Here is a 57,671-nt window from a genome sequence, read left to right on the forward strand (position 1 = left end):
GGCGGGCGGGGCGGAGTGCCGGGCCGCCGGGCCGTACGGGTCCTGCCCATAGGCCTGCCGCGCGGTGGACGGGTCGCCGTAGGCGCCGGACGCCGGCGGCTGGCCCTGGCCGCCGGGGGGTGCCGCGACGTCGAAGCCGGCGGCGTACCCCCGGTCGTAGCCGCGGGCCTCCTGGGGAAGCTCATACCCGGGCGTCTGGCCGCGGGCATAGTCACCGGAGTCGTAGCCACCGGCGTTGCCGCCCGGGGCGGCGGCGCCATAGCCGGCGCCACCGACGTAGCCGCCGGCGGCATACCCGCCGGCTTCGTACGAGCCGCGGTCGTAGGCGCCCTCGCCGTACGCGCTGGCGCCGTAGGCCCCGTTCTGGTAAGGGCTGTAGGCGGTGGCACCGTAGGCGCCGTTGCTCGGCCCGCCGTTGTCCGCGGGGTCAGCGCCCTGGTTGCCGGCCACCTGGTTGCCGGCCAGGTGGTTGCCGACGACGTGGTTACCGGCGGCATGGCCGCCGGCGACGTGGGTGCCGTTGCCGGCTGCGTCCTCGTACCCGGTCCGCGCGCCGCCGAGCGGGTCGGCGCCGGGGTAGGGGGAACCGGCCGGTTGGCCCGGCGGCTGCGCGTGCCCGGCGAGGTGCCCCTGCTCCGGGCGGGTCGCGGCCGCCGGCGGCCAGACCGCCGACGTGCTCCAGTCCTGACCGCCGTCCCAGCTGCGCTCGCTCCACTCCTGGCCGCCGGGCTGGGCCGCCGGTGGCCACGGCGCCGTGCCGGACCGTGGGTCCGCGTCCTCTGGGGTGCCGAATCCGTGTTCCGGCCATGGCGACACGTACGCGCCCCCCTGGCCCGCTGGCTGGCGACCGGACGGCTCGGCGGCAGAGGACGGAGTCATGGGTCCCGATTGTCGACGGTGGGAACATGTTGTGTGGAACCGGGCCGAACCCTGGCGCCCCGGCAAGGCGGGAAACGCCCTCTCGACGGGCGCCTGGACGCTCGATCGGCCCGTCAGCCCACCCACGTCTCCCCTGCCGACGACCGGTTTGCGCCGAATAGCACCATCATGTATCCGCGGCGACATGCCCAGGTCACAATCCGCGCCGGATGTGGCCGCGGGTGCGAGCGGCACCATCGAGTGTGACCCTGCTGACGATATGAGCTGGCGATGTGAGCTGAGCGGACAGCGTCAGTAGGCGGCACCCGCGCCGGGCGCGGGTGCCGTCCAGTACCGCCGCGGGCCGGCGTCGGCGCGCCGGCGCGGCGGCCCCGCGATCACCTCCGCGGACAGCACCGTCACGCCCTGGGCCGACACGATCACCGGGTCCAGGACGAGCCGCGCGACGTCGGGCAGGTCGTCGGCGAGCCGGGCGACCCGCAGGACCGTCTCCCGCAGCGCCGCGACGTCCACCGGCCGTGAGCCGCGGTACCCGGACAGCAGCGGAGCCCCCCGCACCGAACCGAGCAGCCGGTCGGCGTCTACATCGGTCAGCGGCAGGATGTGGTGCGCCCGGTCGCCGAGCAGGTCCATCGCCGGCCCCGCCAGGCCGAACGACACCAGTGGCCCGTAGCGGGGGTGCTCCTCGGAGCCCAGCACGACGGCCACACCGGCGGGCGCCATCCGCTGCACCACCAGCGGCACGTCCGGCCCGAGCTGGGCGCGCAGGGAGGCCCAGGCCGCCCGCATCGCCGTCTCGTCCGGCAGCGCGAGGCGCTGGCCGCCGAGCTCGGGCCGGTGCCGGTAGGGCCGTGACCTGGCCTTGAGTACCGCGGGCCAGCCCAGCCGGTCGGCGGCGCTCACCGCGGCGTCCTCGTTCTCCGCCCGGATCACCGGCTCGACGGGCACGCCATAGCAGCCGAGCAGCGCCGCGCTCTGCGCGTCGTCCAGCCAGCCCACCCGGCCGCCCACGAGTGCCCTGGCCGCGTCGACCCGTACGTCGAGGACCGGAACGGCGCCCAGCGGGCGCGACCTCCATTCCGCGTACGCCACCACCCGGCGCAGCGCCGCCACGGCCCCCTCCGGCGAGGGATAGGCCGGCACCGCGCCGAGCTCGGGTATCGGCGCGCCGCCGAGCACGCTGGCCAGCACCGGCATGTCCAGCCGCGCGGCGACGGCGGCGACGGCCGTGGCCAGCGGGGCGACCGGCAGCGGCGGCAGCGGGGCGACGGTGACCATCAGCGCGTCCGACCGCTCGGCGGCCGACAGCATCGCCTCGGCGTGCAGCTCCGGTGAGCTGCCAAGCTTGAGCAGGACGGACTCGACCGACAGGCCGACACCCTCGGCCGCCTCGACCGTGAGGCGAACCAGCGCGCGCGAGTCGCCGATGACGGTCACCCGGTCGCCGCTGGGCAGCGGCTGGTTGGCGAGCAGCTGCGCGACGTCGAAGCCCGCCGAGACCCGGTCGACGGCGATCACGCCGGCCTGCCGCAGCAGCGCCGCGTCCAGCTCCGAACGCCCGGCGCGCACGACCACGACCGGGAGCGAGCGCCCGACCCGGCGGGCGAGCCGGGCGAACTTGCGCGGGTTGCCGAACGTGTCCAGGTGCAGCAGCGCGACGTCGGTCGCCGGGTCGTCCTCCCAGTACTGCAGCATGTCGTTGCCGCTGACGTCGGCGCGGTCCCCGGCGGACACGAACACCGACATCCCCAGGCCGCGGGTCTCCGCGGCTGTCAGCATGGCGGTCCCCAGCGGCCCGGACTGGGAGTAACAGCCGATCCGTCCAGGAGGTGGCATCTGGGTCGTCAGCGAGGCGTTCAGGCCCGCCGCTGGGCTCTGCACTCCCAGGCTCGCGGGCCCCACCACCCGCATGCCCGCGGCTCGGGCGGCGGCCGCGAGCGTCGCCTCCGCCGGCTCGTCGCGCAGGTCCGTGATCACCACCAGGCCGCGCACGCCGTGCCGCCCGCAGGCCGCGACCGCCTCGTCGACCTCGGCCGGCGGCACGCACAGCACCGCGAGATCCACCGGGCCGTCGACGTCCTCGACGCTGGCGAACGCCCGGACCGACGAGACGGCGCCCGACCCGGCGGCCGCCACCGGGTTCACCGGGTAGACCGGGCCGTCGAACCCGCCGTTCAGCAGGTTGCGCAGCACCGCGTTGCCGGTCGCGCCGGCGCGGCGGGAGGCGCCGATCACCGCCACGGCGCGCGGGCGCAGCAGCCGTCCGATGGACGCGGCCTCGGCCCGGTGCTCCCTGGCCCGCATCACGTCCACCGACTTCTCGGTGGGGGCGATGTCGAACGACAGCCGGATCACGCTGGAATCCCAGGTCCTGGACACCTTGTAGCCGGCGTCGAGGAAGACCCGGGTCATCGTCTGGTTCTCGGCCAGCACCTCCGCGTCGAACCGGCGGACGCCACGCTCCCAGGCGGCGGCGGCGAGGTGCTCGAGCAGCACGGAGCCGAGCCCACGGCCCTGCTGGGCGTCCTCGACGAGGAACGCCACCTCGGCGCCCGCGGCCGGGCGGGTGAGCGGCCCGCCTCGGGGCGCCTCGTCCGCCACCGCGGCCGGCGTGGCCGGCGTGGCCGGCGTCTCGGCCGCAGGCACGCCCTCCCAGTGCGCGAGGGCGACGAGCTCGGCGCCGATGAGCGCGACGAGGGCGCCGCGCACCGACTGGTCGACGATCGTGAACCGGTCCACGTCGGCCGGGCTGAGCCGCCGGCGCACCCCGAAGAACCGCAGGTAGATCGAACGTTCCGACAGCCGGTCCCAGAAGGCCAGCAGCCGCGGGCCGTCGGACGGCAGGATCGGGCGGATGTGCGCGGTCCCACCGTCGGAGAGGATCACGTCGGCCTCCCAGCCCGCCGGGTACCCCGGTGGGAGCGCGGCCTGGTCAGCCACGGTGTCCGCCGACCACGAGATCGCTGACCACGGCGCCGGTGACCACGGTGTCGCTGACCACGGTGTCGCTAACGGTCACGAAGCGGGTCGAGGCCATGCAGGGGCAGCACCTCGCGGCGAGTGGCCGCGACCGCCCGGTCGAGCGCGTCGTCCGGGTCGCCCTCGCCCGCGTCCCACGGGTGGTGGGTGACCGGGCCACCGCCGTCGCCGAATGCCGCCGGCATCGCCACGCCCCGCCCAGGCGGGCGCAGCGTGGCCGCGTCCACCCGGCCAGGCGCGCACTCGCGCCACTGTTCCGGCAGCGGGCGGTCCACCGGCAGGGGCGCGTGCGCCGCGATCGCCAGCAGGTGGGTCCAGGCTCGCGGCACGACGGTCTCCAGCGCGTATCCGCCACCGCCGCAGGCGAGCCAGCGCCCGCCGGCCACCTCGTGCGCCAGGTCGTGCAGCGCCAGGTAGGAGGCCCGCTGGCCGTCGACGGTCAGCCTCAGGTCGGCGAGCGGGTCGAGGCGGTGGGTGTCGCAGCCGTGCTGGGTGACCAGCACGTCCGGCCGGAACTGGCGCAGCAGAACCGGCACCACCCCCGAGAACGCCCGCAACCAGCCGGCGTCGTCGGTGCCCGGCGGGAGCGCCACGTTGACCGCGGTCCCCTCGGCGTCCCCGGCCCCGACCTCGTCCGGGAACCCGGTGCCGGGAAAGAGGCTACGGCCCGTCTGGTGCAGCGAGATCGTGAGCACCCGCGGGTCGTCGTAGAACGCGGCCTGCACACCATCGCCGTGGTGCACGTCGATGTCGACGTAGGCGACGCGGCGGGCTCCGGCCGACAGCAGCCAGGCGATCGCCACCGCGGGGTCGTTGTAGACGCAGAACCCGCTCGCGCCGGCGCGCATCGCGTGGTGCAGGCCGCCCGCCAGCGCCACCGCGTGCTGGTGGGTACCCGACCAGACCGCCCGCGCGGCGTCGAGCGTTCCGCCGGTCACCGCGGCGGCCGCCTCGTGCATGCGCTGGAACACGGGGTTGTCCGCGGTGCCTAGCGCGAACATCGCGGCCAGCCGTGGGTTTCCCGCACCGGGGGCGCCCACGTGGCGGACCGCGGCGACGTAGGTGGGGTCGTGCACCAGCTCGATCAGCTGGTCGGACGCGAGCGAACCGGCGGCGGTCACGATCCCCGGCGACGCGAGCACACCCGCGCGCGTCGCCAGGTCCATGGTCAACGCGAGGCGCACCGGGTGTAGCGGGTGGTGCGGGCCGAAGTCGTAGCCCAGCATCGCCTCGTCCCAGACCACCAGGGTGTCCTGGCGGGGCTCGCCAGCCTGGCCGGTCCCGCCAGCCTGGCCGGGCTCGGTTCCGCCGCCGAGCCCGGCGGCGCTGCGCGCCGAGCCGTCGCTCGCGCCGCCGATCGTCTCCATGGGAAGACGGTAGCCCGCCGGTCCGCCCCGCGACGGCCTTCGGCATCGGCGAGACCCGGTCCGAGAGGTCCGCCGCGAGGTCCGCGGCCTGGGAGGTCCGGGACGCCTCGGCACCCCGTGCGGCGCCGCGCCACCGACCGGTTTCGCCGGGTGGTCCCCATCGCGGTCATCGACCGTCACGTGGTGGTAGGGGTGGAATGCCCAGGCCGATTGACTAGGGTCAGGTCACGTGGCGGGCAACGAGATGGCGCAGACCTCCGACGAGGGCACGACCGAGGTGGTGCGGGCCGGCACGCTGCTGTGGGAGCCGTCGGCCGAACGCGTACGCGACGCCGGGATGACGCACTACCTCGAGTTCCTCGCCACCGAGCATGGCCTGTCGTTCGCCGGCCCGCAGGAGCTGTGGCGGTGGTCCGCCTCCGAGCCCGGCACGTTCTGGGACACGATCTGGGACTTCTGCGGCGTCCGCGGCCAGCGAGGCGAAGGCCCCGCGCTGGCCGACGCGCGGATGCCCGGCGCGGTCTGGTTCCCTGGCGCGAAGGTGAACTATGCCGAGAACGCCCTGAGCCGGCGCGGCCCGGGGCCGGCGCTGATCGCCGTCAGGGAGGACGCGGCGACGGTCGTGATCTCCTGGGACGAGCTGCGCCGCCAGGTGGCCCGGTGCGCCGCGGGGTTGCGCCGCCTGGGGGTGCACCGCGGTGACCGGGTGGCCGCGGTCCTGCCGAACTGTGCCCACACGGTGATCCTGATGCTCGCCACCGCGAGCATAGGCGCGGTCTTCTCGAGCTGTTCGCCGGACTTCGGCCCGTCGGGGCTGGCGGACCGGTTCAGCCAGATCGCGCCGAAGGTGCTGGTCGTCGTCGACGGTTACGCCTACAACGGAACGCCGCACGACATCCTGAACAACATCGCCGAGCTGGTCGAGGTGCTGCCCGGCCTGGCCGCGACCGTCGTCGTCCCGTACGTGGCCGCCGACGTCGTCGAGCGCGCCGAGCGGCTGAACCTGCCGGGGATGACCTGGTGGGACGAGCTGGTCATCGGCCTGGAGGAGGTGCCCCAGTTCGAGCCGATGCCGTTCGCCGCCCCACTGTGGATCCTCTACTCCTCCGGCACCACCGGGCTGCCCAAGCCGATCGTGCACAGCCACGGCGGGATCCTGCTCGAGCACCTGAAGTCGCTCGCGCTCCTGCTGGACCTGGGCCCGGATGACCGCTTCTGCTGGTTCACCACCACCGGCTGGATGATGTGGAACTTCCTCGTCTCCGGCCTGCTCGTCGGGTCGACGATCGTGCTCTACGACGGCAGTCCCAGCTTTCCGGACCTGTCGACCCTGTGGCGGCTGGTCGAGGCGATCGGCCTGACCTGCCTCGGCGTGTCGGCGGCGTACCTGCACAGCTGCCTCGGCCGGGGGCTGTCCCCCTGCGTGGTCGCCGACCTGTCGACGCTGCGCACGCTCGGGTCGACCGGCTCGCCGCTGTCCACCGACGGCTACGCCTGGGTGTACGACTCGGTGAAGCCGGACATCCTGCTGACGTCGATCAGCGGCGGCACGGACGTGTGCGGGCCGCTCGCCGCGGCGCTGCCCACCATGCCGGTACGCGCCGGCGAGATCGGCCTGCGCGCGCTCGGCTGCGCCGTGGACGTCTTCGACGAGCAGGGCCGGCCGGTCGTCGACGAGGTCGGCGAGCTGGTGGTGACCGCGCCGATGCCGTCGATGCCGCTGCTGTTCTGGGGCGACCGGGACGGCTCCCGGCTGCGGGAGAGCTACTACTCGATGTATCCGGGCGTGTGGCGGCACGGCGACTTCGCCCGGCTCACCCTGGGCGGGGCCGTCGTCATCGAGGGCCGTTCGGACGCGACGCTGAACCGGGGCGGCGTCCGGCTCGGAACCGCGGAGCTGTACCGGGTGGTGGAGCGGTTCGAGGGCATCGCCGACAGCCTCGTCGTCGACACCTCCGGTCCGGGCCAGAGCGGTCAGCTGTTCCTGTTCGTCGTCCCGACCAGGCGCGGCAGCCTGACCCCGGCGCTGGGCGAGGCCCTCAAGGCCGAGATCCGTGCCGAGCTCTCCCCTCGCCACGTCCCCGACCGCGTCATCGAGGTCCTGGACATCCCCAGAACCCTCACCGGCAAGAAGCTCGAGGTCCCCGTCAAGCGCCTCCTGACCGGCGTCCCCCTGGACCGAGCCGTAAGCCTCGCGGCGGTCGCGAACCCGGAGGCGTTGGCGCCGTTCATCCGCTAGGTACCCCGCACAACGACGAAGGCCCGCCCCCGACGAGGGGGCGGGCCTTCTACTTCCTTGACCAGATCTAAGAACTGACTAGTCCAAGAACTCGCGCAGGCGGCCGGCTACGGCCGGCTTGCGGAGCTCTCGGAGGGTGTCGCGCTCGATCTGGCGGATCCGCTCGCGGGTCAGGCCGAGGCGGTTGCCGACCTCCGCGAGGGTGTGCTGCTTGCCGTCGGCGAGGCCGAACCGCAGCCGCATCACCTCGCGCTCGCGCGGCGACAGGTTGCCGAGCACGTTGTCGATCTCGTCCTGCATGGCGCCGTACGAGGCGGCGTCCGCCGGCGAGGTCGCGTCGGCATCCTCGATGAAGTCGCCGAGCACGGAGTCGCCGTCGTCGCCGACGCCGGTCTCCAGGCTGACCGTGTCCTGCGCGTACCGGCGCAGCTCCACGACCTGCTCGAGCGGCATGTCCAGCTCCAGCGCGAGCTCCTCGTCGGTCGGCTCACGGCCGAGCGTGGAGACCAGCTGTCGCTGCAGTCGAGTGATCTTGTTGATCTGCTCGACCACGTGGACCGGGATGCGGATGGTGCGAGCCTGGTCGGCGAGCGCCCGGCCGATGGCCTGACGGATCCACCAGGTCGCGTAGGTGGAGAACTTGTAACCCTTGGCGTAGTCGAACTTCTCGACGGCGCGGATCAGGCCGAGGTTGCCCTCCTGAACCAGGTCGAGCAGCGTCATGCCTCGGCCGCTGTACTTCTTCGCGACCGAGACGACGAGACGCAGGTTCGCCGAGACGAGTTGCTGCTTCGCGGCCTCGCCGTCGCGGACGAGTTGCTTGAGGTCCCGACGCAGGTCGGTCCCGAGCTCCTCGGCCGTGGCCAGCTTGTGTTCCGCGAACAGCCCAGCCTCGACGCGCTTGGAGAGTTCGACCTCCTGGGCGGCGTTGAGCAGTGGGACTCGACCGATCTCGCGCAGGTACATGCGCACGAGGTCGGCGGTGCCCGCATGCTCGGTCGTCGTCCGGCCGGTCTCCGCGGGTTGGGAGGCGCGTTCGCCCTCCTCTTCCTCGAGGACGTCGACGCCGGCGGCCGTCAGCCGAGCGACCAGCGCCGGCAGAAGCTCGGTACCGACATCGGCGGACTCGAGGGCCTCGCGCAGCTCAGACCGGCTGACCTCGCCGGACTCACGGCCGCGCGCTATCAGGTCGGCGACCGCGCTGACGTCGAGCTCATCGATGTCCTCGGCGACCGCCGTCAGGGTACGGCCGGAGGAAGAACGGGCAGCAGTCGACCGACGCGGGCGCCGCGCGCTGGTACGCGCGCGCGGGGCGTCGTCGTGAAGGTCCAGAGCAGGCAGCGTCATCAGTGATAGATCCGAAGGTCGGTGCGGGTGGGTCGTCGTCCTTGCACGTGGAGGTAACGTCTGACGACGCGAACCGATTCCCCGCGCAGGCACAGCCGGACGGCAGTGAACGCCGGGCCTACGCCGCAGTGTAGACCCTCACCCTCGGGGCACTGAACCCGCTTGTCGCGAAGACTACCCCGCAGATCGGCACCTGTGGTCAGAACAACCAACTATCTGGGTAGCACTTCCCCGGCGCCAGCGCTCCTCGGGCTGCTTTAGGTAACGCCACGAAGTAAGGCCAATACCCTCGGCGCAGAAACCCACATCACGCCGCGCGGCCCGACCCTCCCTCGGGACATCCCCTTGCCCGACCCAGACGGAGTACCCGGCGCGCCGGGCCTAATCGGGCCAATCGGCGTGACCCACGCCACATCTTTGCGACACGCCATAGGCCCGCGGCCCGGATTCCCTCCGAGGGGAGCTAGCCGATCGGGGGCGAAGGCAGCTGGTCGCTGGCGCGCCGGGCGTCCGGCACCCCGGAAACCCCCAGCCGGGAGGCCGCGCGCGCCGCGGTGGCCTCGATCTCCGGCAGGTCCGGCCGGGCCAGCAGGTCCACCAGCAGCGCGGCCGTCCAGGAGAAGCTGTTGCTGCCCGCGCCCGTGCCGTCCAGCGGCGAGTAGTACTCGAACATCTGGCCCGAGCCCGAGATCAGGTTCAGGATGCCCGCTCGTAGCTCCCGGGCCGCGTCCAGCCGGCCGTACCGTTCCAGGCCGTCGGCGAGCAGCCAGTTGATGTTGATCCACGCGGGGCCCTGCCAGTAGCAGCGCGGCAGGAAGGCGGGGTCGTCCGCGGGCACGCTAGCCACGCCGTACCGCGGCCAGTACCGAGGCGACGTCATGGCCTTCACCAGGCCGTCGACCCGGTCATCGGGAACGACGCCGGCGTACAGCGGAAGGAAACCGCCGACGGTCTCATGCAGCAGCAGTTCGCCGGTGCGGAAGTCCCGGCTGTAGTACGTCGACTCCGACCAGAGCCGTTCGATCGCCTCCCGGCAGCGGCGCATCGAGCGGGTCAGCTGCTTCGGCAGCTTCACCCCCACCTCGGCGGCGATCTCGACGAGGTGGTCGTTGGCCCGCACCAGGATCGCGTTGAACGCGACGTCCTGGACCAGCGGCACGTCGGTCTCCCGGATGCTGCGGAACGAGTAGCACGACCGCCGCAGCTCCCGGACGACGCGGTACAGCGTGAACAGGTCCGCCGAGGTGAGCCGCTCCTCGGCCGGCACCTCCTTCGCGTCCCGGCGCAGCGCGTCGAGTGCCTCCGCCGTGCCCAGCCGGCGCAGCACCTTCACCCGGCGCGGGGTGATGGGCAGCGTGGCCTCCATCCACGGCGGCGTGTTGTCCATCCCGGACTCCCACGAGTGCACCAGCGTGACGAGGCCGTCGTCGTCGGGGTCACGCTCGGTGTGCAGGAACTGGTGGAAGCGGATCAGGCCGGGAAGCAGCGCGCGGTAGAAGTCGGCGCGGGCCTTCGGGTCCAGCATCTCGCCCACGCGGACGGCGGCCTCGGCGATCATCGGCGGCTGGGTGATGCCGGTGCTCTGCGCACCCGATGCCGTCGTCACGTACCGGTCGCAGCGCCAGCGCTGCGGGCCGGCGTGGTAGAAGTCGTCGACCTCGGCGAAGATCACGTGCGGGATCATGCCGTTCGGCCATTGACCGCGCAGCAGGGAAAGCACCTCGGCGGCGGCCCGCTCGGCGTCGATGTGCCGCAGCCCGATCGCGATGAAGCAGGAGTCCCAGAGCCACTGGTGTGGGTAGAGGGTGGGGGATGGCCTGGTGACGTCGCCGAGGTCGTTTCCGTGCAGTACCTCGAGCGCGGTCGCGCGCAGGGCCTGCAGGCTAGGAGACAGCGTGGGAACGGGGGCACCGGGGGACGTCGGAACAGGCATCGTGCGAGGGTATCGACCTTCTGTTGCGCCGACGCTTCGTACCCGGTAGAAGCGCCACAGCCGCGGAGTTTCCTTCCCCGTCCGGACCAGTTCCGCGTCCATCAGGACAAAACAGCGGATTCGGTCGTGAACGGGCCAATCTGGTTCGCCCGCTCACGTTGATCCGTATCCGGATAGGCGCGCTCCCCAACGACTTGTCCCGCCAATGCCTGATCGTCCTTTCGGTCACCCGTCACGCGCCTGTCGCGTACCCGTCGCGGACCCGGGCGCGCCGGCCCGCCCGCGCGCCTGGGCGGGAAGCCCGCGCCCCGACCGTCAGGACCGTCAGGCCTCGGCTTCGATGACCACCGCGCGAGCCCACGCGGGCGGGTTCCCGTGGCCGCCGGGCTGGGCGCCGTCACGCAGGAGGCCGACGACGACGCGGATCCCGGGCGGGGGCCGGTCTGGCCACGGCGTATAGCCGTCGGTGAGCACGATGACGGTCGACGGGCGGGGCCGCAGCGCCGCGGCGGCGGCGATGCCGGCGCCCATGTCGGTGCCGCCCCCGCCGGCGAGCCGGACCTGACCGGCCCGGCTGACCCGTCGCAGCGTGTGCACGGTGGTGTCGACCGCGAGCACCCGCACCCCGTCCGCGCGTAGCCCGGCTCGCACCAGAATGCCGTCGATCTCGGCGAGCGCCCGCGCGAGCAGGCCGTCATGCATGGAGCCCGAGGTGTCGCACACGATCGCCACCTCGGGAACGGGCCGCCGCATCGTGGGCAGCACGACGCCCGGCACGGCACGGGCCCGCCGGGACGGCCGGCGGTAGCTGTAGTCGACCGCGCCGGCCGCGGCGCTGATCGCGGAGCGGATCTCGGCGGCGAGCGCCCGTCGCCAGTCGACCCGGGAGGGCAGCACGGCCTCGGCCCACCGCAGCCAGCCGCCGGCGACCGTGCCCGGCTCGGTTCCCTGCTGCCGTTGGATGTCCGCGGCGACGGTGAGCCGCAGCAGGTCACCCTGCGGACCCGAGAGCCCGCCGGGCGAGCCGTCGCGCGGTCCGGGCGAACCATCGCACTGGCCGTCCCAGGGCCGGTCCCCGGCATCGGCTCCGGACCCGCAGTCCCAGTGCCGGGGCCCGTCCGCCGCTACCTGGTAGTAGGCCTCGGCGAGCAACCCGTCCGAGGCGCCGAGATCCGCCGGCAGGTCGGGGGCCACGGTCGGCCGGCAGCCGTCGACCTGGAGATCGTCGTTGATCTCCGCGTCGGCGCACCGGTTCCAGCGGGCGCGGCTCTCGTCCTCGGCGACGCGGTTCGCCTCGGCGCGGGCCGCGTGATCGCGGATCAGGTGGCTGGTGAGATGGATGAACAGCCGGCCAAGCTCGGCCGGATCGAAGCCGGCCAGCAGGTCCGGGTCGACGTGCAGCCGCCACGCCCGGTCGACGGCTATCGTGCCGCTTCCGGGCGCAGGCTCCACGGCGCAGGCGAACAGCGCCCTGGCCAGGTAAGGCTGGCGGTGGACCGCCCAGACCCGCGCGGCGGCGATCTTCGTCCGTTCCGGCCCGGCCAGGGTGCTCATCCCAGCAGGCCGGCCTCGCGCAGCAGCGGGGCGAACGCGGCCACCTCGGGCGGGACCGGGGCGCCGGGCGGCCGGCAGCGGACCAGCGTGCGGGCGGCGGCCGCGGCGACGTCGGGAGCCGCGCCGGCGGCACGCCCGAAGGCCCGCCAGCCCCGCTCCCAACGCCCCGAGCTCGGGTCCGCGGCGACCACCGCCGCGATCGAGGACAGCGCCGCATAGGCCCGGTCACCCCGCTCGGGCAGCACGAACGAGTCCGGGTCCGCGAGCACCGCCTCGGGGTCGGGCAGGTCCGCCTCGACCAGCCAGGTCAGGAGCTCCGCCCCCGCGCCCGGCCCGACGCAGCCGCGGACCAGCAGCGAGACGACCGTGTCGTCGACGTCGCAGGACCGCGCGGCGGCGAGCAGTCGCGCCGTCATCTCCCAGGTCCGCGGGCTCGGCCACGCCCGGCCGGCGGTCACGGCCGCCTCGGGCACGGCGATGGTCAGCTCCGGTCGCACGGTCAGGAACCCGGCCACCCAGCTGCGGGCCACCGGGATCCGTTCGGCCCAGTCGGCGGCGAACCGGGGCGGCGGGACGGTCGGCCAGCCGCCGACGAATCCGTCGGCCACGGCGCGCGCGTCCAGCGGCCAGTCCAGATGGCAGAACCGGTTGGCCAGCGGCGCGGAGAGATCCCAGCCGTCGGCGGCCTGCTCCGGCGGGTTGGCCGCGGCCACCACCGAGACCTCGGCGGGCAGGGTGAGATCACCGACGGTGCGTTCCAGCACGACCCGCAGCAGCGCGGCCTGCACCGCCGGGGGCGCGGTGGAGATCTCGTCGAAGAACACCAGCCCGTGCCCGGCGCCGACCAGCCGCGATGCCCACCGGGGCGGGGCGAACTCCACCCGGGCCGTCCCGTCGACGCCGGTCACGATCGGCAGCCCGGCGAAGTCCGACGGCTCCCGGATCGAGGAGATCACCGTCTCGCATGGCCAGCCCGCCGCCTCGGCCATCGCCCGGACCGCCGAGGTCTTGCCCGTGCCGGGAGGACCCCAGAGCAGCACGGGGACCCTGGCCGCGACGGCGAGGCCGAGCGCCTTGGTTACGGAGGACTGACCACTCACATCCGCAGTGTGGCAGGCTTTCCGAAGTGGACGGATTTGACGGTGAGCTCTACCTCCGCCTGCTCGGGGAGAGAGCTTTGCTCTCCGGTGGGAACCAGCAGCCGCACGGTGACCCGCTGGTCGAGCAGGCCCGGGCCCTGGCGACCGTCGGCGCGGTCGCCGCCCCGGTGGCGCGCCGCGTCGTCGAGGACTACGCCCGCGTCCGCGCGCTGCGTGGCCTGGGCGGGCCAGCTCACGTCGGGCCACCCTCGGCCTTCGGGCCACCCTCGGCCACGGCTCAGGGGCCTCGCCGGATCGCCCTGTGCCACCGCGTGATCAGGCAGCCGACGGGTGATCTGGAGATCCGCTACGTCATCCTCAGCCAGGCCGAGACCCGCCTCGCCATCATCTTCCGATCGAATGCCCAGGTCCCGCCCCACGTGGGGGGCCGCCCAGCGGCCATGCCGATCGGCGTCACCGGGGTGCCCTCGATCACCGTGACCGACGACTACGGAAACACGGTCACCTCGTCGGAGTTCTCCGGCGGCGGCACGGCCCTTCAGTGGCGCGGGTCCCTGACGCTGCGGCCCGCGCTGGCGCCCGACACCACCTGGATCGAGCTCTACGGAGAGCGCGTCGAGCTCGGCCCGAGCCTGGGCGACCGGATGGTCACGATCGAGGACCTCACCGAGGCCGACGCGGTCGAGCGCTACCTGGCCCAGTGCCTGGCCGGAACCGGTTTCAGGAGTCCCCAGTCCCGCTCGCTGCCCGAGGCCCTCGAGGCCCTGACCGCCGCAGGCCTCGTCGATCCCGCCGATCCCGCGATCGCCGCCACCCACGCGGTCCACGAGGCGCTCACCCAGGTCGGCCGCCAGCTCATCCCGCCGCCCGCGTGGCAGCAGGCCCCGCCGCCCGCACGGAGGCAGGCCCCACCGCCCGCACCGCCACACGTCCCGCCGCCCCCGGGGGCGACCGAACCGTGGCGCTCGCTGCTCGCCCGCCGCGGCGACACCGGCGGGCCGGCGGGGACCCTGTTCGTCGGCGTGGCCACACCGGTGTTCGACCAGGTCAGCGCCGTCCTCATGGACCTCACCTCCACCGATGCCGGATTCCAGTGCGACGTCGAGCTCTCCGGCCCATTCGAGGTCGGCATGGCCGGCGGCTCCACCCTCGACCAGGTCTTCGTGACGTTCTCCGCGCTCGACGACCGCGGCAACGTCCACCTGGGCCGGTTCGGCAGCTGGAGCGGCGGCGGCGGCATCGTCTCCGGCACCCTCGGCTTCTGGCCGGCGCTCGACCCGAAGGCCACGCGGCTCGACATCATCCTCACCACCGACCGGGCCCGGGCCGTCATCGCCGTGCCCCTGACCTGGGACGACGCGCGGTGACACCCTCCTGGTGGGCCGGCCTGACACCCCTCGAGGAGACGATCCTCTGCGGCGACGCCAACCACCGGCTCCGGTGGTCCGAGGGCGAGCTCGGCACGCCCGACCACGACGACCCCGACGGCGAACGCACGCTCGCCGCGCTCGGCGGTCAGCCCATGCCCTGCATCCAGATCCTCGACGCCTGGCAGCGCCACCGCGCTGATCTCGACGTACTGCTGCTCGCGAGCCGCGGCGCCGCCGACCACCTCGACCCCCGAGCCATCGGGGTCACAGGTGGGCCTGGTGGTCTGAATGTCCCAGCCAGAGCTGTCGCGGCCACCTTCGGGTCGCCAGGCCCATGGCCCGCGCCGCCGGGCCCGCCGTGGCCCGGCGCGGTGTCCGGCGGCCAGGGCGCCTTCGTCAGCCACAGCCACTTCTTCTACGGCGGCGGCTTCAGCCACGGAGGCGTCTCAGGCCCGGGACCACACCAGAACGACGAGCCGCTCCCCATGCTGCTGCGGCTACCCGGCGCGCTGCCCGACCGGCTCGTCGCCACCGTCGTCGCCACCTGGGCGCAGCGGATCGCCGACGACGACCCGCGGGTCACCGCGGCGCTCCCCGCGCTGCACGCCGCCCTGTACGGCCGTGCGCTGACCGCCGCCCGCGGATGGCTCGGCGGCGGCGCCACACTCGACGTCCGCCTGGCCGCCTCGCCAGCCGCCGCCCGCCGAACCGACGGCGTCATCGCCATCGAGCTGCCGTTCAGCTGGCTACGTGACGTCTGGGCCCGCGGCTTCGCCACCCTCGCCGGCCGCTTCTGCCTCACCGCCCAGCCCGGCCCGCCCGGCGACTGGACCTTCACCACCGTCGCCGCCGACTTCGGCCAGCCCCAGAAGGTCACCCTCCGCACCTGGTGACGGCGCGCGGTTCCGGGCCGTTCAGCGGGCGGCCGCCGGGCGGGCCGCCGCGTCGTTGATGACACGCACCAGCTGGGCGCCGCCCTCGGCGAGCGTGCCGTCGTTCTCGATCACCGCGTCGACCCGGTGGCCCGGGGCCGGGTCCTGGCGGGCCAGGCGCTGCCCGATACCGGGTTCGGGCTCGCGGCCCCGGGCGCGCAGTCGCCGCGCGCGAACCTCCGCTGACACGGTCACCCGGACGACGACGAGCCGCCGGTAGCGGCCGGCAAGCTCGTCGATCACGGCGCGGGAGACGTTGACGACCACGACGCGGCCGTCGCGTACCTCGGCGTCGACCGACGCCAGGATGCCGTAACGGAGGCCATGCGCCTGCCAGTACACGGCGAAGTCACCGCGGTCGCGGGCCTGGGCGAACAGCTCCTCGCTCACCGGCTCGTGGTCCTCCCCGGGCCCCGGCGGGCGGGTGATGATCCGCCGGGGAAAGCGGGCGAGGTCACCGGAATGCTCGCGGGCATACGACAGCAGGGCATCCTTGCCGACGCCACTGGCACCCACGACCGCGACGAACGCGCCGGGCCCGATCGGCTCGCTCACCGCATCTCGAGTTCGCTCCGCCGCCGCGCTCACGCCACCCGCTGCCCTTCGCGGTACACGCCGCGGACGACGGGCACGCGCAGCCCTCGCGGGTGGAGCTCGGTCCCCGGCAGGTCGTGTGCGCACACCCGCGCCAGGTCGGCGCGCCTGCCGACCGTGATCTCGCCGCGGTCGTCGAGGCCGACCGACCGCGCCGGGTTGCCGCTGACCAGCGCCGCGCCCTCGGGCAGCCCGATCGCGCCGTCGGCGGCCAGCTGGAAGACGGCCTGCAGCGGGCTCGACGGCACGTAGTCGGACGAGAGGATGTGCAGCAGCCCGAGCTCGAGCAGCTCGGCCGCGGCCACGTTGCCCGACTGGCTGCCGCCGCGGACGATGTTGGGGGCGCCCATGACGATCTGCTGGCCACGCTTCACGGCCTCGGCGGCGGCGAGCACGGTGGTCGGGAACTCGGAGATGCACCCCCCGAGAGCCACCGACTCGGCGACGTGGTCGGCCGTCGCGTCGTCGTGGGTGGCCAGCGGGATCCCGCGCTCGGCGGCGAGCGCCGCGATCGCGCGGCGGTGGCCGTCGGCGTAGCGCGCCGACCGTTCGATGAGGGGACCGACGTAGCCGTCGAACTCGGCCTCCGTGATGTTGCCCTTGCCGACCTGGTACCGCTTGAACACCTCGATGTCCGCGTACTGGCGCTGGCCGGGGGTGTGGTCCATCAGGGAGACCAGCCGCACATACGGGTCGTCCACGAACACACCGAACGAGTCGAGGCAGTCCTCGGCGGACACCTCGCAGCGCACGTGGATCGCGTGCTCCGCACGCAGCAGGCCCGCGTCGGCCGCCAGCTCGATCGAGTCCGCCAGGTGCCGGGCATGCTCTGTCGCCACGTCGCTCTTGCCGGATGAGCCGGCACCGATGCGCACCGCGTCGAGAACCGTGGTCGCGCCGCCGGCCGTCAGCTGCGCGTCGCTGGCGAGCACGGCGGGCAGCGGGTCCCACCGCACGCCCGGCCGCGGGGAGAAGTGGTATTCCAGGTGGTCGGTGTGCAGCTCGACCCCGCCGGGCAGCAGGTAGTCGCCGTCCAGGTCCTCGCCGACGCCGGTCTGGCCCGAGCTGATGCCGGCGATCAGGCCGTCGCGGATCACGACCGAGCCGTGCAGGATCTCCTCGGGCAGGACGATGCGGGCGTTGCGGAGCACAGTTTCGCGCGTCATCTCGTTCCTTCGCTGACTGTGGAGACTTCGGCAGGTACGGGTGCGGGTTCGGATCCGGGTGCGCAAACAGGTGGGGAAGCGGGGATCGGCCGCAGCGGATGCACCGCGTGCAGCGCGAACGGGGCGCCGGGCTCGGCCTCCGTGAACAGGGCGAGCGCATCGATGCGGACGGTGGCGCCGAGCGAGGCGGCGAACCAGCCGCTCAGGGCGCGTTCCACGTCCGGCTGCCGTCGTGGCGGTATGCCGTCGGTGAGGGTGAGGTGGAAACGGAACTCGTCGAGCACGTACGGGTAGCCCCAGGCCCCCAGCAGTTCGCGCTGGCGCGGCGTGAGCGAGGCCGGCTTGCGGCGGGCGAGCTCGGCCTCGGTCGCCGGGGCGCGGAAGCCGTCGAAACCGGTCACCACGTCGTCGGCGAGCGCGTACAGTTCCGCCGCTTCCGCCCCTGGTACCAGGGCGAAGAAGCTGCCGAGGCGCGCGAGAGACAGCCGCGGGATCGTCACGCCGGCCCGCCCCGCCGCGAAGGACGCGCACGCGGCGTCGAGCTCGTCGGGCGTGCGGCCCTCGGCGAGGCGGAACGGCGCCTTGAGCGTGGCGTGGAAGCCGTATCGGCGCGCGTCGACCGTCATCGCGTCGACCGTCTCGCGGGTCCAGCCGGCGGGGACGCCGGGTGTGACCGGCTCCCCCGAGACGGCGCGGCCCAGCCACCGCTCGGCTTTCTCGCGCAGCGCCACGGCCGCGGCGTCCGTCGGACCGGTGCCCGGCGCCGCGTAGATCGCGAACCGTGCGGTCACGCCGCCGCCCCGACGGCCGGGGCGAACATCTCCACGGGAAGGACGCGGTCGGCGACCGCCTCGCGCACCGCCGCGTCGTGGAAGATGCCGAGCATCGCGACGCCCCGCGCGCGCTTCTCGCGGATCAGCTCGGTGACGACGTCGCGGTTGCGCGCGTCGAGCGAGGCGGTGGGCTCGTCCAGCAGCAGCAGTGGCAGCTCGGTCACGAACCCACGCGCGATGTTGACCCGCTGCTGCTCGCCGCCGGAGAAGGTGGCCGGCGGCAGGCTCCACAGCCGCTCGGGGATGGCGAGCCGGGCGAGCAACTCCGCCGCTCGCTCGCGTGCCCGCGCCGCGGGCACGCCGCGCTCGACGAGCGGCTCGGCGACGACCTGCAGGGCGCCGACGCGTGGCACGCAGCGCAGGAACTGGCTGACGTAACCCATCGTGTCGCGACGGGCGCCGAGAACCTGGCGCGGGTCGGCGGCGGCGATGTCGATGACGCCGCCGTCGGCAGTGGCGCCCGGGCGGCGCAGGACGATGCTGCCGCGGTCGGCGGCGTAGTTGCCGTAGACCATCTTGAGGATCGAGCTCTTGCCGGCGCCCGAGACTCCCCCGAGCGCGACGCACTCGCCGGCGTGCACCTCGAAGGTCAGCCCGCGCAGCACGGGCAGGCGCTGGTCGCCCTGCAGGTGCATGGTGAAGGTCTTGTCGACGCCGGAGACGGCGAGGATCGGCGGGGCCGCAGCCGCTGGGACAGCCATGGTCTGATCACCCCTGGAGGATCGAGGAGACGAGGAGCTGGGTGTAGGCGGCCTGGGGGTCGTCGAGCACCCGGTCGGTCAGGCCGGACTCGATGACGCGGCCGTCCTTCATCACCAGGGTTCGGTGCGAGATCAGCCGGGCCACCGCCAGGTCGTGCGTCACGATGATCACGGCCAGGCCCAGCTCGGCGACGAGCGAGCGAATCAGGTCGAGAAGGCGCGCCTGCACCGACACGTCCAGGCCGCTGGTGGGCTCGTCCATGAACACCAGCCGCGGCGAGACCACCAGGTTGCGGGCGATCTGCAGGCGCTGGCGCATGCCGCCGGAGAAGGTGACGGGAGCGTCGTCGATGCGGTCGGCGGGGATCTCCACCCGCCGCAGCCACTCCGCGGCGGCGGCGCGGATGCGCCCGTAGTGGCGCCAGCCCGTCGCCATCAGCGGCTCGCCCACGTTGCCGCCCGCGCTCACGTGCATGCGCAGCCCGTCGGCGGGATCCTGGTGGACGAAGCCCCATTCGGTGCGCCACAGCCGGCGCACCGCGCTCTCGCCGATCTCGGACAGATCCGCCACCTCGCCGTCGGCGGCGCGGTAACGGATGCTGCCCTCGGTCAGGCTGAGGCGCTGGGAGAGCGTGCCGAGCAGCGTCGACTTTCCGGATCCCGACTCGCCGACCACGGCGAGCACCTCACCGGGCCACAGGTCGAGGTCGACGCCACGGCAGCCCCAGCGGTCGCTGTAACGGTGGCCCGCGTCGCGGACCTCCAGCAGGGGTTGCGCGCCGCTCATGCGGTCACCGCTTCGGTGCCGGCGGCCTGGGTGTCGGCCGTGTCGGCGCCGGCCGCGGCCGCGCCGGCTGCCGCACGCTCGCAGTGGTCGGTGTCGGAGCAGACGAACATCGAGCCGCCCACGTCGTCAGTGATGACCTCGTCGAGGTAGACGCCGACGGAGCCGCAGATCGCGCAGGGCTCGTCGAAGCGCTGTGGTTCGAAGGGGTAGTCCTCGAAGCCGAGGCTCTCGACGTCCGTGTAGGGCGGCACGGCGTAGATGCGCTTCTCGCGCCCGGCGCCGAACAGCTGCAGGGCCGGGTTGCGGTGCATCTTCGGGTTGTCGAAGCTGGGGATCGGGGACGGTGCCATGACGTAGCGGCCCGCGACCATGACGGGGTAGTCGTAGGTCGTCGCGAAGTGGCCGTATTTGGCGATGTCCTCGTACAGCTTGACGTACATGAGTCCGTAGTCCGCCAGCGCGTGCAGGCGGCGGGTCTCGGTGAGACGTGGCTCCAGGAACCGCAGCGGCTCGGGGCCCGGCACCTGGTAGACGATCGTCTGCCCCTCGCCCAGCGGCGTCTCCGGGATGCGGTGGCGGGTCTGGATGATGCTGGCCTCGTCGGTGCGCGTCGTCGTGCGCACCCCGGCGACCGCGGCGAAGAACGAGCGGATCGACACGGCGTTGGTGGTGTCGTCCGCGCCCTGGTCGATGACCTTGAGCACGTCGTCCGGCCCGATGATCGCGGCGGTCACCTGGACGCCGCCGGTTCCCCAGCCACGCGGCATCGGCACCTCGCGTGAGGCGAACGGCACCTGGAAGCCGGGGATGGCGACGGCCTTGAGCAGCGCCCGACGAATCATCCTCTTCGTCTGCTCGTCGAGGTAGCCGATGTTGTATCCGCCGAGTCCGCCGGTCATGCCATTGCCTCCGCGAGGCTGAGTGCCTGGCCGGCGGGGGTCCCGTCAGCGGGGTCCGCCCCGGCTGGCGCCGGGGAGGCCGGCCGGGCGGCGGCCCGCTCACGGAACTCGGCCTGTAGGCGGCGGACGAGCCCGAGCTCGGCCTGGAAGTCGACGTAGTGCGGCAGTTTCAGGTGCTCCACGAAGCCGGTGGCCTGGACGTTGTCGCTATGGCTGATCACGAATTCCTCGTCCTGTGCCGGGGCGACGACGCGCTCGCCGAACTCGCCGGCGCGCAGCGACCGGTCGACCAGCGACATCGACATGGCCTTGCGCTCGCCGCGGCCGAAGGCCAGGCCATAGCCACGGGTGAACTGCGGTGGGGTGTCGGCGCTGCCCTGGAACTGGTTGATCATCTGGCACTCGGTGACCTCGAGGCGGCCCAGCGGGACCGCGAAACCGAGCTCGGGTGCCTCGAACTCGACCTCGACCTCGCCGACGCGGATCTCTCCCGCGAACGGGTGCGTGCTCCCGTAGCCACGCTGAGTCGAGTAGCCCAGCGCCAGCAGGAACCCCTCGTCGGCGCGGGCGAGTGCCTGCAGCCGTTCGGCCCGGCTCATCGGGAAGACGGCGGGCTCCCGGGTGAGGTCAGCCGGCTCCGGGTCACCGGTGCCAATGCCGGTGCCGGTGCCGGTGCCGGTGCCGGTGCCGGCATGGTCGGGCTCGATGAGCGCGCTCGCTCCGAGCAGGTCGGTCACGCGCGGCATCTCCGGCCGTGGCCCGGCCTCCCGCCCGGTCCGCGGGCCCGCGGTGTCGCGGTCGGTGAACAGCCGGTGGGTGTAGTCGAAGGTTGCGCCGAGCTGCTGGCCGCCGGGCAGGTCCTTGAAGGTCGCCGAGATGCGGCGCTGCGGCGGCAGCCCAGCCGTGTCCACCGGCAGCGTGTAGCCGAAGCGCGGCAGGGTCGTGCGGTACGAGCGCACCAGCGTCACGGCCTCGAGCACGTCGCCCTGTGCCTGCAGGATGGCGCGCGCGGCCAGCTCGGGGTCGTACAGCGACCCCTCCGTCATGACGCGCGAGACCAGGACTCCGAGCTGGCCGGCGACGGCGGCCAGCTCGATGCGCGGCAGGCCCGGATCCCCGCGTCCCTCCTTGGCGAGCAGGGCGTGGGCGTTGGCGATGGCGCGTTCCCCGCCCTTGACCGCGACGTACATCGGCTCAGGCCTCCCGTTCGGTATCGGTGTCCGCGGCCTGTTCGGTGTCCGCGGCCTGTTCGGTGTCCGCGGCGACGGCGGCGGTAAGGCGGGTGGTGCGGGGCAGCGCGGCGACCGTCCCGGCGTCGACCAGCAGCAGGTCGACGCCGCGCGGGAAGAGTTCTGTGTTCCGGCGCCAGGCCTCGGCGAACGCGTCCGGAGCCCAGGGGGCCGCGAGCGTGGCGTGACCGTCGATGCCGGGCCCCCGCGCGGTGAACCGGGCGGGCCCGGCGCAGCCGCGGATGTCCAGGACGACCGTGGCCGACAGGTGCGGCGCCTCATCCGTGCCGAGCGCCAGCGAGGCGAGCGGCGGCAGCGCGTCCGGGCCGGTGATGAGGAAGCCGGCCGCGGCCGGGTCGGCGACGCGACGCGCGCCGGTGTGGAACGCGAGCCAGGCGGCGGTCTCGGCGTCGTGGCCCAGCGCGCCACCGAGCCAGACGGCGCAGTCCTCGTCGAGCAGGGCCAGCGCGACGGCGGCGAGACCCTGGCCGAGCGCGGCGGGCGGCTCGGCCGGTCCGGCCAGCGGGTAGGGGCGCGTGGGGTGGGCGAGCGCGTCGAGCACGGCACGGAAGGCGCGCTGCGCGTCACGCGTGGGGTCGGCGAAGCCGGGCGCGGGCAGCGCGGCCGGGGTCACTCGTGCTCCCGGGCGACGGAGAAGAAGTCGACGAGCGTGCTGCGCGCCTCTGCGCCACGGATGTCGTCGCGTTCGGCATGCGCCTGTTCGAGCGGCGCGATGACCTCTGCCAGGACCCGCTCGCGCTGCCCGGGGTCGGCCAGCAGGCCGTCGAAGATGGCCGCGAGCCGCGCGTGCTCGAGGTCGGTGCCGAGGACATAGGAGGTGCCGATGGCGTCGGCGGCCAGCGGCTCGCCGTGCAGGCGCACGGCGGCCCGGGTGACGGTGGCCTCCCCCAGGTTGAAGCGCGCCCCGCCGCCGTCGACGCGCGCCCGCACCATCACCAGGCCTGCCTCGGGGCCGCGGACCGCCTGCACGGCTGGCTTCGGTGCCCAGCCCCGCCAGGCCGCGTCGAGGTCGGCCGGGCCGGCCATCGCGAGCGTCCGCATCCACCGTTGCCGGGCGGCCACGGCCTCATCGGGGGCCACGGCCTCGCCGGGGGTCCCAGTGTCGCCGGGGGCCTCAGTCGGGAGCGTCTGTGGTGTCACAGCATCCTCCGTCAAGTTGTCCAGCTATCTAGACAACTTGACGTTACCCCAACACGGGACCTTGGCGCCATGACGTATAAGCGGCGATCTGTCCGACAGGAGGTGAACGGCCGGGGAACGCGGCGGCCGAGGTGGGTAGAGTTCCGAACGTCATGACGGCGCAGAGCAGGTCCCCCAGCGGATACGCCACCTGGCGGCTCATCGCCGAGGAGCTGCGCCGGGAGATCGTCGGCGGTGCCCGGGCACCGGGCGCCAAGCTCCCTCCCGAGGGCGAGCTCGCCGAGCGTTTCGGCGTGCACCGCAACACCGTGCGCCAGGCCGTGGCCGCCCTGGCCGCCGAACACCTCGTCGTCTCCCGCCGCGGCAGCGGGACCTACGTCGCCGAGCACACGGTGCTGGTGCACCGCATCGGCGCGCGCACCCGTCTCACCGACAGCCTGGGCAGCCGCGGCAGCGCCTCGCGCCGGCTGCTCGCGTCAGCCGTCGAGCAGGAGCCACCCGCCGAGGTCGCCGAGCGGCTCGCGCTCGGCGGCGGCGCGGGTCTGCGACTCGAGACCGCGAGCTCGGTGGACGGCCTGTCCATCTCGCGCGGCACGCACTGGTTCGCGGCCGACCGTGTGCCGGGGCTCGCGGAGCGCTTCGACGCCACCGGGTCGATAACCGCGGCGCTGCGGGCTGTCGGGATCGACGACTACGTGCGGGCCGCGACCACGGTCAGCGCGCGGCACGCCACCGCCGCCGAGGCGGCCGACCTCGGGCTGACGGCCGGTTCCGTCGTCCTCGTCACCCGGTCCCTCGACACCCTGACCGACGGCACGCCGCTGCAGCTCGGCATCACCCGGTTCGTCGCCGCCCGCGTCGAGCTGGACGTCGGCCACGCGGACCTCGAACTGGACGGGCCGGCCTAGCAAGCCCTCGGCAAGCCCGCATCCGGCCTCCGGCGACCACCTCGTTACCGATGCGTCGGGCGATGGCACCTGCGTCCGGACCTCGCCCGCGCAGACCTCACCTGGGTCTTCGCCGTCCACGACCCCATCCGCGACGCCCCCGGACCGACGGCTGGCAACGCGCCCTCGCCCTCGACGGCCTGAGCCGGACGGGGGTGCCCACCGACTCCGCAGGCACGTCTCGCGCAACCTGCGACCATCGCAGGCTGCGATGGTCGAAGGCTGCGACCATCGCAGGTACGATGGAGCGACCGATCCGCTACTGGAGATGGACCAAGGTGCGCTTCGTCAATCGAGTCAAGGAGCTGTCCCTGCTGGACGAGTGGTTCGGGCGTCCAGGGCCTCAACTCGGCGTCGTATGGGGACGACGGCGGGTCGGGAAGTCCCACTTGCTGGCGCATTGGGCAGCCGGCAAACGCGCGATCTACCACGTGTCGCGCAACCGCGCGCTCGACCAGGAACTTGCTGCCCTCTCGGCGGCCGCGGCTCCGGTGCTCGAACTCGCCGACCGCGACCTGACCAGCCGCCCGTTTCGGGACTGGGACGAGGCATTCGAGATCTTTCGGCGCACGGCTTCGGAATCGCCGCTGGTCTTGATTCTTGATGAATTCCCCGAACTGGTCCAGAGCGATCCGAGCATCGAGAGCACGCTGCGCGCGATCTGGGAGGGCATGGGCGACCATCCCGTCCGTCTGGTCCTCTGCGGCTCGGCGGTACGCACCATGGAGGCGTTGCAGGAGGAACGCGCCCCGCTCTATGGCCGGGCCACCCTCCGTCTGCAGGTCCGACCGTTTCTGCCCAGTGAGGCGGCGTTGATGCTGCCCGACCTCTCACCGGCCGAACGCGCCAAGGCCTGGGGCGTCTGCGGTGGCATACCGTTCTACCTTGACCTGTGGGACCAGTCGGGGTCGTTCCGGGACAACCTCACGCGACTGGTCGCGGACGAGCATGGGCTTCTTCTCAACGAAGGCCAGCTGATCCTCGCCACCGAGGACTTCGCCGGCGGGCGCCGCGAACGTATCCCGGAACAGGTACTTCGGGCGATCGCGGCCGGACGCACCAGGTTCGGAGAGATCAAGGGCGCGTTGGGTACCGACCCAACCCGAGCACTGGCCGCTCTGGCCGACCTCGGCCTGGTCCAGCGGGTGCTTCCGGTCGGGCGCAGTGCGGACCCGCGACGGGCCTACTACCGAGTGGCGGACAACTTCCTGGCCTTCTGGCTAGCCATCGCGGAGCCTCGCCGGGCGGGCATCATCCAGGGCCTCGGCAAGTCCGTGGCAGGCGTGATGGAAGGCCAGTTCGACAACTTCATGGGCGACCGCTGGGAGGACGCGGTACGCACACATCTCATCCAGACCATGGCGGACGACCCCAGGCTGGCGCCCGTCATCGAAGTTGGCCGGTTCTGGCACCAGTACGGGGCCGACCCGGCCGAGATCGATGTCGCGATGCTCAGCGAGCCAGGAGGACGGCTCAGCCTCGCCGCCGAGGTGAAGTGGGCCAGGCGAGAAGAAGGCGGCCACGTCCTGCGCGCCCTCGTGCGCAAGGCGCATGCGTCCAACCTGCTGAGCCCGGACTTTCCAGAACCGCTGTACGCCATCGCCGCCCGGGAGGAAGTGACCGGCAATCTGCCCGACGATGTGCTTCGCGTAACCGCCGCCGACGTATTCGGCTAGTCAGAGCCGTCGGGCCGGCCGGGACGCATGTCCCGGCCGGCCCGACGCAAGGTTCGCCCCTTCGAACAGAGCGATCAGCGCGTTTTCGAACAGAGCGATCAGCCGATGTCGCGGGCGGGCCGCGCGGCGGCGTGCCGCCCCGCCCGGTACCCCATCACCATGCTGGGGCCGACGCAGGAGCCGCCGCCCGGGTAGGTCCCGCCGAGGACGGATGCCGCGGTGTTCCCGGCGGCGTAGAGACCGTCGACGATCGGCACCTCGGTGCCCAGCACGCGGGCGTCGGCGTCGATCTTCGGCCCGCCGCTCGTCCCCAGCGTCCCCGGCCACTGCTGGATCGCGCCGTAGAACGGGCCGACGACGGGCTTGAGGCTCGTCGTGTCCGGGCCGGTGGCCGAGCGGACCTGCTCGGGGTCGCCCCAGTCGGGGTCCTCGCCCTTCTCGGCGAAGGCGTTGTACCGGAGAACGGTCTCCTCCAGGGCGTCCGGGTCCACGTTGATCTTCGCGGCGAGCTCGCGGATGCTCTCGGCGGCGACGAGCCACGACGGGGCGGGCTGGCCGTTCGGCCCGACGATCTCCCCGTCGACGATCTTGCCGCCGAAGACGCCCTTCTTGCTCTCCCACTGCGCCGCGCCGAAGACGCACCACGCGGGCCCCTTGTTGGTGTAGCCCGGGTTGCGCTGGTCGAAGAAGTTGAAGGGGTGCGAGAAGTCGTTGTACGTGTAGCCGCCGTGCATGAAGCGCTTGCCATGCTGGTTGACGATGATCGACCCGGCGCCCAGGCCCATCTCCATCTGCGGCAGCGGGTTGCCGTCGCGGCCGATCTCCCACGGGTCGTGCATGACGCCATAGCTGAAGAAGGACGTCATCAGGCCAAGCTGCGCCCCGGCGCGCATCGCCATCCGGTGGCCGTCACCGGTGTTGGTCCACGGGGTACACGGCTTCACGTCGTAGCCGAGGAACGTCGTCACCATGTCGGGGTTCCACTCGAAGCCGCCGGTGGCGAGCACGACGCCCTTGCGGGCCCCGAGCCGGGTAAGCGCGCCGTCCTCGCCGACGACGAGGCCGACGACCGCGCCGGCGTCGTTCGTCACCAGCTCGCGCCCCGACGTCGAGTAGCGGACCGAGACGCCGCGATCGAGCAGCGCCTTCAGCAGCGTCGCGATGAGGGCGCCGCCCTTCGCCCGGTACCCCTCACGCCGACGCCGCTCCAGCTCCTCGCGGGGGACGACCTCGATCGCCTCGGCGTAGGCCACCTCCGGAGGCTTCACCCACGGGCTGGGGTTCACCCGCGCGGCCCACTCGGCGCCGAGCTTCTCCCGCGCCGGGTAGGGCTGGCACGAGACCGACCGCGGGATCTCCTTGGTGCCGGGGATACGGCCGGGCACGACCGCGTAGTAGTCGGGGAGCCCCTTGTGGGCACGGGTCACCAGGTCGGTGTTGGCCTCGAGGTAGTCCAGCGCCTCCGCCGCGGTGTCGACATAGACCTCGATGAGGTGCGGGTCGTAGGCACGGCCGTCGGAGAGCCGGGTGACGTAGGCGATCGCCTCTTCGCGCGAGTCCTGGTCCGCGATATGCCGGTTCACGGGGAGCCACATGTCCCCGCCGGAGGTTGCCGTCGTCCCGCCGATGTACTCGGACTTCTCCACGACGCAGACACTGGCGCCGCCGTCGGCCGCGAGCAGCGCCGCAGTCAGGGCACCCGCGCCACTACCCACCACGACGACGTCGAAGACCTCGTCCCACACTCCACCACTCATGTCCCGGATTCTCAGTTTTCGCTCCTGCCCGGTCAAGAACTTTGGCAGATATCGCACCCCAGCGTGCATATACAGCACATTTCGATCTTGACGCTCGACCGGCCTCGGAGACTCGTGATTCAACAAAGTCAAGATCGAAATATTGAAACTTAAGTTTCCGCTACCGCACGATCCAGAATATGGCGGAGCGGAGCGACGGGCGGGCAGGAACGTCGACAGGCAGCCAGACCCACGGTCTGACGCCATGGCCCACAGGCCGTCCTCCGACCCGGCCGCGCCGACCCTGGACCCGACATCCGTCGATGTAGCAGCGACGGGTAGGAAGACCGTGGGGTAGGTGAATGATCACCTACCCCACGGAATGCCGCGTCAGCTGCAGCCGCTGGTGGAGCCGCACTGTTCGCAGACGTAGCAGCTGCCGGCCGGGCGCATCGTGACTCCGCAGGTGAAGCACAGCGGGGCGTCGACCGCCGTCTGGGCCAGCAGCGACTGGCCGGGGGCGGCGGAACGAAGCTCCAGCTCCACGAACTCCGGACCGTGGGCGTGCGCCGCCGCGGCCGGCGCCGGCCGGGCGGCGGCGGTCGGGCCAGACTCGGTGGCGGTCAGGTCCTCGTCGTCGGGCGCGGCGACCCCGCCGTACTGGGTCGAGACCTGGCGGGCACGCTCGGAGGCGGTCAGGATGCCGAGCTCGGCGCGCTGCTCATCCGAGAGGTAGTCCAGCGCGAGCCTGCGGAACAGGTAGTCCAGCACCGACTGGGCGATCCGGACGTCCGGGTCGTCGGTCATGCCGGCCGGCTCGAAGCGCATGTTGATGAACTTCGAGACGTAGGTCTCCAGCGGCACGCCGTACTGCAGAGCGATCGAGATCGCGATCGAGAACGCGTCCATCACGCCGGCCAGTGTCGAGCCCTGCTTCGACATCTTGACGAAGATCTCGCCGAGGCCGTTGTCCGGGTAGGAGCCGGCCGTCATGTACCCCTCGGCCCCGCCAACCGAGAACGACACCGTCTGCGACGGCCGGATCTTCGGCAGTCGCCGCCGCACGGGCCGGTGGTCGGCCAGGGTGGTCGGCGTGGCCGCGAGGGTGGTCCCGATCGTGCCTGCGACGGCGTCGGCGATCGCCTTCGCCTCGTCAGCCGACCGCTTCGCGCCCCGCACGTCGGTCAGCGGCTGGCCGACCTTGCAGTTGTCCCGGTAGATCGCCAGCGCCTTCAGGCCGAGCCGCCAGCCCTCCAGGTAGATCTCCTCGACCTCGTCGACCGTGGCCGACTCGGGCATGTTCACCGTCTTCGAGATCGCCCCGGACAGGAAGGGCTGCACCGCGGCCATCATCCGGACGTGGCCCATCGGGGCGATCGCCCGCTCACCGATCGCGCAGTCGAACACCTCGTAGTGCTCGGGGCGCAGGCCGGGCGCGTCGACGACGTGGCCGTGCTCGGCGATGAACTCGACGATCGCCTCGACCGTCTCCTCCGCGTAGCCCAACGCCCGCAGCGCGGCCGGCACCGTCTGGTTGACGATCTTCATGCTGGCGCCGCCGACCAGCTTCTTCATCTTCACCAGCGCCAGGTCCGGCTCGATGCCGGTGGTGTCGCAGTCCATCGCCAGGCCGATCGTGCCGGTCGGGGCGAGCAGGCTGGCCTGCGCGTTGCGCCAGCCGTTGCGCTCACCGATCGCCAGGCACTTCTCCCATTCCTTCGACGCCACGGCGAGGACCCGGGCGTCCTCGACATGTCCGGAGCGCACGGCGTCGTTGGCCGCGGCGTGCTTGCGGATCACCCGGCGGTGGCTGTCGATGTCCCTGGCGTAGCCGTCGTAGGGGCCGACGACGCCGGCGAGCTCGGCGGAGCGGCGGTAGGCGGTGGCGGTCATCAGTGAGGTGATCGCGGCGGCGAGTGTGCGGCCGCCCTCGGAGTCGTAGGCGCGGGCGCTGGCCATGAGCAGGGCGCCCAGGTTCGCGTAGCCGATGCCCAGCTGGCGGTAGGCCCGGGTGACCGCGGTGATCTCCGGCGTCGGGAAGTCCGCGAAGCAGATCGAGATGTCCATCGCGGTGATGATCATCTCGACGGCGTAGACGAACCCCTCGACGTCGAACGTGCGGTCCGCGCGCAGGAAGCGCATCAGGTTCAGCGACGCCAGGTTGCAGCTGGAGTTGTCCAGGTGCATGTACTCGCTGCACGGGTTGCTGGCCGAGATCCGGCCGGCGTCCGGCGTGGTGTGCCAGTCGTTGATGGTGCCGTCGTACTGGATTCCGGGGTCGGCGCACTCCCAGGCGGCCTTGGCGATCTTTCGCATCAGCGCGGGCGCGTCCACGGACTCGATGACCCGGCCGTCCAGGCGCGCGCGCAGGTCGAACGCGGCGCCGGACTCGACGGCACGCATGAACTCGTCCGTGACCCGCACCGAGTTGTTGGCGTTCTGGTACTGCACGGACGCGATGTCCTTGCCACCCAGGTCCATGTCGAACCCGGCGTCACGCAGCGCGCGGATCTTGTCTTCCTCGCGGGCCTTCGTCTCGACGAACTCGACGATGTCGGGGTGGTCGACGTCCAGCACCACCATCTTCGCGGCCCGCCGGGTGGCCCCACCCGACTTGATCGTCCCCGCCGACGCGTCCGCGCCCCGCATGAAGCTGACCGGCCCGGAGGCCGTCCCCCCCGAGGACAGCAGCTCCTTCGACGACCGGATCCGCGACAGGTTGAGCCCCGAGCCGGAGCCGCCCTTGAAGATGAGCCCTTCCTCGCGGTACCAGTTCAGGATCGAGTCCATGTTGTCGTCGACCGCGAGGATGAAGCACGCGGATACCTGCTGAGGCGCCGTGGTACCGACGTTGAACCAGACGGGGCTGTTGAAGCTGAACATCTGGTGCAGAAGCATGTGGGTGAGCTCGTGCTCGAAGATCTCCGCGTCCTCGTCGGAGGCGAAGTAGCCGTTCTCGCGGCCGGACTTTCCGTATGACCCGACGACCCGGTCGATCAGCTGGCGCAGCGACGACTCGCGCCGCGGGGAGCCGACGGCGCCACGGAAGTACTTGCTGGTGACGATGTTCGACGCGTTGATCGACCAGAACGCCGGGAACTCGACGCCGCGCTGCTCGAAGTTGATCGAGCCGTCCCGCCAGTTGGTCATGACGACGTCCCGCTGCTCCCAGGTCACCTGGTCGTACGGGTGCACACCGGCCGTCGTGTTGCGGCGCTCGATCCGCAGGCCGGCGGCCCTGGCGGCGCCGGCCTTGCCCGTCCCTCCGGCCTTGCCGGTCCCGCCGCCCTTACCGGTCTCGCCGGCCGGGCCGTCGCCACCGTCACCGCTGCCAGCGGCAGGGACGGTCGCGGCCTCGCTCACCGCGCCGGCGAGGGAGGCGGGCTTCCCGACGGCCGAGGCGGCCTTCCCGTTGGAGCTGGCCTTCTGCTTCGTGCCGCGGGTCTCCGTCATGACACTCCTCAGCTCTGGTCGTCTTTGCTCTGGTCGTCTTTGGCTCTGAAGTCTTTGGAAGTCGTCTCTGGGGCGGATCGCGGGCATGCCGAACAGAGCCGGCGGCCGCGGGACCCGGATACGGCCGAAGGATGCGGCCTTGAGGCCTAGGGTCTGGGCGACCCGGGCGAGGTGACGGCGACGACGTCGTCCGGCAGGTCCTGCCCGGCCTGGTCGGCCTGCCCGGCCTGGTCGGCGCGCAGCTGAGTGATCGCCCGCTCGAAGTCGGCGAGCGACTCGAACGACAGGTAGACGGACGCGAACCGCAGGTAGGCGACCTCGTCGAGCTCACGGAGCGGCCCGAGGATCGCGAGGCCCACATCCTCGGCAGCGACCTCGGCGGCGCCCGACGAGCGGACCGTGTCCTCCACTCGCTGACCGAGCCTGGCAAGGTCCTCGGCGCTCACCGGACGGCCCTGGCAGGCCTTGCGGACACCAGCGACGACCTTGGCCCTGCTGAACGGCTCGGCGGCACCGCTGCGCTTGCGCACCTGCAGCGAGGCCTCCTCCATGGTCGTGAACCGCCGCCCGCAGGACGGGCACGCCCGGCGGCGCCGGATGGCCGCGCCCTCATCGGCTTCCCGGCTGTCCACCACTCGGCTGTCGGGATGCCGGCAAAACGGACACCGCACGGCTCCTCCCTTCGTCAGACCCCTGTAGGAACAACCACGCACGCGAGAGAACGCGTCCACGCTTCGGCCCCGTCCCTGCTTCCCGAGGCATGGCTGACGCAGGGCATGGCGACCTGGCCGGGGAAGCTCCCACGAGCGCGACCGCGCACCGTCGGGACGGTCTCCACAGCTCCCACGGAACGCTGCCGTTCCGCGGCTAGCTATTCCGCAACTACAAGCTGTGGACTACTTACAGGTATGTAACTACAAGATGTTGTGCTGCCAGAGTAGCGCATACCCGGATCACCCGTGAGCATGCCCCCCGCGCGTGTCGGATCCCACCCGCCCAGACGGGGAGAAGCAGCAGGTTCGCGACGAACCGTCACATGCCGACAGCCCGACGCCCGCGCCGACCGGGTGGTCGGCGCGGGCGTCGGGCCAGGGAAGGACGCCGCCGGTCAGAAGGCGGCGAGCGCCCAGTGAACGGCGAGCCATGCGGCGCTGGTGGCGCCCCAGACAGCGAGGACAAGCAGGAGCCCGGCGACGGCCCGGCCGCGGCCGGTCAGCCTCAGCGCGGGCGCCGGCCGTCCCGCCCGCCGGCGGTCCAACCTCGCGCCGGCGACCGGGTGCTCGGCGGCGACAGCCCGCGCGAGCGGGCTGGGAACCGCCGGCGGGGCGGCGTTCGCCGACCGACGACGGCTCGGTACGGGCAGGGCGATCACATCGGCGCCGTCCGGCTGTCGCGGGGCCGGGCGCCCTGGGACCAGGGTGGCCCCACGCGGGTTCGTCACGCCAAACCTCCTAGCGGCCGGGCCATTACCCGGCACAGCTCGTCGAGCGAAGCTCAACCAACGTCGGGGGGTCCGGGGCGCGAGCCCTCGAAGAACCGTGGCGACCGGTCATCGAGGGAGACATCCCCGGCAGACATCTGGGGCCATCGGGAAGGTAGCCCAAGATCTACAACTGGCGACCACCGGCGGCAGTAGCCGGTAGCGGAAGTCAGGACGAGGACAGGGCCCGCTTCGAACTGATGGTCGATTCTTACATGCACAAGGCCGACAGAGCACGCAGACACGCTCGAACGCCTGTTTGAGATTCGCGCGCCACCGGGCTACGGTCGTCACACGATCGGGCGCAACCCGGCTCCCCTTATCCACAGGTGAGGCCGATGAGAAGCCGGCGGCCCGGTCCCGCACCATGACCTTGAGCGAGGGAGAACCTAGGCCATGACCACGCAGGGCAGGGGGCCGCGCAGGGCAGGACGCCCGTCGGCCAGCGGCGACGAGGAGAGCGACGGCACCGTACGCGCCTTCCCCGACGGCCCCGTCGACGACGACGGCCTGACTCCCCGTCAGCGCAAGGTGCTCGAGGTGATCCGTGACGCGGTCGAGCGGCGCGGCTACCCGCCGAGCGTGCGCGAGATCGGCGAGGCGGTGGGCCTGACCAGCACCAGCAGCGTCGCGCACCAGCTCAGGATGCTCGAGGACAAGGGCCTGCTGCGCCGCGACCCGAACCGGCCGCGGGCGATCGAGGTGGTCTCCCCCGAGGGTGGCCGGCCGGTCAGGCCGATCCCGAAGACCCGGCAGACGGCCGGCGCGGGCAGGGGCCGGGGCGGCGTGAGCCCGCTGCGGGTGCACACGCTCGGCCCGGCCGACGACGCGCTCGCCCGCGAGGCCGGCGAGCAGGACTCGCTGAAGGCGGCGACCGCCTACGTGCCGCTGGTCGGCCGGATCGCCGCCGGTGGGCCGATCCTCGCCGAGCAGGCGGTCGAGGACGTGCTGCCGCTGCCGCGTGAGATCGTCGGCGAGGGCACCCTGTTCCTGCTCCGGGTCGTCGGCGACTCGATGATCAACGCGGCGATCTGCGACGGCGACCTGGTGGCGGTCCGCCAGCAGCCGGTCGCCGAGAACGGCGAGATCGTCGCCGCCCTGATCGACGGGGAGGCGACCGTCAAGCGGCTGCGCCGCCGGGACGGCCACGCGTGGCTCCAGCCGGAGAACCCGGCCTTCCACGACATCCCCGGCGACGACGCCACCATCCTCGGCCGCGTCGTCGCCGTCATGCGCCGCGTCTGAGCACTCCGTGAGGCGCTGAGACTGAACTCGGCTAGCCGAACTCGGCTAGCCGAGTTCGGCCTTGCGGTGGATCGAGTAGTGGAGCACGAGGAACGGCAGGCCGAACACCCAGAACTCGTGTTCGGCTCGCAGCTCGCCGTCCTCGAGGTAGACGTCGAGCTGCTCGGCGAAGCCGTGGACCGCCGCGGCGGTCAGCTCCTTCGTCTCCGCGTCCACATAGGTCAGATAGTGCCCGGGCTGGTCCAGGTCGCCGCGGCTGGACAGCACCAGCCCGCCGCCGGCCCGCGCGGTCGGCGCGAGGGTGGCCGTGAAGCTGGCCTGTGGCAGCGGGAAGCCGACGCTGACGTAGCCGCGGCCGTCCCGGCGGTAGGTCGTGTAGATCCCCACGTAGATGGGTTCGTCGTTGTCGACGTACGACCTGATCCAGCCCCGGATGCTTACGGTGCCGTCGTCGGTGCCGCTGATCGTGTCGATCCGGCTGCGAACCCCACGCTGCGCCTCTCGCTGGTTCATGGGCACGTTCGCCTGCCCCAGCGGGCGCGCGAGCACGGTGCGGTAGAGCAGGTAGCCGGGCCGCACCCACAACCGCCATCGCGGAACGATGTCGAGGGTGAACCGGGTGGTGTGCTCGTAGAACTCCCGCACCAGCGGGGCGACGGTCGCGGGATCGAACTCGGGGCCGGCCAGCTCGTCCAGCGAGGCGACGATCCCGACGTCGGGGGCGGCGGCCTGGTAGTCGCCGCCGAGCACCTCGGCCAGGTCGCGCACGTAGCCCGTCCCGACATAGCGGGTCCGCGCCACCAGCGGGACCACGAACGGCAGATCCGCGGGGCTGACCCGTTCGGCGAGCATCATCACCTGCGGGTCCCGGAAGATCGCCGCCGACACGGTCCGGAAGGCGAGCACGGTGGCCGCGCCGACGATCGCGGCAGGGACGTCGCCCCAGAGCAGCCGGCACCCGTAGCCGATGGCGAGCCCCACCAGCGGGCCAAGCACCACCTTCTGCGGACGGAGCCCCAGCGCGCCGGCCAGCGCGCCGGCGACCAGGCCCACGACCACCGGCCCGGCCCCGGTCACCGCCGCCAGCGCCCACGCCAGGGGCGCCGCCATCGCGGTGCTCATCACGATGCGCGACCACAACGCGGGGATCTGGCCGGGACGCTGCCGCGCCCGCGCGACCGCCTCCGACACCGTCGTCAGCAGGCCACCGACGACGGCCGCCGCGATCATGGGGAGCGCACCCCACCGAGTGGCGAGGGACAGCCCGGCGACCGCGCCGATGACAGCGGCCAGCCCGAGCGAACCGGGCTTGTCCGCCTTGCCCGATTCCTCCACGGCCACGCCACGAACCTACCGACAGGCGCCGTGGCGGTGATGCGCCCTAGGCGTCGACGCTCTGGCGGAAGGCGTCCAGGTCGGCGGCCAGGCCCGCGGAGACGCGAGCGCGCAGCTCGGTGCCCGTCGCGGTGTGCGCCTGGTCGAGAACCTCACCGGACTCGTGGATCCGGGCGACGAGATCCCCGCGGTTGTACGGGACGAGGACGTCGACCTCGACCTGCGGGTGCGGCACCCGGGCGGCCAGGGCCTCCACCAGCTCCTCCAGGCCGGCACCCGTCCGCGCCGACACGCACACCGCGTCGGGAGCGATCCGCTTGATGCCCGCGACCGTCGTCTTGTCGGCGATGTCGGTCTTGTTCACCACGATGAGCTCGGGCACGTCGCCGGCGTCGATGTCGTTCAGCACCTCGCGCACGGCCGAGAGCTGCCCGATCGGGTCCGGATGCGAGCCGTCGACCACATGGATGATCAGATCCGCGTCCGCGACCTCTTCGAGCGTGGAGCGGAACGCCTCGACGATCTGGTGGGGCAGGTGGCGGACGAAGCCGACCGTGTCGGTGAGCGTGAACACCCGGCCGTCGGGCAGCGTCGCGCGGCGCACCGTCGGGTCCAGCGTGGCGAACAGCGCGTTTTCCACGAGCACGCCCGCGCCGGTCAGCCGGTTGAGCAGCGACGACTTGCCGGCGTTGGTGTAACCGGCGATCGCCACCGAAGGCACCGCGCCGCGCCGACGCGCCGACCGCTTGGTCTCGCGGACGGTCTCCATCTCGCGCAGCTCACGCCGCAGCCGGGAGATCCGGGCGCGCAGCCGGCGCCGGTCCGTCTCGATCTTCGTCTCACCGGGGCCGCGGGTACCGATCGGGGCGCGGCCACCGGACGCGGCCTGCCGGGACATCGACTCACCCCAGCCTCGCAGCCGCGGCAGCATGTACTGCAGCTGCGCGAGCTCGACCTGCGCCTTGCCCTCCTTGGACGTGGCGTGCTGGGCGAAGATGTCCAGGATGAGCGCCGTCCGGTCGATGACCTTGACCTTGACGACCTCCTCCAGCTGGCGTAGCTGGCCCGGAGTGAGCTCACCGTCGCAGATCACCGTGTCGGCCCCGGCCGCGCGGACGACCTCGGCCAGCTCCTTGGCCTTGCCGGAACCGACGTAGGTCGCGGTGTCCGGCTTGTCCCGGCGCTGGACGAGCGCGTCGAGCACCACCGAGCCGGCGGTCTCCGCCAGCTGGGCCAGCTCGGCCATCGAGGTCTTGGCATCCTCGATCGAGCGGGTGGTCCACACACCGATCAGGACCACCTGCTCCAGGCGCAGCTGGCGGTACTCGACCTCGGTGACGTCGGCGAGCTCGGTGGTGAGCCCCGGCATCCGGCGAAGCGCGTCGCGCTCCTCGACCGCCAGCTCGTCGCCGGCGTCATCGTAGAAACCGAGACCCGGCAGCGTGATCGCGCCACCGGCGTCGGCGGCGGTGTCCGCCGGTCCGACGGTGTCGGCGGGTTCAGCGGCGCCGGAGTCGGCCGTCAGCACCCTGGCGACCGCCTCGGAAATGTTCCCGTCGCCCCGCGTTGCGCCGCCGTCCGCATCGATCCCGCTCACGGAATCAATGGGAGAGCTGGGCTCGCGGGTCGGGCTGGTCACTGCGGATTCAGCGGGAAGACTCATACCGTCCGTTCCAACACGACCGGCCCGCACTCGATTCCGCGCGGTGGCCGGTCGGGCCTAGTTGTCCGGGATGTGCGTCCAGGATCGGTGGCACACGATCCACGTCTTCACCCCGCTGGCGCGGGCCACGCATTCACCCCGCTGACGCGGGAACCGCCACGCCTTCGGTGACGGTAGCGTGCCACGCCCGGCGTGCTCCCGCGACGGGATTTCCGCGCAGGACCACGGCCCGGCGCGCCGGCACGGCCGTGTCCGAAGCCGCGCGGCCGCGGCCGGCGGCCTAGACGAGCCCCGCGGCCACGGCGGACCGGCTGTCCCCCGCGGCGGCGGCCAGCCAGTCCTGGCGCAGCAGGCCGTCGCTGACCAGCACGGCCGGGCCGCGCAGCCGGACCTGGTCGTCGTCCCACAGCACGGTCAGCAGGCCGCCCGGCACCGCCACCGGCACCGCCACCCCCGGTCCCAGGCCCGCCCGGGTGGCGCTGGCCACCGCGACGGCGCAGGCTCCGGTCCCACAGGACAGCGTCTCCCCGACGCCCCGCTCGTACACCCGCATCGCCACGGCGTCCGGCGCGCCGACGACGATCTCGACGTTCACGCCGTCCGGGAACACCTCCGACGGCACGTCCGGCGGCCTGGTCAGGTCGAGCGCGGCGAGGCCCGCCGGGCTCAGGTCGTCGGCGAAGCAGACCGCGTGCGGGTTGCCCATCGACACCGGGGTGGCCCGCCAGGTCCGCCCGGCGAGCGTCACGGTCGCCGCGCCCGCGGAGCCGACCAACCCAGGCCCCATCTCGACCGTCACCGCACCCTCGGCGGGCACGTCCGCGACCCGCACACCCGCCCGGGTCAGGACCGGGATCAGGCCGGGCGGCTCGTAGCCGGCGTCGACGAGATACCGGCCGAAGACCCGCAGCCCGTTGCCGCACATCTCGGCGAGCGACCCGTCCGCATTGCGGTAGTCCATGAACCAGCGGGCCGCCTCGGCCGGCGTCCCGGCCTGGGAGGCCCACGCCGCGGACCGCGCGGAGGCCCACGGGTCGGCCGCGGCCAGCACCACCCGCAACACCCCGTCGGCGCCGACACCGGTCCGCCGGTCACACAGCGCCCGCACCAGCTCCGGCGTCAGGTCGAGGTCACCGTCCGGATCCGGCACGATCACGAAGTCGTTACCCGTCCCATGCCCCTTCACGAACCGCACCCCAGAAGCGTACGGCGGTGGCGGGCCGGGCCGCGGGCCCGGCGTCGTCAGGCGGTGGGCTGCATGTCGTAGGGAGCGGCGGGGCCGGGGGTGCCAGGGGAAGGGGGGTGGCGGGTGTGGGTGGGGCGGCCGCGGCCCAGGGCGAGGAGGCGGGCGTCGTCGACGGGCAGGGGCGGGCAGAAGACCGGGCCGGCGGCGCGGTCGCAGCCGAGGCTGGCGACGCGGCCGGCGAACCGGGCGGTGTCGACGCCGTCGACGAGCACGACGGCGTGGCGGCGGTGCGCGAGCGCGACCATCGAGGCGAAGACCGCCTCGCCCTCGAGGTCACGCAGGGTGGCTCGCAGGAACCGGTCGTCCACGCGGACCAGGTCGAGCGGCAGCAGGTCGAGCGTGGCCGGCGAGCCGATCCAGCTGCCGAACGCCCGGACCGCGACCGCGACGCCGCTGGTGCGCAGCCCGGCGAGCAGGCGCGGCAGCGACGGCGCCGCCCGGCCCAGGGTCTCCTCGGTGAACGCGAGCCCGACGGCGCCCGGGGGCAGGGCACCCCGGTCGCGGACGAGTGCGGTCACCTCGGCGGCGAACGTCGGCCGGGCGAGCTGACGGGAGCCGACGTGCAGCCACAGCCTGGGCGGGCGGATGTGGGTGCCGGCCGCCATCCGGTGCCAGGTGCGGCACTCGGTGATGGCGGCCCGTAGCGCCCACAGGTCGAGCTGGTCGGCGAGGCCCGCGAACCGGGCGATGGCGCGGACGTCTCCGGTGTCGAGCAGGCCCCGGTCGGGGTGAGCCCACTGGAGGCGAGCCGTCATGCCGGGGACGGATCCGGTGCGCAGATCCACCTCTGGTTCGAAGGAGAACCTGAGGGTGCCGTCATCGAAGGCGGCATACAAGGCATGTATGAGCGCTAGGTCGAGCTCGGTCACGCAGGCCTCTCCCGGACGCCGGGATGGACCAGCCATGCCTCCGCTGGCGCACCACAGCGAGGGAACGGTCGGTCGTACGTCAGGCCGACGGGCGCACCACTGTCACGAGGCTTCACCCGGAGGCCCTGCCAATATCAGAGCGAGCCCACCAGGCGGCGGACGGTGCCGACATCGGGCTGGCCAAGCCAGAATATCCGTGGATCACGCTTGAACCATGACCTTTGGCGACGCGCGAAGCGGCGCGTCGCGGTCACCGTCGCGGACTGGGCGTCCTCGGACGAAGCGAACTCGCCGTAGATCCAGCCGAGCACCTGGGCATAGCCGAGTGCCCGCGACGCCGTCCGGCCGGTCGAGAGCCCAACCTTGTCCAGCTCGCGGACCTCGTCGAGGAACCCGGCCGCCCACATCCGGTCGACCCGCAGCGCGATCCGCGCGTCGAGATCCTCCCGGTCGACGCCGATCATGACCACGTCATAGCGCGACCGGTGTTCGGGCAACGTGGCGGTGAATCCGCCGGTCAGGGCGACGACCTCGAGCGCCCGCACGATCCGCCGGCCGTTGGTCGGCAGGATCGCCGCCGCCGCCTCGGGAGCGGCGGCGGCGAGCTCGGCGTGCAGCGCCGCCGGGCCGTCCTCGGCGAGCCGTTGCTCGAGCCTCGCCCGCACCACGGGGTCGGTGCCGGGGAACTCCAGCTCATCGAGCACGGCCCGCACGTACAGGCCCGATCCGCCGACCAGGACCGGCACCCGCCCCTCGGCCAGCAGGCGGTCGACGACGAGGCGGGCGTCCCGCTGGTAGCTGGCGACGTCGGCCGTCCTGGTCACGTCCCAGACGTCGAGGAGATGATGCGGGATCCCCCGCCGCTCGGCCGGCGGAACCTTGGCCGTGCCTATGTCCATCCCGCGGTAGAGCTGCATCGAGTCCGCATTGATGATCTCGGCGACGCCGTCGCCCAGCGAGGCGGCGAAGTCGATCGCCAGATCGCTCTTGCCGGCCGCGGTGGGCCCGACGATCGCGACGACCCGGCCGCCGCGCCCCCGATCATCCTGTCGCACAGGTTCAAGCCTGCCACGCGCACCGCTCCGCGAGCCCGCCGGCCGAGATCGGCGCCCTGGCTCGCCTCAGCGGCGCGCGGGCCGGCTGAGCTCGGCCGACCGTTCAGCTGACCTCGGCGGTGGCCTCGCAGGCGGGGAGCGTCTCCGTGGACGATCCGGCGACGGCGTCGCGGACGAAGCCGACGAGGACGTCCGCCGTGCCGGCGGGGTTCTGGGCCGCGGGCGAGTGCAGCGCGTCGGGAATGACGGCGTAGCGGGCACCGAGGCGGGTCGCCATGTCGGCCTGCATGGCCGGCGGCCAGGCGTCGTCGCCGACGCCGTGGGTGACCAGGAGGGGAATGGCGTGCGCCGCGGCGGCGGCGGCCGCGTCCGCGACCCGGTCGGGCTCGGCGAGCAGCGCCTCCCCCATGGCCAGCATCCCCCGCTCGGAACTGGCGAAGAAGCGCTGGCGCAGGAACTCGGCCTCCGCCGGCGGCCGGACGGTGGTGTCGATGGCGCGCACACCTTCCCAGACCCCGGCGCGCCCAGCCTGTCGATACAGGGCGAACATCGCGTGCAGCGCCAGCCCGCGCGGCCCCACGATCGCCGCCGGGCCGGATCCGAGCAGCACGACGGAGGCGATCGCCGCCGGATGGGCGATCAGCGCGGCCCTGGCCACCAGCCCGCCGAAGGAGTGCCCGACGAGGTGCACCCGCGTACCCAGCTGGGCGGCGGCGAGGGCCACGTCGGCGGCGAGGGCGTCGATGGCGAACTGGCTGTCCGGCTCGTCCGCGTCGGCGACGGACTCGTACTGCCCCCGCAGGTCGACCGCGACGGCCCGCAGACCAGCGGCGGCCAGCAGCGGCAGGACGGGGGCGAAGTCCTCCTTGCTGCCGGTGTAGCCCGGCAGCATGACGACGGTGGGGAGGTCGTCCTGGCCGGCGGCGAGCGCCGCCAGACCGGCCACCGTCGTGCGCCGCGGTGGGCCCGGCTGCGCAGCGGACGCCGTCACGCGGCACCTCCCCGTTCCCACACGCACACGAAGTAGCCGACGCCGTAGGGGGCGTCGGCGTAGAGCGGGTCCGCGGTCCACCCCGCGGCACCGGCGGCGCGCACGGCGCCGGCAAGCACCTGCCAGGAAGCCCGACCGGCGACCAGCAGGTCCGCGGCGAGTCCGGGCTCCAGGCCGAGCAGGGCGGTGAGGTCCACGTCCGCGAGCGCCCGCCCGACGATCTCGTCGTACGGTTGCGCCCGCTCGTCGAGCGACCCCGGGGCCTTCGCCGTCCGCCGCGCGCTCCCGTCACCCATCACCAGCAGGGCGACCCGCTCCCCCGCCGCCGCGGCGGCCGCCACCAGCCCGCCGCCGAGCGCCGCGGCCTCGGCCGGTTCGGCCTTCGGGGACACGCCGAGCCCGCGGCGCGCCGCCTCCCAGCCGGTCTCGGCGAGCAGCCAGGCACCGACCGCCAGCGACAACGGCAGCCGGCGACCGTCCGTGCCCACGTCTGTGCCGGCGTTCACGGACCCCGCGGCGGCCCGCCCGGCGCCGGCCGGCGGCCCGAGGGGGACGCGGAAGTCGACGCCGAAGCCGCGGAAGTCGCCGACCGCGTCCGGACCGTAGGGCCGGGAACCGGTCGCGAGCGCCTCCGGGTCGTCGCCGACGGCGAGGACGACGTCGGGGTTCGCCGCGCGCAGCCGGCGGACGGCGGCGAGCGCCGGTTCCCGCGCGGCCACCGGCTCACCGGCGCCGACCTGGGGTACGAGCAGGGGTGGATGCGGGCAGACCGCCGCGGCGACGAGCGTCACCTGGCCGCCGCGGAGGGTGCGCCCAGGCTGGGCATGCCGAGGCTGACCGACGGGCGGGCCGGCGCCGCGCGGTTGGCCTCCCACAGGTCCCCGGCGCGGGTGCGGCGGGCGGTGAGCAGCGCGCCGTCGGCGACCAGATGGTGCGGGGCGCCGTAGGTCACGACGCTGGTGACGACGTCGCCGGCGCGCAGCCGCGCGAGTTCGGCGAGCACGGCCGCGTCACCCGCCGCCGAACCTGGCAGGCCCGAGCGGGCTCTGGAGTTGGCGTCGGGGCCCAGGTGGACCAGACGGCCGTCGCGGGCCCGGCCGGAGCGACCGCCGGTGGCGTCGTCCTTGCGGCCCTCCCCCTCGGCGATGAGCACCTCGGCGACCCGGCCTACCTGGGCACGGTTCTCCTCCAGGGAGACCACGTCCTGCAGCGCGACGAGCCGGGCATAGCGCTCGGCGACGACCTCCGGCGGGACCTGGTCGTCCATCGTGGCCGCGGGGGTGCCGGGACGCGGCGAGTACTGGAAGGTGAACGCGCTGGAGAAGCGGGCGGCGCGCACCACGTCGAGGGTGTCGGCGAAGTCGGCCTCCGTCTCGCCGGGGAAGCCCACGATGATGTCGGTGGTGATCGCGGCGGCCGGCAGCGCGGCGCGTACCCGCTCGACGATGCCGAGGTAACGGTCACGCCGGTAGGAGCGGCGCATCTGGCGCAGCACCGCGTCCGAACCGGACTGCAGCGGCATGTGCAGCTGCGGGCAGACGTTCGGCGTCTCGGCCATCGCGGCGATCACGTCGTCGGTGAAGTCACGCGGGTGCGGCGAGGTGAACCGGACCCGCTCCAGGCCGTCGATCTGGCCGCAGGCACGCAGCAGGCTGGCGAACGCGGCCGGGTCGCCGAACGAGCGGCCATAGGAGTTGACGTTCTGGCCCAGCAGGGTGATCTCGAGGGCGCCCTCGGCGACGAGAGCCTCGACCTCGGCGAGCACGTCGCCGGGGCGGCGGTCGCGCTCCTTGCCGCGCAGACTGGGCACGATGCAGAAGGTGCAGGTGTTGTCGCAGCCGACGCTGATGCTGACCCAGGCCGAGGCGAGGCTGGCCCGGCGCGCCGGCAGCGAGCTGGGGAAGACCTCCAGCGCCTCGGCGATCTCGACCTGGGCCGAGGCGTTGTGCCGGGCCCGCTCGAGCAGCACCGGCAGGCGGTGCAGGTTGTGGGTGCCGAACACGACGTCGACCCAGGGCGCCTTGCGGGTGATCGTGCCGCGGTCCTTCTGCGCGAGGCAGCCGCCGACGGCGATCTGCATGCCCGGGTTGGCCTTCTTCGTCGGATAAAGCTGACCGAGGTTGCCGTACAGCCGGTTGTCGGCGTTCTCCCGGACGGCGCACGTGTTGAACACCACGAGATCCGGGGTCTCGCCATCCGCCACCGGGACGTACCCGGCCGACTCCAGCAGTCCGGAGATCCGCTCGGAGTCGTGCACGTTCATCTGACACCCGAATGTGCGTACCTGGTACCTACGGTCACTCACCCGACCAGCGTACGGCGATGGTCGGGACGCGCGCGCCAGCGCACTTCCAGACCGTCGGCTTAACGGGCGGTCTCGATGGCGCGGGTCTCGCGGACGACCGTGACCCGGATCTGGCCCGGATAGGTGAGCTCGTCCTCGATCTGGCGGGCCACATCGCGGGCGAGCAGGTGGGCGGCGGAGTCGTCGACCTCCTCGGGGACCACCATGACCCGGACCTCACGGCCGGCCTGCATGGCGAACACCCGCTCGACGCCGGGGCGCTCGCCGGCGATCTGCTCGATGCGCTCCAGTCGGCGGACATAGGACTCGAGGCTGTCCCGGCGCGCGCCGGGCCGTCCGCCCGAGATCGCGTCGGCCGCCTGGGTGAGGACCGCCTCGACGGAGCGGGGCTCGACCTCGTTGTGATGCGCCTCGATGGCGTGGACGACGTCCTCGTGCTCGCCGTAGCGGCGGGCGATCTCGGCGCCGACCAGCGCGTGCGACCCCTCGACCTCGTGGGTGAGCGCCTTGCCGAGGTCGTGCAGCAGCGTGCCGCGTTTGGCGACGGCCAATGGGAGGCGCAGCTCGGCCGCCATCACGCCGGCCAGGTGCGCCGACTCGACGAGATGGGCCAGCACGTTCTGGCCGTAGCTGGTGCGGTAGCGCAGGCGGCCGAGCAGCACGATCAGCTCGGGGTGCATGTCGCCGATGCCGACGTCGAGGACGGCGTCCTCGCCGGCGCGCACGACCCGGGCCTCGACCTCGCGCTGGGCGCGCTCGTACTCCTCCTCGATGCGCTGCGGGTGGATCCGGCCGTCAGCCACCAACGCGGCCAGCGTGATCCGCCCGACCTCGCGGCGCACCGGGTCGAAGCAGCTGAGCAGCACCGCCTCGGGGGTGTCGTCGATGAGGACGTTGACGCCCGTGACCGACTCGAAGGCGCGGATGTTGCGGCCCTCCCGGCCGATGATCCGCCCCTTCATCTCGTCGCCCGGCAGATGCAGCACCGACACCACCGACTCGGCGGTCTGCTCGGCGGCGACCCGCTGTATAGCCAGGGTGACGATGCGCCGCGCCCGATCCTGAGCCTCTTCCTCGGCGCGGGCCTCGATCTCCCGGGCGAGGGTCGCCGCCTCGAGCCTGGACTGCTGCTCGACGACCGCCAGCAGCTCGGTCCGCGCCTCCGCCGAGGTCATCCCGGCGGCCTGTTCGAGGGCGGCCACCCGACGGGCGTCCAGGTCGTCGGCCTCCCTGGCCCGGCGGGCGAGCGCCGCGTCCCGCTCGGTGAGCTCGCGGTCGCGGGACTCGATCCGGCGGGTCTGGTCCTCGAGGGCGGCCCGCCGTTCCTCGACCCGCGCCTCACGCTGGGTGAGGCGACTGTCCCAGTCGCGCAGTTCCTCGCGCCGGCCTCGCAGGTCGGCGAGGGCCTTGTCGCGTTCGGCCTGCGCCTCGCGCCGGGCGGCCTCGGCCCGGTCGCGCTCCGCCTCGGCGAGCCTGCGGGCAAGCGCCTCGGCGTTCTCCCTGGCGGCCGCCTCGGTCTTTTCCCTGGTGGCCGTCTCGGCCTTGGCTGCGGCGTCCGCCTGGGCGGCCAGCAGCGCGGCCGCGGTCTGGGCGTCGGCGCCAGCCGGTGCGTCGGCGGACGCGTGGGGCGTCTCGGCCGGGCGAGCGCCCGCGCGGATCAGCCGCGCGGCGACCACGACGAGGGTGACGACGGCGACCAGTACCACCGCGACGAGGGCCACGAGCACGCCGACCACCGCTGCTCCTCCCGGGAGGGGGAGCCGGGTCCCCGTCCGTTCCGCGCACGGATCTCGACGAGGAAGCTGCTCCCCGGGCCATCCAGCCCACCAGGAAGCCAGCCATAGGCCGGCGAACACGAAGCCGACCCCGCCAGTTCCCGAAGAACGGACCGGAGCGGCGAAGGACCCACCACAGACGGCGGCGTCCACCAGGGCGGATGAAGGCGCGGCCGCACCTTCACTGCACAGCCAGCGCCCACTGAGCGTTGCCGAGCGCCAACCGGGCGCAGACGCATGTCCTCACGCCACAGCCGGGCCCCGACAGCGCCACGGAGCGCCAAGGTTGCCCTCGTGTGTAGTTAGCCAACTATCGCGACCGCGTTGTCCGCGGGAGTCCTCGCACCGTTGCTGAGAGTAGGTCGGCCACTTTTCCCAGGTCAAGAAATACCGGATGTCCGGACCGCCGGCCCTGGCCAGAGGCTGGTCTGCCTTCGCCGGCGCCGAGCCGGCCTTTAGGCCGACCCGGTAGCTCCCACTAGTCGAGGTCGCCGAGGTCGGCGTCGTCCGCGAGGTGATCGTCAGGGGCGCTCGCCGAGCTGACCAGTTCGGTGACGACACGCACGGCGAGCTCCGTCGGGTAGCCCTTGCGGCCGAGCATGGCGACCAGGCGGCGCAGCTGGACCTGCCGGTCCAGCCCGGCCATGGTCCTCAACCGGCGGGTGACGAGCTCGCGGGCGGCGGCTTCCTCTTCCTCGCCGCCGACGTCCGCGAGCGCCGCGGCGGCGACGTCGTCGTCCACACCCCGCCGCCGCAACTCGACCGCGAGCCCCCGCCTCGCCAGCCCGCGGTTCTCCCGGGCCGAGGAGACCACCGCCGTCGCGAACGCGTCGTCGTCGATCAGCCCGACCTCGGTCAGCCGGTCGAGCACCGCCTCCGCGACGTCGTCGGCCACCCCGCGCCGCCGCAAGGTCCCCGCCAGCTCCGCCCGGCTACGCGCCCGAACGGCCAGCTGCCGCAGGCAGATCTCCCGAGCCACCCCCACCGGGTCCCGCCCGGCGTCAGCCTGCCTGTGCGCGGACGGGACCGGCGCCGTCATCCGTTCTCCTCCTAGAGATCAACGGGGACAGGCGCCAGGGCGCCGTCGTCGAGGGTGGGGATGATGCCGAGCTTCTCCTTGATGCGCTTCTCGATCTCGTCGGCGAGGTCGGGGTTGTCACGCAGGAAGTTGCGGGCGTTCTCCTTGCCCTGGCCGAGCTGGTCGCCGTCGTAGGTGTACCAGGCGCCGGACTTCCGGATGATCGCGTGCTCGACGCCCATGTCGATGAGCGAGCCCTCGCGGCTGATGCCACCGCCGTAGACGATGTCGAACTCGGCGGTCCGGAACGGCGGGGCGACCTTGTTCTTGACGACCTTCACCCTGGTACGGTTGCCGACCGCCTCGGCCCCGTCCTTGAGCGTCTCGATCCGGCGGACGTCGAGGCGGACGGAGGCGTAGAACTTCAGCGCCTTGCCACCGGTCGTCGTCTCCGGCGAGCCGAACATGACGCCGATCTTCTCGCGGAGCTGGTTGATGAAGATCGCGGTGGTGTGGGAATTCGACAGCGCACCGGTCATCTTGCGCAGCGCCTGGGACATCAGCCTGGCCTGCAGGCCGACGTGGCTGTCACCCATCTCGCCCTCGATCTCGGCCCGCGGCACCAGCGCGGCCACCGAGTCGATGACGATGATGTCCAGCGCGCCGGAGCGGACCAACAGGTCGGCGATCTCGAGGGCCTGCTCGCCCGTGTCCGGCTGGGAGACCAGCAGATTGTCGGTGTCGACGCCCAGCTTGGACGCGTAGTCCGGGTCGAGCGCGTGCTCGGCGTCGATGAAGGCGGCGATGCCGCCGGCGGCCTGGGCACTGGCGACCGCGTGCAGCGCGACCGTCGTCTTGCCGGACGACTCCGGGCCGTAGATCTCGATGATCCGGCCACGAGGCAGGCCACCGATCCCGAGCGCCACGTCGAGCGCGATCGACCCGGTGGGGATGACCTGGATGGGCATGCGGGTCTCGTCACCGAGGCGCATGACGGAGCCCTTGCCGAACTGCTTGTCGATCTGCGCGAGAGCGTTGTCCAACGCCTTGTCACGGTCGGGTCCTGCCATCGGAGCAACTCCTGGCTGAGGTCGTCGAGTCTTGGTGGCCACGAGGGCGACGTTAGGGGGTCGGTCCGACAGTTTCGAGGGCCGCCTCGCAACTGTGGACAACCGCGCGCATGTGGACAACCTTAGCCGAACACGCGTTCGAGTTCGAACTCGACACGCCGAACCCGCCACGTTTTCCCCGACGGGCCAGCCTCCCCGATGGCGGCGGGCGCGGAGCGTCCCCCGGACCTCGGCGGGACCGCCTCAGTGCTCCCTGGCGGGGACGTCGAACTCCGTGCACACGGCACGCCAGACGGCCTTCGCGTCCTCGCCCCGGGCGAACGCGCCCTCCACGGTGACGCCGCCGAGGCTGGCCAGCACGTGGTCGCGGGCGACTGACTCCGCGTATTCGGCGCCGAACTGCCGGTTCATCCGGGCCCAGAACTCGGTGAGTCGCACCGATCCAGTGTGCCTGCCAGCCCACCCGGTGAACCCTGCGCCCCTGGACCGACAGCCGAAGCCGGCTGAAGCCAGGCGGCGGGGGCCGACGGTGCCGACCGGACAACCGGACAACCGCGCGAGCGCCACGTCCCACTGTCGACACGGGTCGAGGGACCGACGCGGCGCGCCGAGAGCCGCTCGCCCGGTGATCGACCCGGACGTGCCGGTCGCCTGTCCCGCGGCGCATGTCCGGCGCCGTCTCCCCGGGGGCTACCTCTGGGCGGCTGGTGTGACGGACCGCGGAGAAACACGCGTTCCGCGGAACGCGAAGATCATTTTTCTGGCCCGCGGAACCGGCGGCGACGCCGGACAGCGGACACGGAGCACAGCGGCCAGAGGACGACGGACAGCGGACGGTGAACGGCGGGACACGGATGAGCGCGGAGACTCACCTCGCCACCTTCACGAACCTCGCTCCCCCAGGCTGACCTGCGAAAATGTCGTACCCGGACGCGACCATGGCGGCAGCGGCGGGCGCGGGGCCCGCCTCCCCTGTCCCGGCGGTGCCCATGGCCAACACGAAGATCGACATCAACTCCCTCAGCGCCGAGTCGCCCGCTGTCGGTGCGTCCGACTCAGTGGTGGCCGAGGTCGAGACGGTCCCGCTGACGGAGCTGGAACGCGCCATCTGTGCCTGGGCGGCACGAATCGCCGCGGCGACCTGCCAACTGCTGATGATGCTGGCCGCGTTCGACCGGCGGCGAGGCTGGTCGGGGCTCGGAATGGCGACCTGCGCGCAGTGGCTGTCCTGGCGGTGTGGCCTGGGAATCCGGACGGCACAGGAACATATGGCCGTCGCCCGCGCGCTGGAGGAGCTGCCCGCGCTGCGCGCGGCGTTCGCCGAGGGACGGTTGTCCTACTCCAAGGTGCGCGCCGTGGCGCGCGTGGCCGAGGCCGCGACGGAGCAGACCTGGCTGTCGCATGCGCTGCACTGCACCGCGGGCCAGCTTGAGCGGCTCGCGTCGCGCTACCACCAGCTGACGGCGGATCCGGCCGAGCAGCGGGCGGCACGGAAGGTGACCTGGAGCACCCGGGCGGACGGGCTGTTCCGCCTGCAGGCTGTGCTGACGGCGGAGGAGGGCGCCCGGCTGGCCGTCGCGATCGACGCCGCGAGAGCAAGCCTCGACGACACCGCTCCATCCCGGACTGGTGCCGAGGCCGACGCGTCGCCTGCGGACAGACCGATCGTCAACGCCCCGCGCGACCGGAAGGCCGACGCCGACGCGTTGGTGGCGCTGGCTGAGGGCTTCCTTCACCGGCCTGTCCCAGACCTGATGAGCCCGTCCCACACGGTCACCGTGCATGTCGACGCCGAGACTCTGCTGAGCACCGGTCAGCGCGTGGCGGGGGCCCAGAGCCCCGCGAGCGTGCCGGCAGGCCCGACCGGCCGTGCGAGGGATGGGATGGCCCCGACGGGCGAGCCCCCGCGAAGCACCGGCCGGCCACCGAACACGGCGGCGACCGGTTCGGATCCGGTCAGCAGGCTTGCCCGTGGCCTGTTGCGTTGCGATGCGGAGCCCGAGGTCGGCCTGCCCAAGGCGGTGCTGCGCCGGCTCGGCTGCGACGGACTGATGCGAGCGCTGGTCCGGGACACGGCCGGGAACCCGCTCGCGCTCGGGCGGCGGCACCGGGTACCGACCCGCCGGCTACGGGAGGCCGTCCACGCCCGTGACCAGGGCACTTGTCAGTACCCGGGGTGCGGCCACACCCGCTGGCTTCAGACGCATCACCTGCTGGAGTGGCTGGCCGACGAGGGCGACACGGATCTGGAGAACCTGACGCTGGTGTGCAGTCGCCATCACCAGCTGATCCATGACGAGGGGATCACCCTGAGCCGCCGTGACGACGGAACGATCGTCGCGACACTGCCCGACGGCTTCGTCGTGACCCCGGCCCCGTGCCTGGACGTCGGTACCCAGCCCGTCGGCTGCCTCGCCGCGGCGACGCGAGACGTCGCGGCCGACGCGATACAGACCCACGACGGTGGACGTCTCAGCTGGGATGACTCGCTCCTCGTCCTCATGCAACATCATCGCCCTCATGCAACATCGTCGGCCACCCGCTGCTAGGCCGGCTGTGTATGGACCGGCTGCGTAGCCGAACACGGGCATCTGCGTAGCGGACTGGCGCCACAGGCGGCCAGGTCGGACGGAGCGCTGTGTCGGAGGTGGGATGCAGACTGGCTCCATGTCCTTTTCCGACCCCCTCGCCGGGTTCTCGGCGCCGACCAGGGCCTGGTTCTCCGCCGCCTTCCCGGCGCCGACCGCGGCCCAGGCCGGCGCGTGGACGGCGGTGCGGGCGGGCGGCAGCGCGTTGGTGGTGGCGCCGACCGGCTCGGGCAAGACCCTCGCGGCGTTCCTGTGGTCGCTGGACGAAATCGTGCGTGCCGGCCTGCCAGATGCCGCACGCCCGCGCTCCGCGTCATCGCCGGACGCGTCATCGCCGGACGGGTCCTCACGACGGGCAACCGCGTCCGCGTCGCGGGCCTCGCCGCGGGCCTCGTCGCAGACGTCCTCACCGGTTTCCTCCCCGGACCCCACCCGCCGCTGCCGGGTCCTCTACGTCAGCCCGCTCAAGGCGCTGGCGGTGGACGTGGCCCGCAACCTGCGGGCTCCGCTGGCGGGCATCCAGGCCGCGGCGACCCGGCTGGGCGTCACCGTGCCCGAGGTGACGGTCGCGATGCGCACCGGTGACACCCCGGCCACCGAGCGGCGCGCGTTCGGCCGCACCCCGCCGGACATTCTGATCACCACGCCGGAGTCGCTGTTCCTCATTCTGACCAGCCAGGCGCGCGAGTCGCTGCGCGGCGTGGAGACGGTGATCGTGGACGAGGTGCACGCCGTCGCGAGCACGAAGCGCGGCGCCCACCTGGCCCTCAGCCTGGAACGCCTCGATGCCCTGCTGGAGACTCCGGCCCGGCGGATCGGCCTGTCCGCGACGGTGCGCCCGGTGGAGGAGGTCGCCCGTTTCCTCGGTGGCGCCCGCCCGGTGACGGTGGTCCGCCCACCGACCGAGAAGACCCTGCAGGTCGACGTCGTCGTGCCCGTCCAGGACATGGCCGACCCCGGCGCCCCCACCAGCCTCGTCGGCCTGGCCAGCCCCGACGGCCCCGGAGCGCTCGCCGGGCTTGCCGGCCTGGACACCCTCGGTGGCGGCCCGCCCGCCGCCGTGCCGAGCCGGCCGTCGATCTGGCCGGCCGTCGAGGCGCGGGTGCTCGACCTGATCGAGGCGCACACGTCGACGATCGTGTTCGCCAACTCGCGGCGGGTGGCGGAACGGCTGTGCGCCAAGCTGAACGAGCTGCACGCGCAGCGCCTGCTGGCCGCCGAGATGGCCGGGGTGGAACGCCGCTCCGGGATGATCGACCTGGACGACCTCGACGGCCCGTTCCCGGCCGTGCCGGAGGCGACCCGCGTCAGCCCCGCCGAGATGATGGGCCAGCAGACCTCCCAGATCGGCTTCGCCGATCCGGCAGGGACCCCGGGCTCCGCCCAGCCGCTCCCGTTCGCCGAGGTGGCCCGGGCGCACCACGGCAGCGTCAGCCGGGAGCAGCGGCTGCTGATCGAGGAGGACCTCAAGGCCGGCCGGCTGCCCGCCGTCGTCGCGACCTCCAGCCTGGAGCTGGGCATCGACATGGGCGCCGTCGACCTGGTGGTCCAGATCTCCTCGCCGCCGAGCGTCGCCGCCGGGATGCAGCGGGTCGGCCGCGCCGGCCACCAGGTCGGCGCCGCCAGCCGTGGGGTGGTGCTGCCCAGCCACCGCGGCGACCTCCTGGAATGCGCCGTGGTCGCCGAGCGGATGCGCGACGGGGAGATCGAGGAGGCCCACTACCCGCGCAACCCGCTCGACGTCCTTGCCCAGCAGGTGGTCGCGATGACCGCCGTCGACACCTGGCCGGTGGAGGAGCTGGGAGCGCTGGTCCGGCGCGCGGCGCCGTTCGCGACCCTGCCGGCGTCCGCGTTCGAGGCCGTGCTGGACATGCTGGCCGGCCGGTACCCGTCGGACGCGTTCGCCGAGCTGCGCCCGCGGATCGTCTGGGACCGCGCGGCGGGCACGGTGACGGGCCGGCCGGGCGCGCAGCGGCTCGCGGTCACCAGCGGCGGCACCATTCCCGACCGCGGCCTGTTCGGCGTGTTCCTCGTCGGCGAGAAGGCGAGCCGGGTCGGCGAGCTCGACGAGGAGATGGTCTACGAGTCCCGGGTGGGCGACGTGGTGCTGCTCGGATCGTCGAGCTGGCGGGTCGAGGAGATCACCCCGGACCGGGTGCTGGTCACCCCGGCACCGGGCCGGCCGGGCCGGCTGCCGTTCTGGCATGGCGACTCTCCCGGCCGCCCCGCCGAGCTAGGTCGGGCGCTCGGCGGGTTCCTGCGCGAGCTCATGAGGAAGACCCCGGACGAGGCCGACGCACGGCTGCGCGCCGCGGGCCTGGACGAGTGGGCCGCGAGCAACCTGCTCACCTACCTGGAGGAGCAGCGGGCCGCCACCGGCCGGCTCTCGGACGACCGAACGCTGGTCGTCGAGCGGTTCCGCGACGAGCTGGGCGACTGGCGCCTGGCCGTGCACTCCCCGTTCGGCGCCCGGGTCAACGCCCCGTGGGCACTGGCGATCGGCGGCCGGCTGCGCGAGCGCTACGGCGTCGAGGTGCAGATCATGCACACCGACGACGGCATCGTCGCCAGGGTTCCCGACGCCGACGCCCCGCCCAGCGCGGCGGACGCCGTCTTCGACCCGGAGGAGATCGCCGCGGTCGTGCGGGCGGAGGTCGGCGGCAGCGCGCTGTTCGCCAGCCGGTTCCGCGAGTGCGCGGGCCGGGCGCTGCTGCTGCCGCGCCGCTCTCCCGGGAGGCGCACCCCGCTGTGGCAGCAGCGCCAGCGCAGCGCGGCGCTGCTGTCGGTGGCCGCCGAGTTCGAGAGCTTCCCGGTGGTGCTGGAGACGATGCGCGAGTGCCTGCAGGACGTCTTCGACGTCCCGGGGCTGACCGCGCTCATGCGCGACGTCGACGCCCGCCGGCTGCGGGTCGTCGAGGTCGAGACGCAGGAGCCGTCACCGTTCGCCCGGTCGCTGCTGTTCGGCTACGTCGCCACGTTCATCTACGACGGGGACGCCCCGCTGGCCGAGCGGCGCGCGCAGGTGCTGTCGCTGGACAGCCGGATGCTCGCCGAGCTGCTCGGCGAGGCCGACCTGCGGGAGTTGATCGACCCGGACGCGCTCGCCGCCGTCGAGGCGGAGCTCACCCGGCTGGCGCCCGAGCGCCAGGCCCGCGACCTGGAGGGGGCCGCCGACCTGCTGCGGGTGCTCGGCGACCTGACCACTCCCGAGGCGCTCGCCCGGGGCGCGACCGAGGAATGGCTCGACGCGCTCGCCACCACGGGCCGGGCGCTGCGGGTGCGGATCACCGGGGAGGAACGCTGGGTCGCGGTCGAGGACGCCGGGCGGTTGCGCGACGCGCTGGGAGTGCCGCTGCCGATGGGGGTGCCGGCGGCGTTCACCGAGCCGGTCCGCGACCCTCTTGGCGACCTGGTCTCCCGGTACGCCCGCACGCACGGCCCGTTCGACGCCGAGGAGCTGGCCACGCGGTTCGGCCTGGGAATCTCCGTGGCCGTGGCGGCCCTGGAACGCCTGGTGGGCGTCGGCCGGCTGGTCAGGGGTGAGCTGCGGCCGGGGCGGCCGGGGGAACAGTGGTGCGACGCCGAGGTGCTGCGCAGGCTGCGCCGGCGCAGCCTCGCGGCGCTGCGTCGCGAGGTGGAGGCGGTGCCGACGCGGGCGTTCGCGGCCTTCCTGCCCGCCTGGCAGGCGGTGACCAGTGGGCGTTCGCGCGGCGTGGACGGGGTGGCGCGCGCGATCGAGCAGCTGCAGGGAGCGTTGATCCCGGCGAGCGCCTGGGAGCAGCTGGTCCTGCCGGCCCGGGTGTCCGACTACTCCCCCGCGATGCTCGACGAGCTGTGCGCGAGCGGCGAGGTGCTGTGGGCCGGCGCGGGCGGGCTGCCCGGCGACGACGGCTGGCTGACGCTGGTGCTCGCCGACGCCGCCCCATTGCTGCTTCCGCCACTCACGGATCGGGAGGTGGATCGGGAGGTGGACGCGCCGGCGAGTGGTGAGGTGGTGGATCTGGGCGGCTTGGCCGGGGTGGCGAGCCCGCTGCGCCGCGCGGTTCTCGACGCGCTCGCCGACGACCAGGCGCTGTTCTTCCGCACCCTGTCGGACCGGGTCGGCAGCCTGGACGACACGGCGCTCGCGAACGCGATCTGGGACCTCGCCTGGGCGGGTCTGATCACCAACGACACGCTCGCACCGCTGCGCGCCCGCCTCGGCGGCGGCGCGGCCACCACTCACCGATCGGCGCGGCGCCCTGGCCGGCCGAGCCTCCGTTTCGCCTCGGACCCCTATCCGACGGCGGCCACCGGTGTCGACCGGGCATCGGGTCCGGGCCGTCCCGCGGCGCCCCGCCGTTCCGGGCCACCCATGGTCGCGGGACGCTGGTCGCTGCTGCCGGCCCGCGACACCGACCCGACGCGGCGGGCGCACACGCTCGCCGAGACGCTGCTGGACCGGCACGGCATCGTCACCCGGGGCGCGGTCGCCGCCGAGCACGCCCCCGGCGGGTTCGCCGCCGTCTACCGGGTGCTGTCCGCCTTCGAGGACGCCGGCCGAGCTCGCCGCGGCTACTTCGTCGAGGGGCTCGGCGCGGCCCAGTTCGCGATGCCAGGCGCGGTCGACCGGCTTCGCGCGATCGCCGGTGAGCAGCGCGCCGCCGCCGAGGAACCCGACTGGGCGATCGAGCCGGCCGGCCCCGCCGGTCCAGCTGGTCAGGTCGGCCGGATCGGTCAGGTCGGCCTCGGGGGCCCCGGTGGAGCTGTCGACGCCTTCGGCCGGGATCCGGGCCCGGGAGCCGCGCGGGCCGGTGGCGACCGACGCGCGGTGGTGCTGGCGGCCACCGACCCGGCGAACCCGTACGGCGCGGCGCTGCCCTGGCCCTCCCGGCCGGAGGCGGCGGGCGGCGATGGTCCGGGCCACCGTCCCGGCCGCAAGGCGGGGGCACTGGTCGTGCTCGTCGACGGCGACCTGGTGCTCTACGTCGAACGCGGTGGGAAGACGCTGCTGTCCTGGCCGGAGCCCGCGCGGGCGCTGCAGCCGGCGGTGGACGCGCTGGCGCTGGCCGTGCGCGAGGGCTGGCTCGGCCGGCTGGCCGTCGAGCGGGCCGACGGGCAGGCGGTCACCGACAGCGCGCTGGGCGAGGCGCTGCTGCGCGCCGGGTTCCACCCGACGCCCCGGGGCGGCCTGCGGCTGCGCAGCTGACCCGCCTGCCTGGGGCGATTTGCCCCCGGCCGGCCGGAGGGTATGGGGTGTGGGGGTGACGGACACGGCGCTGGACGAGCCACAACGATCGGCGCCGGTGGCCAGGGTGTGGGGGCCGCAACTGCGGGTCCTGACGGGGGGCCTGGTCTCGACGATCACCCTGCTCGCGTTCGAATCGCTCGCCGTCATCACGGTCGCGCCGTTGGTGTCGGCGGACCTGCGCGGCCTGAACCTGTACGGGTGGCTGACCGGGGCGTTCTTCCTGACCACGGTGGTCGGTCTCGTGCTCGCCGGCGCGGCGATGGACCGGGCGGGTCCGGCCCGCCCGTTCGTCGTCGGCCTGCTGCTGTTCGGCGCGGGGCTCGCGGTCGCGGCGGGCGCCATGGACATGCAGACGGTGATCGTCGGCCGAGGGCTGCAGGGGCTGGGGGACGGCGCGATCGCTGCCGTCTGTTTCGGCACGGTGGGACGGACGTACCCGGCCGAGCTGCGGCCGAAGGTGTTCGCCGTGCTGGCGACAGCCTGGGTCGTGCCGAGCCTCGGCGGGCCGGCGGCCGCGGCGTTCCTCGCGGAGCGGGTCGGCTGGAGGTGGGTGTTCGGTGGCCTGATCCCCCTCGTCGTCGTGGCCGGCGCCGTCACGGTCAGGGCGTTGCGGCTGGCCGCCGGCACCGCGCCGCCGCCGGTGGATGAGGGCGCCCTCACCGCCACCGGCGGCGTCAAGGTGGCGGGAGCGGCCGAGTCGCCCGAGACGCCCGAGACGGCGGGGACCCCGGGGGTATGGCCCGCTGTCGAGGCTGGCAGGGGCCCGCTGGTGCGGGCGGTGCGGGTCGCGGCCGGCGCCGGCCTGCTGCTCGCCGGCCTGACCAGCCGCTCGCTCCTCGGCATCCCGCTGGTCGTGGCCGGCCTGCTCGCGGGCATCGGGCCGCTGCGGCGGCTGCTGCCCGCCGGGACGCTGCGGGCCCGCCCGGGGGCGCCGGCGGCCGTGGCGGTGCGCGGGCTGCTCGCGTTCGCGTTCTTCGGCGCCGACACGTTCGTCCCGCTGGCCATCACGTCGGTACGGCACGCCTCCGCCACCGTCGCGGGCCTGGCCGTCTCCACCGTGGCGATCGTCTGGACCGTCGGCTCGTGGACCCAGGCAAGGCTCGCGAGCCGCCGTTCCGGGAGGTTCCTGGTGACCACGGGCCTGGCCACCCTGGTACTCAGCGTGGCGGCCACCGGGACGGCGCTGCTCATCACCGGGGTGCCACTGGCCGTCGGGATCGCCTGCTGGGGTGTGGCCGGCTTCGGGATCGGCATCGCCTATTCGCCGATCATGAACGTCGCGCTCAACGAGGCGCCGCCGGACCGCCAGGGCATGGCGAGCAGCGCGGTCTCGCTCTCCGACAACCTCGGGGTCGCCTTCGGCGCCGGCCTGGGCGGCGTCGCGGTCGCCGCCGGCAGCGCGACGAACCGCACCGCCGCCGACGCGACGACCGGCGTGGTCGCCACCGCCGGGCAGACTGCCTCCGCCGGGCACTCCGCCTCCGCCACGGGCCTCGCGGCCGCCTTCGCGCTCGCGACCGCGGCCGGCCTGGTCGGCCTGGTCGCCGCCCGCCGGCTGCCCACGACGGCCCTCGCCCAGGCGCCCGCGGTCAGCCCACCCGACGGGCTGGCCGGCTAACGATCGGTGGGGCCGAGATCCGAGCTGGCGGAGCCACCGCCGGCCACGGTCCCGCCGCTCGCCGCGGGCAGGCCGCGGGCGACCGCGCCGACGTCGCGCAGGCCGGCCGCGTAGCCGCGCAGGTTCTCCGTCTGCTCCGCCAACGCATCGAGGTCGACGGGCGCCACGCCCAGCGCGGCACCGCCGGCCGGCGTCCCCACCGGTGTCGAGCCACCGAGGTCGATGCCGCCGGAGGAGGCGTAGACGCCGGCGCCGACGACCTCGGCCACGGCGGCGACCAGGTCGTCGAGGGCCCGTACCGCCGCCTTCATCTCCTCGGCAAGGGCCTGGATGGTGCCGGCCAGCTGGGCGCGCGCGGACCGGTCGGTCAGCGCCCGCACCGCCGCCTCGCAGGCCACGATCCGGTTCGCCCGCAGCCGCAGCCCGTCGACCACCTCGGCGGCCGACGCCATCGCCGAGCGGATCACGTCGGCCGTCGGGCCGGGTGGCACCGGTCTAGCCAGCGCGAGAAAGGCGCTGATCGCCTCCTCGCCGCGGCGCAGTGGCGCCGCCGCCGCCGAGCCGGTCAGCTCCCGCACTCCCGGCGCGGCCGCCACCGGCAGCGGCGGCCCCGGCGTCTGCCGGTCGGCCCGGGCCGCCTGCAGTGCCCACAGCCCGCTGTTGACCAGCGAGCCGGCTCCCGTGAGGAGCCACATCCACCATTCGTGGCCGCCGAGCGCGGCACCGGCCGGAGTGATGACCGCGGCCAGCGCGGCCCATCCGCCGGCCGTCCACCGGGCGTGCCGGGCATAGCGGGTGGCCGCCCGTGCCTCCCGCTGGGCGCCTCGCCGTTCGAGATCGGCCGCCACGGCATCCGGCATCCTGGGCTGGACCTTCCGCCGCCAGTCCCAGCCCTCCGCGCGGACCCACGGCCGCCGGCCGCCGGTGTGCGGTTCCCGAGCGTCCGGGCCACGCGGCGGCCCCTGCGGGGGCTGCCAGGGCGGCGGGCCCCAGTGGGGCGGGGGCGGCGGCCAGGGCGGGCGCGGTCCGGGAGTGGGCGGTCCGGGCGGCGCCTGCCCGGGGCGCCAACCCGGCCGGGAACCGCTTGGAGGCCCCTGCTGGCGCCTCGGGCCGCCGCCGGTGCCAGGCCAGGTCACGGTCGCCGTCCCGGGGGCAGGTGTCTGGTCACTGACCCGACGCCGCCGGACCCGTGGTGTCCGCCCCGTGGCCCTCGCGCGCGCCCGGGGTCGGCGGCTGGCCCTTGCCGAGGGCGACACGGTCCTCGCCGGCCGCCACCTGGCCCGTGCCCGCCTGCTGGCTGG

Annotated in this window: 42 protein-coding genes and 1 pseudogene (1 of these 43 only partly in view); 9 read left to right on the forward strand and 34 right to left on the reverse strand. The window is 73.5% G+C overall.

What is annotated here, in order from left to right; translation table 11 throughout:
* From FRCN3DRAFT_RS55590 to FRCN3DRAFT_RS0234595, 3 genes and pseudogenes are all read right to left on the reverse strand, one after another.
* A pseudogene (locus FRCN3DRAFT_RS55590) lies at positions 1 to 879 on the reverse strand (hypothetical protein); the annotation flags it as partial.
* A 291-nt stretch (positions 880 to 1,170) separates the two neighbouring features.
* A complete protein-coding gene (locus tag FRCN3DRAFT_RS0234585; protein WP_007513331.1) occupies positions 1,171 to 3,819 on the reverse strand; it encodes a bifunctional acetate--CoA ligase family protein/GNAT family N-acetyltransferase in 2,649 nt (882 codons plus the stop codon).
* Positions 3,820 to 3,887: 68 nt separating this feature from the next.
* Entirely contained in the window at positions 3,888 to 5,225 is a 1,338-nt protein-coding gene (locus tag FRCN3DRAFT_RS0234595; protein WP_007513333.1) for an acetoin utilization protein AcuC, read from the reverse strand.
* 244 nt (positions 5,226 to 5,469) lie between these two features.
* Between FRCN3DRAFT_RS0234595 and FRCN3DRAFT_RS0234605 the strand changes: the two genes are divergently transcribed.
* Positions 5,470 to 7,464: an acetoacetate--CoA ligase gene (locus tag FRCN3DRAFT_RS0234605; protein WP_007513334.1), complete on the forward strand. Its 1,995-nt coding sequence runs from the start codon at positions 5,470 to 5,472 to the stop codon at positions 7,462 to 7,464.
* Positions 7,465 to 7,542: 78 nt separating this feature from the next.
* Here the strand turns inward: FRCN3DRAFT_RS0234605 and FRCN3DRAFT_RS0234610 are convergent, their stop codons facing one another.
* The 4 genes from FRCN3DRAFT_RS0234610 to FRCN3DRAFT_RS0234625 form a co-directional block, all read right to left on the reverse strand.
* Positions 7,543 to 8,811, reverse strand: coding sequence for an RNA polymerase sigma factor (locus tag FRCN3DRAFT_RS0234610; protein WP_007513335.1), 1,269 nt, complete (start codon positions 8,809 to 8,811; stop codon positions 7,543 to 7,545).
* A gap of 463 nt (positions 8,812 to 9,274) precedes the next feature.
* Positions 9,275 to 10,744, reverse strand: a complete 1,470-nt coding sequence (locus tag FRCN3DRAFT_RS0234615) for an amylo-alpha-1,6-glucosidase (RefSeq protein WP_106410573.1) — start codon at positions 10,742 to 10,744, stop codon at positions 9,275 to 9,277.
* Positions 10,745 to 11,068: 324 nt separating this feature from the next.
* Positions 11,069 to 12,298 carry a vWA domain-containing protein gene (locus FRCN3DRAFT_RS0234620; protein WP_007513337.1) on the reverse strand — a complete coding sequence of 410 codons (1,230 nt, stop codon included), beginning with the start codon at positions 12,296 to 12,298 and terminating at the stop codon, positions 11,069 to 11,071.
* Complete coding sequence (locus tag FRCN3DRAFT_RS0234625; protein WP_007513339.1) at positions 12,295 to 13,398, reverse strand: AAA family ATPase; 1,104 nt, start codon at positions 13,396 to 13,398, stop codon at positions 12,295 to 12,297. The genes FRCN3DRAFT_RS0234620 and FRCN3DRAFT_RS0234625 overlap by 4 nt, the downstream gene beginning before the upstream one ends.
* A gap of 26 nt (positions 13,399 to 13,424) precedes the next feature.
* Between FRCN3DRAFT_RS0234625 and FRCN3DRAFT_RS0234630 the strand changes: the two genes are divergently transcribed.
* Positions 13,425 to 14,765: a hypothetical protein gene (locus tag FRCN3DRAFT_RS0234630; protein ID WP_007513341.1), complete on the forward strand. Its 1,341-nt coding sequence runs from the start codon at positions 13,425 to 13,427 to the stop codon at positions 14,763 to 14,765.
* Positions 14,762 to 15,661 carry a hypothetical protein gene (locus FRCN3DRAFT_RS0234635; RefSeq protein ID WP_007513342.1) on the forward strand — a complete coding sequence of 300 codons (900 nt, stop codon included), beginning with the start codon at positions 14,762 to 14,764 and terminating at the stop codon, positions 15,659 to 15,661. The genes FRCN3DRAFT_RS0234630 and FRCN3DRAFT_RS0234635 overlap by 4 nt, the downstream gene beginning before the upstream one ends.
* A gap of 21 nt (positions 15,662 to 15,682) precedes the next feature.
* Here FRCN3DRAFT_RS0234635 and phnN read toward each other — a convergent pair whose 3' ends face one another.
* Genes phnN through phnG form a run of 9 tightly spaced genes read right to left on the reverse strand, consistent with a single transcriptional unit; the run spans position 15,683 to position 23,070 of the window.
* Positions 15,683 to 16,255, reverse strand: coding sequence for a phosphonate metabolism protein/1,5-bisphosphokinase (PRPP-forming) PhnN (phnN, locus tag FRCN3DRAFT_RS0234640; protein ID WP_007513345.1), 573 nt, complete (start codon positions 16,253 to 16,255; stop codon positions 15,683 to 15,685).
* A 29-nt stretch (positions 16,256 to 16,284) separates the two neighbouring features.
* Positions 16,285 to 17,460 carry an alpha-D-ribose 1-methylphosphonate 5-triphosphate diphosphatase gene (locus FRCN3DRAFT_RS0234645; RefSeq protein ID WP_007513346.1) on the reverse strand — a complete coding sequence of 392 codons (1,176 nt, stop codon included), beginning with the start codon at positions 17,458 to 17,460 and terminating at the stop codon, positions 16,285 to 16,287.
* Positions 17,457 to 18,251: a DUF1045 domain-containing protein gene (locus tag FRCN3DRAFT_RS0234650; protein ID WP_007513349.1), complete on the reverse strand. Its 795-nt coding sequence runs from the start codon at positions 18,249 to 18,251 to the stop codon at positions 17,457 to 17,459. The genes FRCN3DRAFT_RS0234645 and FRCN3DRAFT_RS0234650 overlap by 4 nt, the downstream gene beginning before the upstream one ends.
* Positions 18,248 to 18,994: a phosphonate C-P lyase system protein PhnL gene (gene phnL, locus FRCN3DRAFT_RS0234655; protein WP_007513350.1), complete on the reverse strand. Its 747-nt coding sequence runs from the start codon at positions 18,992 to 18,994 to the stop codon at positions 18,248 to 18,250. Before phnL ends, FRCN3DRAFT_RS0234650 begins: the two co-directional genes overlap by 4 nt.
* Positions 18,995 to 19,001: 7 nt before the next feature.
* The gene (gene phnK / locus FRCN3DRAFT_RS0234660; RefSeq protein ID WP_007513353.1) at positions 19,002 to 19,781 is read right to left on the reverse strand and encodes a phosphonate C-P lyase system protein PhnK; all 780 of its coding nucleotides are present in this window, start codon (positions 19,779 to 19,781) and stop codon (positions 19,002 to 19,004) included.
* On the reverse strand, positions 19,778 to 20,680 hold the full coding sequence (locus FRCN3DRAFT_RS0234665) for an alpha-D-ribose 1-methylphosphonate 5-phosphate C-P-lyase PhnJ (RefSeq protein ID WP_007513355.1): 903 nt from the start codon (positions 20,678 to 20,680) through the stop codon (positions 19,778 to 19,780). Before FRCN3DRAFT_RS0234665 ends, phnK begins: the two co-directional genes overlap by 4 nt.
* On the reverse strand, positions 20,677 to 21,870 hold the full coding sequence (locus tag FRCN3DRAFT_RS0234670) for a carbon-phosphorus lyase complex subunit (protein ID WP_007513357.1): 1,194 nt from the start codon (positions 21,868 to 21,870) through the stop codon (positions 20,677 to 20,679). The genes FRCN3DRAFT_RS0234665 and FRCN3DRAFT_RS0234670 overlap by 4 nt, the downstream gene beginning before the upstream one ends.
* Positions 21,871 to 21,874: 4 nt before the next feature.
* The gene (gene phnH, locus FRCN3DRAFT_RS0234675) at positions 21,875 to 22,543 is read right to left on the reverse strand and encodes a phosphonate C-P lyase system protein PhnH (protein WP_007513358.1); all 669 of its coding nucleotides are present in this window, start codon (positions 22,541 to 22,543) and stop codon (positions 21,875 to 21,877) included.
* Positions 22,540 to 23,070, reverse strand: a complete 531-nt coding sequence (phnG, locus tag FRCN3DRAFT_RS0234680) for a phosphonate C-P lyase system protein PhnG (RefSeq protein ID WP_007513360.1) — start codon at positions 23,068 to 23,070, stop codon at positions 22,540 to 22,542. The genes phnH and phnG overlap by 4 nt, the downstream gene beginning before the upstream one ends.
* A gap of 152 nt (positions 23,071 to 23,222) precedes the next feature.
* Here phnG and phnF point away from each other — a divergent pair, with 152 nt between their 5' ends.
* Together phnF and FRCN3DRAFT_RS0234690 are read left to right on the forward strand one after the other, a co-directional pair.
* On the forward strand, positions 23,223 to 23,978 hold the full coding sequence (gene phnF, locus FRCN3DRAFT_RS0234685; protein WP_007513362.1) for a phosphonate metabolism transcriptional regulator PhnF: 756 nt from the start codon (positions 23,223 to 23,225) through the stop codon (positions 23,976 to 23,978).
* Between the two features lie 194 nt (positions 23,979 to 24,172).
* The gene (locus FRCN3DRAFT_RS0234690) at positions 24,173 to 25,693 is read left to right on the forward strand and encodes an ATP-binding protein (protein ID WP_198536193.1); all 1,521 of its coding nucleotides are present in this window, start codon (positions 24,173 to 24,175) and stop codon (positions 25,691 to 25,693) included.
* A gap of 98 nt (positions 25,694 to 25,791) precedes the next feature.
* On the opposite strand, the gene FRCN3DRAFT_RS0234695 is transcribed toward FRCN3DRAFT_RS0234690, so the two are convergent.
* From FRCN3DRAFT_RS0234695 to FRCN3DRAFT_RS0234710, 4 genes are all read right to left on the reverse strand, one after another.
* On the reverse strand, positions 25,792 to 27,450 hold the full coding sequence (locus FRCN3DRAFT_RS0234695) for an FAD-dependent oxidoreductase (protein ID WP_007513365.1): 1,659 nt from the start codon (positions 27,448 to 27,450) through the stop codon (positions 25,792 to 25,794).
* A 369-nt stretch (positions 27,451 to 27,819) separates the two neighbouring features.
* A complete protein-coding gene (locus tag FRCN3DRAFT_RS0234700; protein ID WP_007513368.1) occupies positions 27,820 to 30,882 on the reverse strand; it encodes a vitamin B12-dependent ribonucleotide reductase in 3,063 nt (1,020 codons plus the stop codon).
* 146 nt (positions 30,883 to 31,028) lie between these two features.
* Complete coding sequence (gene nrdR / locus FRCN3DRAFT_RS0234705; RefSeq protein ID WP_007513370.1) at positions 31,029 to 31,553, reverse strand: transcriptional regulator NrdR; 525 nt, start codon at positions 31,551 to 31,553, stop codon at positions 31,029 to 31,031.
* A 437-nt stretch (positions 31,554 to 31,990) separates the two neighbouring features.
* Entirely contained in the window at positions 31,991 to 32,323 is a 333-nt protein-coding gene (locus FRCN3DRAFT_RS0234710; protein WP_007513372.1) for a hypothetical protein, read from the reverse strand.
* A gap of 435 nt (positions 32,324 to 32,758) precedes the next feature.
* On the opposite strand from FRCN3DRAFT_RS0234710, the gene lexA reads away from it, so the two are divergent.
* Positions 32,759 to 33,607, forward strand: coding sequence for a transcriptional repressor LexA (lexA, locus tag FRCN3DRAFT_RS0234715; protein ID WP_007513374.1), 849 nt, complete (start codon positions 32,759 to 32,761; stop codon positions 33,605 to 33,607).
* A 45-nt stretch (positions 33,608 to 33,652) separates the two neighbouring features.
* Here the strand turns inward: lexA and FRCN3DRAFT_RS0234720 are convergent, their stop codons facing one another.
* The 12 genes from FRCN3DRAFT_RS0234720 to FRCN3DRAFT_RS0234775 all read right to left on the reverse strand — a co-directional run bounded on the left by FRCN3DRAFT_RS0234720 (position 33,653) and on the right by FRCN3DRAFT_RS0234775 (position 47,372).
* Positions 33,653 to 34,948: a hypothetical protein gene (locus tag FRCN3DRAFT_RS0234720; protein WP_007513376.1), complete on the reverse strand. Its 1,296-nt coding sequence runs from the start codon at positions 34,946 to 34,948 to the stop codon at positions 33,653 to 33,655.
* Positions 34,949 to 34,988: 40 nt separating this feature from the next.
* Complete coding sequence (hflX, locus tag FRCN3DRAFT_RS0234725) at positions 34,989 to 36,605, reverse strand: GTPase HflX (protein ID WP_007513377.1); 1,617 nt, start codon at positions 36,603 to 36,605, stop codon at positions 34,989 to 34,991.
* Positions 36,606 to 36,885: 280 nt separating this feature from the next.
* A complete protein-coding gene (gene dapF / locus FRCN3DRAFT_RS0234730; protein WP_007513380.1) occupies positions 36,886 to 37,800 on the reverse strand; it encodes a diaminopimelate epimerase in 915 nt (304 codons plus the stop codon).
* Positions 37,801 to 37,847: 47 nt separating this feature from the next.
* Positions 37,848 to 38,720 (reverse strand): EAL domain-containing protein, encoded by an 873-nt coding sequence (locus FRCN3DRAFT_RS0234735; protein ID WP_007513381.1) that lies wholly within the window; start codon positions 38,718 to 38,720, stop codon positions 37,848 to 37,850.
* A gap of 134 nt (positions 38,721 to 38,854) precedes the next feature.
* The gene (gene miaA / locus FRCN3DRAFT_RS0234740; RefSeq protein WP_007513383.1) at positions 38,855 to 39,775 is read right to left on the reverse strand and encodes a tRNA (adenosine(37)-N6)-dimethylallyltransferase MiaA; all 921 of its coding nucleotides are present in this window, start codon (positions 39,773 to 39,775) and stop codon (positions 38,855 to 38,857) included.
* A 103-nt stretch (positions 39,776 to 39,878) separates the two neighbouring features.
* The gene (locus FRCN3DRAFT_RS0234745) at positions 39,879 to 40,766 is read right to left on the reverse strand and encodes an alpha/beta fold hydrolase (RefSeq protein ID WP_007513385.1); all 888 of its coding nucleotides are present in this window, start codon (positions 40,764 to 40,766) and stop codon (positions 39,879 to 39,881) included.
* Positions 40,763 to 41,557 carry a class III extradiol dioxygenase subunit B-like domain-containing protein gene (locus FRCN3DRAFT_RS0234750; RefSeq protein ID WP_007513387.1) on the reverse strand — a complete coding sequence of 265 codons (795 nt, stop codon included), beginning with the start codon at positions 41,555 to 41,557 and terminating at the stop codon, positions 40,763 to 40,765. Before FRCN3DRAFT_RS0234750 ends, FRCN3DRAFT_RS0234745 begins: the two co-directional genes overlap by 4 nt.
* The gene (miaB, locus tag FRCN3DRAFT_RS0234755; protein WP_007513390.1) at positions 41,554 to 43,029 is read right to left on the reverse strand and encodes a tRNA (N6-isopentenyl adenosine(37)-C2)-methylthiotransferase MiaB; all 1,476 of its coding nucleotides are present in this window, start codon (positions 43,027 to 43,029) and stop codon (positions 41,554 to 41,556) included. The genes FRCN3DRAFT_RS0234750 and miaB overlap by 4 nt, the downstream gene beginning before the upstream one ends.
* A gap of 101 nt (positions 43,030 to 43,130) precedes the next feature.
* A complete protein-coding gene (rny, locus tag FRCN3DRAFT_RS0234760; RefSeq protein ID WP_007513392.1) occupies positions 43,131 to 44,807 on the reverse strand; it encodes a ribonuclease Y in 1,677 nt (558 codons plus the stop codon).
* A gap of 517 nt (positions 44,808 to 45,324) precedes the next feature.
* On the reverse strand, positions 45,325 to 45,885 hold the full coding sequence (recX, locus tag FRCN3DRAFT_RS0234765) for a recombination regulator RecX (RefSeq protein WP_007513394.1): 561 nt from the start codon (positions 45,883 to 45,885) through the stop codon (positions 45,325 to 45,327).
* An 11-nt stretch (positions 45,886 to 45,896) separates the two neighbouring features.
* A complete protein-coding gene (gene recA, locus FRCN3DRAFT_RS0234770) occupies positions 45,897 to 46,934 on the reverse strand; it encodes a recombinase RecA (protein ID WP_007513396.1) in 1,038 nt (345 codons plus the stop codon).
* A gap of 243 nt (positions 46,935 to 47,177) precedes the next feature.
* The gene (locus tag FRCN3DRAFT_RS0234775; RefSeq protein ID WP_007513398.1) at positions 47,178 to 47,372 is read right to left on the reverse strand and encodes a DUF3046 domain-containing protein; all 195 of its coding nucleotides are present in this window, start codon (positions 47,370 to 47,372) and stop codon (positions 47,178 to 47,180) included.
* 551 nt (positions 47,373 to 47,923) lie between these two features.
* Here FRCN3DRAFT_RS0234775 and FRCN3DRAFT_RS0234780 point away from each other — a divergent pair.
* From FRCN3DRAFT_RS0234780 to FRCN3DRAFT_RS0234790, 3 genes are all read left to right on the forward strand, one after another.
* Positions 47,924 to 49,483: an HNH endonuclease gene (locus tag FRCN3DRAFT_RS0234780; protein WP_106410576.1), complete on the forward strand. Its 1,560-nt coding sequence runs from the start codon at positions 47,924 to 47,926 to the stop codon at positions 49,481 to 49,483.
* A 118-nt stretch (positions 49,484 to 49,601) separates the two neighbouring features.
* Positions 49,602 to 54,710: an Lhr family helicase gene (locus FRCN3DRAFT_RS0234785; RefSeq protein ID WP_051467544.1), complete on the forward strand. Its 5,109-nt coding sequence runs from the start codon at positions 49,602 to 49,604 to the stop codon at positions 54,708 to 54,710.
* A gap of 55 nt (positions 54,711 to 54,765) precedes the next feature.
* Positions 54,766 to 56,370, forward strand: a complete 1,605-nt coding sequence (locus tag FRCN3DRAFT_RS0234790) for an MFS transporter (protein WP_035931304.1) — start codon at positions 54,766 to 54,768, stop codon at positions 56,368 to 56,370.
* On the opposite strand, the gene pspM is transcribed toward FRCN3DRAFT_RS0234790, so the two are convergent.
* The gene (gene pspM, locus FRCN3DRAFT_RS47670) at positions 56,367 to 57,230 is read right to left on the reverse strand and encodes a phage shock envelope stress response protein PspM (RefSeq protein WP_007513405.1); all 864 of its coding nucleotides are present in this window, start codon (positions 57,228 to 57,230) and stop codon (positions 56,367 to 56,369) included. The two genes, FRCN3DRAFT_RS0234790 and pspM, sit on opposite strands and share 4 nt — an antisense overlap.
* Before the next feature lie 304 nt (positions 57,231 to 57,534).
* Positions 57,535 to 57,671, reverse strand: the final stretch of a protein-coding gene (locus tag FRCN3DRAFT_RS0234800; RefSeq protein WP_007513407.1) for a PspA/IM30 family protein. The gene runs 742 nt beyond the window's last position; 137 of the gene's 879 nt are visible here — the last part of the coding sequence; its start codon lies off the right edge, out of view; the stop codon is at positions 57,535 to 57,537.

Source organism: Pseudofrankia saprophytica (genome assembly GCF_000235425.2).
Lineage (GTDB): Bacteria > Actinomycetota > Actinomycetes > Frankiales > Frankiaceae > Pseudofrankia > Pseudofrankia saprophytica.

Coding starts and splice junctions, on each gene's coding strand:
- miaB (WP_007513390.1), bottom strand. CDS start 43,029: ATGAACGTGCACGACTCCGAGCGGATCTCCGGACTGCTGGAGTCGGCC.
- FRCN3DRAFT_RS0234700 (WP_007513368.1), bottom strand. CDS start 30,882: ATGACGGAGACCCGCGGCACGAAGCAGAAGGCCAGCTCCAACGGGAAG.
- FRCN3DRAFT_RS0234620 (WP_007513337.1), bottom strand. CDS start 12,298: ATGAGCACCCTGGCCGGGCCGGAACGGACGAAGATCGCCGCCGCGCGG.
- FRCN3DRAFT_RS0234615 (WP_106410573.1), bottom strand. CDS start 10,744: ATGCCTGTTCCGACGTCCCCCGGTGCCCCCGTTCCCACGCTGTCTCCT.
- lexA (WP_007513374.1), top strand. CDS start 32,759: ATGACCACGCAGGGCAGGGGGCCGCGCAGGGCAGGACGCCCGTCGGCC.
- recA (WP_007513396.1), bottom strand. CDS start 46,934: ATGGCAGGACCCGACCGTGACAAGGCGTTGGACAACGCTCTCGCGCAG.
- FRCN3DRAFT_RS0234785 (WP_051467544.1), top strand. CDS start 49,602: ATGTCCTTTTCCGACCCCCTCGCCGGGTTCTCGGCGCCGACCAGGGCC.
- phnL (WP_007513350.1), bottom strand. CDS start 18,994: ATGGCTGTCCCAGCGGCTGCGGCCCCGCCGATCCTCGCCGTCTCCGGC.
- FRCN3DRAFT_RS0234595 (WP_007513333.1), bottom strand. CDS start 5,225: ATGGAGACGATCGGCGGCGCGAGCGACGGCTCGGCGCGCAGCGCCGCC.
- phnK (WP_007513353.1), bottom strand. CDS start 19,781: ATGAGCGGCGCGCAACCCCTGCTGGAGGTCCGCGACGCGGGCCACCGT.
- FRCN3DRAFT_RS0234605 (WP_007513334.1), top strand. CDS start 5,470: ATGGCGCAGACCTCCGACGAGGGCACGACCGAGGTGGTGCGGGCCGGC.
- hflX (WP_007513377.1), bottom strand. CDS start 36,605: ATGAGTCTTCCCGCTGAATCCGCAGTGACCAGCCCGACCCGCGAGCCC.
- FRCN3DRAFT_RS0234695 (WP_007513365.1), bottom strand. CDS start 27,450: ATGAGTGGTGGAGTGTGGGACGAGGTCTTCGACGTCGTCGTGGTGGGT.
- recX (WP_007513394.1), bottom strand. CDS start 45,885: ATGACGGCGCCGGTCCCGTCCGCGCACAGGCAGGCTGACGCCGGGCGG.
- FRCN3DRAFT_RS0234645 (WP_007513346.1), bottom strand. CDS start 17,460: ATGACGCGCGAAACTGTGCTCCGCAACGCCCGCATCGTCCTGCCCGAG.
- FRCN3DRAFT_RS0234670 (WP_007513357.1), bottom strand. CDS start 21,870: ATGTACGTCGCGGTCAAGGGCGGGGAACGCGCCATCGCCAACGCCCAC.
- pspM (WP_007513405.1), bottom strand. CDS start 57,230: ATGCCGGATGCCGTGGCGGCCGATCTCGAACGGCGAGGCGCCCAGCGG.
- phnF (WP_007513362.1), top strand. CDS start 23,223: ATGACGGCGCAGAGCAGGTCCCCCAGCGGATACGCCACCTGGCGGCTC.
- FRCN3DRAFT_RS0234610 (WP_007513335.1), bottom strand. CDS start 8,811: ATGACGCTGCCTGCTCTGGACCTTCACGACGACGCCCCGCGCGCGCGT.
- FRCN3DRAFT_RS0234665 (WP_007513355.1), bottom strand. CDS start 20,680: ATGACCGGCGGACTCGGCGGATACAACATCGGCTACCTCGACGAGCAG.
- FRCN3DRAFT_RS0234780 (WP_106410576.1), top strand. CDS start 47,924: ATGGCCAACACGAAGATCGACATCAACTCCCTCAGCGCCGAGTCGCCC.